We start from the raw sequence: 56,702 nt of genomic DNA, 5'->3' as shown, positions 1-56,702 counted from the left end.
GGGACGCTGGCGCTCGACCATCCGCTTGGCGGACTTGATGTTTTGCGCGTAGTCGTTCTCCACCAGACGCTTCATGACGAAGGGCTTGAACAGCTCCAGCGCCATCAGCTTCGGCAGACCACACTCGTGCAGCCGCAGCTGCGGACCGACGATGATCACCGAACGGCCGGAGTAGTCAACACGCTTACCCAGCAGGTTCTGACGGAATCGACCCTGCTTGCCCTTGAGGAGGTCAGACAGCGACTTCAACGGGCGGTTACCCGGTCCGGTGACCGGACGGCCACGACGACCATTGTCGAACAGGGCGTCCACGGACTCCTGCAGCATGCGCTTCTCGTTGTTCACGATGATCTCGGGGGCACCGAGGTCGATCATGCGCTTGAGGCGGTTGTTGCGGTTAATCACGCGACGGTAGAGGTCGTTCAGGTCGGAGGTGGCGAAACGGCCACCGTCGAGCTGAACCATCGGACGCAGCTCCGGCGGGATCACCGGGATGCAGTCCAGGACCATACCGGCCGGGTCATTGCCCGAGCGCTGGAAGGCCGCGACGACCTTCAGGCGCTTGAGGGCACGCATCTTCTTCTGGCCCTTGCCGTTGGCGATGACATCACGCAGTATCTCAGCCTCGACGTCGAGGTCGAAGTTGCGAATCAGGGTCTGGATAGCCCCAGCGCCCATGCCACCGGTGAAGTAGTCCTCGTAGCGGTCGATCAGCTCGGAGTACAGGTTCTCATCGATGATCATCTGCTTCGAAGCCAGCTTGATGAAGGTCTGCCAGATCTCCTCGAGACGCTCAATCTCGCGCTCAGAGCGCTCGCGGATGTGCTGCATCTCCTTGTCCGCGGCGTTCTGCACCTTGCGACGGGCATCTGCCTTGGCGCCGGCGGCCTCGAGCTCTGCGAGATCTTCCTCGAGCTTCTGGGCGCGCTCAGCGATATCGGACTCTGCCTCAGCCTCAACGTCCTTCTTCTCCAGCAGCATTTCAGCTTCCAGAGTGGTCTGGTCGTTATGGCGTGCTTCGTCGTCAACACCGGTGATGATGTTGGCGGCGAAGTAGATGATGCGCTCCAGGTCCTTCGGAGCAAGATCCAGCAGGTAGCCCAGACGGGACGGGACACCCTTGAAGTACCAGATGTGGGTGACCGGAGCGGCGAGCTCAATGTGGCCCATGCGCTCACGACGCACCTTGGACTTGGTCACCTCAACGCCACAGCGCTCACAGATGATGCCCTTGTAACGGACGCGCTTGTACTTACCGCAGGCGCACTCCCAGTCACGGGTGGGGCCGAAGATGCGCTCGCAGAAGAGGCCGTCCTTCTCAGGCTTGAGGGTACGGTAGTTGATGGTCTCCGGCTTCTTGACCTCGCCCTTTGACCAACGACGAATGTCGTCGGCGGTAGCGAGTCCGATGCGGAGCTCGTCGAAGAAGTTGACGTCGAGCACGTAACTCCCTTTCCTCCCGGGACCCCGGGAGATTGATGGCGTTTAAGAAATAACGGTGGTTATGCGCTCGCGGTGTGGGGAAGCTGACCGAAGTGAATCCGGACTACTCCCCCAGGCCGCGAACCGGGGTGCCCTTGTGGCGGTTATGCGATGTCCGCGTCGGAACGCTCATCGCGAGACAAGTTGATGCCCAAGGAGGCGCCAGCCTGATCGAGTTCATCATCATCGGTGCCGGACAGTTCCATCGGAGTGCCGTCAGCGGAGAGAACCTCCACGTTCAGGCACAGGGACTGCAGCTCCTTGAGGAGAACCTTGAAGGACTCCGGAATACCCGGATCCGGGATGTTCTCTCCCTTGACGATGGCCTCGTAGACCTTCACGCGGCCCACCACGTCATCCGACTTGATGGTCAGCAGCTCCTGCAGGGTGTAGGCGGCGCCGTATGCCTGCATCGCCCACACCTCCATCTCACCGAAGCGCTGTCCACCGAATTGTGCCTTACCGCCCAGCGGCTGCTGGGTGATCATGGAGTACGGGCCGGTGGAACGAGCGTGAATCTTCTCGTCAACCAGGTGGTGCAGCTTCAGCATGTACATGTAACCCACTGAAACCGGGTACGGGAAGGGCTCACCGGAGCGACCGTCGATCAGCGTGGTCTTTCCGTCCTCATCAACCATGACGTCACCGTCGCGGTTCGGGAGGGAGTTGGCCAGCAAGCCAGCCAGCTCCTTGTTGGAAGCACCATCGAATACCGGGGTGGAGGTCAAGGACTCCGGCGGAACCTCATAGAGATTCTCAGGGAGAGTCTCAATGAGTTCGGCGTTCTTGGGATCTGCCGGGTCAACCTTCCAACCCGAAGCGGCGAGCCAGCCGAGGTGGATCTCCAGGACCTGACCGATGTTCATACGACGCGGCACGCCGTGGGTGTTCAGTATCATGTCGACCGGGGTGCCGTCAGGCATGAAGGGCATGTCCTCAGGAGCCAGGATCTTACCGACGACGCCCTTATTGCCGTGGCGGCCAGCAAGCTTGTCACCATCCTGGATCTTGCGCTTCTGTGCGACATAAACCCGGATCATCTCATTGACGCCAGGCGCCAGATCATCATCGTCCTCGCGAGAGAAACGTCGCACGCCGATGACCTTGCCGGTCTCGCCGTGCGGCACACGCATGGAGGTATCGCGCACTTCGCGGGCCTTCTCACCGAAGATGGCACGCAGCAGTCGCTCTTCCGGAGTCAGCTCGGTCTCACCCTTCGGGGTGACCTTACCGACCAGGATGTCGCCATCGCGGACGTCAGCGCCGATGCGGATGATGCCGCGGTCGTCGAGATCGCGCAGCACGTCCTCAGAGACATTCGGGATCTCACGAGTGATTTCCTCGGCACCGAGCTTGGTGTCGCGGGCATCGATCTCGTGCTCCTCGATGTGGATCGAGGTGAGGATATCATCCTCCACGATCTTCTGGTTGAGGATGATCGCATCCTCGTAGTTGTGACCTTCCCAAGGCATGAACGCAACCAGAAGGTTGCGGCCCAGGGACATCTCACCGTTGAGGGTGCCGGGACCATCGGCCAGAACCTGGCCGGCCTCGACACGATCGCCGAGGCTGACCAGAGGCTTCTGGTTGTAGCTGGTGCCCTGGTTGGTGCGCTGGAACTTCCGCAGCATATAAGTGTCGCGGATGCCGTTATCATCCATGATGGTGACGAAGTCAGCGGAGACGTTCTCCACCACACCGGTCCTGGTGGAGATCACCAGGTCGCCAGCATCGTAGGCGGCGCGCAGCTCCATGCCGGTGCCCACATAAGGGGCCTCGCCACGGATCAGCGGCACAGCCTGCTTCTGCATGTTCGCACCCATGAGGGCACGGTTGGCGTCATCGTGCTCCAGGAAGGGAATCATCGCGGTACCGATGGAGACCATCTGACGCGGCGAAACATCCATGTAGTCGATCTCATTGCCGGGAACGACCTGGATATCACCGTTCTTCACGCGGACGGTGACCATATCCTCGGCGATGTTGCCCTCGGCGTTGATCGCAGTCTTAGCCTCGGCCACCACATAGCGGTCCTCTTCATCAGCGGTCAGGTAATCAACCTGATCGGTGACCGCACCATCGACGACGCGACGGTAGGGGGTTTCAATGAAGCCGAAGGCGTTCACCCGGGCGTAGGAGGAGAGGTTTCCGATCAGGCCAATGTTCGGGCCTTCCGGAGTCTCGATCGGGCACATACGTCCGTAGTGGGACGGGTGCACGTCTCGGACCTCAATGCCGGCGCGCTCACGGGAGAGACCACCCGGTCCCAGTGCAGACAGACGACGCTTGTGGGTCAGACCCGACAGCGAGTTGTTCTGGTCCATGAACTGGGACAGCTGCGAGGTACCGAAGAACTCGCGGATAGCTGCAGAAACCGGACGGACGTTGATCAGCGAGGTCGGGGTGATCGACTCCGCATCCTGGGTGGTCATGCGCTCGCGCACGACACGCTCCATACGGGTCAGACCCAGGCGAACCTGGTTCTGGATCAGCTCACCGACAGTGCGCAGACGACGGTTACCGAAGTGGTCGATGTCATCGACACCCACCGGAATCGTCTCGCCGGTCGGCGAGACCATGGAGCGCTCGCCGGCGTGCAGGCGAACCAGGTACTCCAGGGTGGTGGCGATATCCTCTTCGGTCAGGGTCAGCAGACCCTCGTTGTCGCCGCCCAGGCCCAGCTTGCGGTTGACCTTGTAGCGGCCCACCTTCGCCAGGTCATAGCGCTTGGGGCGGAAGAAGGAGTTGTCGAGCAGGGACTGCGCGAGATCGCGGGTCGGCTGCTCGCCCGGACGCTGCTTGCGGTAGATCTCCAGCAGCGCCTCGTCGGTGTTGGCCACACCATCGGACTCCAGAGTCGACATCATCAGCTCAGAGAAGCCGAAGCGCTCAGTGATCTGCTCGGTGGTCCAGCCCAGGGCCTTCAGGAGAACAGTCACCGGCTGACGACGCTTACGGTCGATGCGGACACCAACGGTGTCGCGCTTATCGACGTCGAACTCCAGCCATGCACCGCGGGAAGGGATGACCTTCACGGCGTGCATCGGACGCTCGGTGGACTTATCGATCGACTGATCGAAGTAGACACCCGGGGAACGGACCAGCTGCGAGACAACGACGCGCTCGGTTCCGTTGACGATGAAGGTACCCATCTCCGTCATCATCGGGAAGTCACCGATGAAGACAGTCTGGGACTTGATCTCCTGGGTTTCGTTGTTGATGAACTCAGCCGTCACATAGAGCGGGGCCGAGTAGTTGATGTCCTTGTCCTTGCACTCGTCAATGGTGTACTTGACGGGTTCGAAACGGGGCTCGGACAGCGAAAGAGACATGTTGCCGGAGTAGTCCTGGATCGGGGACAACTCCTCGAGAATATCCTCAAGCCCGCTGGCGACGCGGGCATCCGGGCCGAGCTCCTCCTGCTTGCGGATACGCCACTCGGGCGTACCGACGAGCCAAGCGTAGGAGTCACGTTGCAGGTCAAGGAGACCCGGAACGGCGATGGGCTCCGAAGTTTTCGCGAAAGAGAATCGCTTAGGAGCCCCGGGGATTTCGGCCACTGACTTGGTCTGGCGGGAGACTGCCAAGATGGGTCCTTCCAGCACCTCACGCGGACGGTGGTCTCCTGGACTGAAACCACCGAAACCGCTGGTAATTTAGCATTCGGTCTGCTGTGGAGCCGCCGCCCCCAGATAGCACAAAATCACCTTGTCAAATCGGTTTTTGCAAACCGTTGTGATCAAGGTTTCCTCTGCTACCGGGGACGAGGTCCAGCGCAACAAACCAGCCTATACCACATCAGACTGAAAGTAAAGAGACAACGCGAACTCAAACATTACTCACCCGGGGTGAGCCAAGTGAACCTGTTTCCGTTCGGGACTGTACCACCTGGCTAGTCCCGCCGAGAATCTCGACTTCCGAAAATCCCGAATGATCCCACCAGGCCGAGGAGTATCAGCAGGCCACCGACTCCGACGACGATCCACCGGATGAGCTGTGCGGTCGCCTTCTCCGGCACGTCTTCTGCCTGCGCCAACCGCTGGGTGACCTGCTCCGCCGCCATCTTTCCGTCGAATTCGAGCACTGTCTCCCGGGGCTCCCCCGCCGCGTTGCCGTAGTAGTCATTGACAGTTTCATGGATGTCCATTATCAGCCCGGAATTCTGGTCCACGAAGAAATCCCGCTGCGCCTCGTGGAAGAGATAGCCCGGCTCAGTGCTGCCGTCCTCATTCTCGAAATCGGTGGTGTTGAAGACACCGTTCCAGCGCTGCGCCACATTCTGCGGCTCGATCTCCTGACGGTAGCGGTAGACCTTCTGCCCCTCCATCTCCAGCTCTTCCTGGAACACCGCCGGATAGGTATCACGCAGCGTCTGGTCGAAAACCTCATAGGTGGTCTGTTGGGCATCGGAGGGGAACTTAATCCACACGCCGTCGATCTCGACCTCCTTCGTCGGGGAGGCCAGCTGATCGGTCACGGTGGCCGCAGTCTGTGCCTCGCCGGTGAGCCGGTCAATTCGGTAGTTCCACACCTCAGCGGTAATCAGCCGGTCCAGATCAGACTGCTGGCTGTCCCGGGCCAGGGAGGCACCCACCCTCACCGTGGCGGAGTCGGCATCCACGGGATTCTGGATCTCCATGTGCAGCTGACGGGTCACCGGAGACTCCAGGACACGTCCCCCGGGGTCGGACATCAGTCGAGTGCTGGCCTGTTCATCGGTGATGCTGAAGGTGGTTTCCTTCAGGTCCATCGGAAGTCTGCCGTCAACGTGGAAGAAACGTGGCGCCAGAAGTCCCGCAACGACCAACGCGCCCCCGAGGCCGAGGATGAGTACGGAAAGGATTCGGGACTTCGGAAGCATGGGACAGATGTTACCGCAGGCTGCTGAATACGTACGGAAGGCCACGGGTGAGGCGCAGCCGGACATCAGGCTGGCCACCACCCACCGTCAGGCGCCGCCGGCCGGCGATCACCCTGCGGAGGTTCCCAGCTCCACCAGCTACCGCCCTGACTGCCTTAATCTAGACAGCCGGCACATCTGCGAAGGTCTCGGTGTCAATGACGAAGCGGAATTGCACATCACCGGCGACAACCCGGTCATAGGCTCGATCAACTTCAGTGACACCGATCTTCTCGATGCGGGCAGCCAGGCCATGCTCTGCACAGAAGTCCAGCATCTCCTGGGTTTCGCGGATACCACCGATATTGGAGCCGGTGAGCACCTTGCCACCACCGATCAGGGCACCGAAGCCGACCGGCTGCTGTGCCGGCGGAAGGCCCACCACGGCCATCACACCCCGCGGCTTGAGCAGACCCAGGTAGGCGTCCACGTCGATATCGGCGCTGATGGTGTTGAGGATGAAGTTGAACTCGCCGCGGTGGGCCTCAAAGAATCCCTCCGCCGAGGTTGCCAGGGTTCGGGCAGCGCCCAGTTCCGCAGCCACCTCAGCCTTGCGCAGACTACGGGAGAGCACGGTCACCTCGGCGCCGCGGGCCGCTGCGATCTGTACCCCCATGTGGCCCAGGCCGCCGAGCCCCATCACCGCCACCTTGTCCCCGGGTTTAATGTCCCAGCGTGCCAGCGGTGAGTAGGTGGTGATACCGGCACAGAGCAGGGGCGCGGCGACGTCGAAATCGAGTTCCTCCGGGATCCGGCAGAGGAACTTTTCATTGACCACGATCTTCTCGGCATAACCGCCCTGGGTGATGGTGCCGTCGACGTCGAGGGAGTTGTAGGTTCCCACGTTGCCTGCGAGACAGGCCTGCTCCTCACCTGCGAGGCATTCCTCGCATTCCCCACAAGAGTTGACCATGCAGCCCACGCCGACGCGGTCGCCCACCTTGAAGGCGGTGACCTCGGCGCCGACCTCGGCAATCACACCGGCGACCTCGTGCCCCACGGTCAGCGGAAAGTGCGCTTCCCCCCACTCATTGCGGATGGTGTGAATATCACTGTGGCAGATGCCGGCGGCTTTGATGTCGATGACGATGTCATCGGCACGCGGTGTCCGACGCTCGATGAGCTTGACCTGGAAGGGGGAATCGGGGCTGATTTTCTGAAGGGCTTTAACGGGGAAATTCATCTGCCCCACCCTAGACCCCCAGGCAAATTGCGGCAATCAGATCCTGCGCGGTGGCCTGGTCCGCGAGCGAATCGCTCGTTGCCTCGATAAGCGGGGCTGAGTACCGAGGGTCCGGGATTCCCCACTCCTCCAGTCGGCACCCGCCCGATATGCTGAGCCACCGACGGTGATCTACCGGCACAGAGCTAGCGCTGAATGACGGGTAGGTCTCGAGGATCAGCCCAATGACCCTCTGAATATATGCAATTCGCCCGATCCTCGAGACCTACCCGTCAAAGCCCAGGTGAACCCCTGAGCCCCTGCCCACGTCAAACCCCCTGCCCCCTGCAATAGCAAAATCCCGCCCCCACCTCAGGTGGAAACGGGATTTCGGAAGTTACTGAGTGATCTATCAGATCACCGCAGAATTACTTCAGGGTAACCTTGGCGCCAGCTTCTTCGAGCTTGGTCTTGGCAGCCTCAGCGTCTTCCTTGGAAGCGCCTTCGATGATTGCCTTCGGAGCGGACTCAACGAGCTCCTTGGCTTCCTTCAGGCCCAGGCCGGAGACGAGCTCGCGGACAGCCTTGATGACGCCGATCTTCTTGGCGCCAGCGTCCTCGAGGACGACGTCGAACTCGGTCTGCTCTTCAACAGCAGCGGCAGCTTCGCCACCGGCAGCAGCGACAGCGACCGGAGCAGCAGCGGTGACCTCGAAGACCTCTTCGAACTCCTTGACGAACTCAGAAAGCTCGATGAGGGTCATTTCCTTGAATGCCTCAATGAGCTCGTCCTTGGTGAGCTTAGCCATAATGGCGTCCTTTCCTTGTCGGCCTCAATAATTGAGAACCGGGTATGTGGTGAAAGCTTGGGTGCGTATCGCCGGATGGCGGTACGACTTAAGCGTCCTTCTTCTCCTGGAGCGCAACGGCGAGGCGTGCGACCTGGGAAGCGGGAGCATTGAACAGGCCAGCGGCCTTTGCCAGGTTGCCCTTCATCGCGCCAGCCAGCTTTGCCAGCGTGGTTTCGCGGTTGTCAAGGTCAGCAAGAGCCTTAACCTGGTCGGCGCTGAGTGCAGTGCCATCCAGGTAGCCGCCCTTGACAACGAGCTTGTCGTTGTCTTCGGCGAACTTCTTGAGTGCCTTTGCAGCGTCGACAGCCTCGCCCTTGATGAAGGCGACGGCGGTCGGGCCGGTCAGGAGCTCGTCAAGGCCCTCGACGCCGGCATCTTTAGCTGCCAGCTTGACAAGGGTGTTCTTGGCGACGGAGTACTGGACGTCCGCACCGAGAGCGCGACGCAGCTCAGTGGTCTGAGCCACGGTCAGGCCACGGTACTCGGTCAGCACGACGCTATCGGACTCTGCGAACTGAATCTTCAGTTCTGCCAGGCCGGCTTCGTTCTTCGGGTTTGCCATTACTTCGCCTCCTTCCTCTACGTATATTCGACTGATCCGCCGGAGCTCACTTCAGAAAACAAGAAAGCCCCGTGCAGAAGCACAGGGCGCATCGACCTCAACGTGAGTAGAGGAAGTGCTCGAAAAGTGTCTCCTGCGTGGGCCGTTCCAGAGGTCTGGAATCCTTCGATCCTTAACGGATGACCGACGGTCTTCGGTGAAACTTGAGCTGAACTCCCCGAAAGGAGTGGTTCAAACTTCGGTTTGTGACTCTATAGCACCATCTCCGAAACAACCAAATCCTTGCCCTCGCTTATCGACGCCGCGACCGCCGGCCACCCCGGCTGACCTAGGGTGAGGCCACCCGCACGGCAGTGGCCAACTGCGCCCCGAGCGGGAAATAACCCAGGTAGGACACCCCGGAGAGGTTGTAGGTGAATTTGATGCCCATGATCAACCGGATACCCACATGCATGCCCCAGGCCGCGAGCGCGAACCCCTGTCCGAGACGACGGTTGGTCAAGGAGAGTGGCGCCCCGAGTTCAACTACCAGGGCGGTCACTGCCAGTAGACCGAAGCTGGCATTCGAGCGATAGAGCGCCCCGGCGGCTGCCGGGGCTTCCCCGCCAAACGCCTCTTTACGAACAGCGTCCGCGGCGATCTGCTCACGCAGGGTATGTCCACCCGCCCAGTTCCAGCCGAGCGGGCTGCGAACCTTCGCGATTCCGGAGATCAGGTACACCGCGGAGGCGGCGATATTCAGGGCGGTGGGGATTCCACCGTAGGCGCGGTCATGGCGCTCCGGGAGCAGAGTCCCCTCGTGCCGGAGGGCATCGAGGGACAAGGCATCAGCCGAAGGTGTCAGTCCCAGGACCAGTTGCTGCAGCAGGAGCATATTGTCATTGTGGTAGACCATCGACCAGGAATTTCGGTAGCTCATGGTCCAGAGTTGCAGTCCCGCGTTCAGTGGCCCGCTCACCCGGTGGGCGATGCCGAGGGTGGTGGCGGCGTTGCTGAGCTGCGCAGCCTCAAACAACAGATCAGCGAGCCGGGGTGGCAACGGCCGGCGCAGAATCCGCACCGGACCGACAGGGTGGAAACGGCTGGGGTCCTGTCGGTGGAGATCCCGGAAAATATCGCGACGGCGGTGGTTGTTGACCGCCGAGAAAGCCCCGACACCGATCCTGATCACCCCGGGGCGGAGCGGGCTGGCGGCGGGACGCAGGGCATCGGTGGCACGGTCGAGCAAAGAGGTCAGCATAGTCATGTGGGGTCAGTTCTCCTGATGTTTTAGCAGGGGTGCACCGAGATCGGCCACCGCGGTTCCGCCGACCCGGCAGCGGGCGTGGACGGACTCGGCGGCGGGTGCTTTGGCACCGGCGAAATAGTCCTTAAAGAGGAAGCGGGAGCGCACCACCGAGACCTCGGTGATCAAGGTCTCCCCGGGGCGTCGAGAAGCATTGGCCGCCAGGGAATCCGCGTAGCTCTGGGCGACCTCGGTGGCCCTGCCTTCTCGGATGGCCTTCGAAATCTGCCGACGGACCTGGTTGAGTCCGCCCGCCCCAAAATGGGAATAGTGCGGGATGATCCGCTCCCCGGCCGCGGTGAACCCCACCACATGTGGCACGGTCACCCGGCCCTGCCGGTCCGCGGAGAACATCGGATAGGTTGACAGTGGGAAAGAATCCCGCTCATTCTTGGCCTTGTTGACCTGCTTCATCGGGCCCACATAGTGGCGCACCGGACTGAGCAGCAGGGCGGCAAAGGCGGCATAACCGGCCAGGGCCACGAGGTCGCGGCTGGTGGGTGCAGGGGCCTGTTTCGGGGACATCTGCTACGCCCCCACCAGATCACTCATCGCGGCGCGGGCAGCCCAGGCGCCGGGCATGCCATGCACCCCGGCACCAGGTGGGGTCGCCCCGGAGGCCAGATACAGGCCGCTCTCACCCAGCCGATAGGGATCAAAGGTGACGCCCGGGCGCAGCAGCGACTGCAGCCCGCTCATGGCGCCACCGGCGACATCACCGCCGATGAGATTGGGGTTCCAGGACTCCAGGTCAGCCGGGCTATGCTGCACCCGGCGGAGCACCCGGTCCCGGAAACCAGGGGCGAAACGCTCGATCTGGGATTCGATACGCTCGGCGAGGAAGCCCGACCGAGGTTCCCGATATCCATTGGGTACGTGCGCATAGGCCCACAGCACCTGCTTGCCCGCGGCGGGGCCGGTGGCCCGGGAGGGATCGGCGCTCTGTTGCTGACAGACCATGACGAAGGGGCGCTCCGGCAGCCGACCCCGGGCGGCCTCCAGCTCGGCGTGCTGAATCTCTGCCACGGTCCCGACGACATGCACGGTGCCGGCTTCCTGCACCCGAGCGTCAGCCCAGGGCACCGGGCCATCAAGCAGGTAGTCCACCTTGAATGCTCCCGGGCCATAGGTCCAGCCGGCCAGCCGACGACGCACCCGGGGAGTCAGGTTCGTGTGGCGGAGCCGCAGCACTTGGGCCGGGGTGAGATTGAGGATGGTGGCCTCAGCCGGGGGCAGGGAACGCAGGTCAGTGACCTCAACTCCGGTGTGGAGGCGACCCCCGTGGTGGGTCAGCACGGCGAGCAGTGCATCAACGACCCCCTGGGATCCGCCGCGGGCCACCGGCCAGCCGCTGGACATCCCCAGGGATCCAAAGAGCATCGCGAAGGCCGCGGTGAAAGGGCGAGCTGGCGGGGTGATCGCGTGCACCCCAGAGCCCGCGAAAAGTGCCCGGGTGGCTTCCTCAGCGAAAAACGCCCTACCTGCGATCTGGGCGGGCCACGCCGCCAGCGCACCGAATCGAGCCAGCCGCAGCGGATGCTCCGGCCATCGCAGCATCGGCCCCAGGAGATTTTCCAGGTGCTCATCGATGTGCTCGACGAGATCGCCGTGCACTCTTCGCCAGGCGGCACCGTCCCGGCCGAGGCCTTCGACGGTGGCATCGAGGCTACGGTGCAGCAACGCCGCGGGCTGTCCCTCCAGGGGGTGTGCCATCGGGTAGGTCGGGTGCAGCCATTCCAGGCCGTGCTGTTCCAGTTGCAGTTCCCGGAATGCCGGGCTGGCGGCGCCGAAGGGGTGCCCGGCTGCCCCGAGGTCGACGATGGTTCCCTCCCCCAGGAGATCAGCGGAAGCTGCCGCACCGCCGGGCCGGTCGTTGCGTTCAAAGACATCAACTTCCCAGCCCTCCTTCGCCAGATAGGCGGCAGCAGTCAGTCCATTGGGACCGGCGCCGACGATGACGGCGCGGGGTCTGGAACTTCTGGGCGGGATGCCGGTGGGTGAGGTCGCTGACATGGGCGGGATGCTCCTTGGGAACTGCTGTGGATTCGCTGACCATTTCAGCATCGTTGACCGTGATGAATCCCCCATGAATCTCAGATGAGACTCCCTTCATGTGGCGCTGAAAGCGATGCTCCGCTCCCCAGGATCCCGGGGTTCAGGTCCCTAAGCTCGCAGCACCGCTTGCGCCGCCCACCACCCGGGCATCCCGTGCACCCCACCGCCGGGCGAGGTCGAGGCAGAAGCCAGATACAGCTTCGGCCCCAACCGATGAGGCAGACGCAGCACCCCCTGCAGCCCGGTGGTGGCCCCACCCGCGACATCGCCACCGACCAGGTTCGGATTCCAGGACTCCAGATCGCCCGGAGTGTGCTCGACAATGCGGCGGATGCGCCCCCGGAATCCCGGGGCGAAGCGCTCAATCTGGGCGAGGATCCGCTCCCGCACCCGCTTATCGACGACCCCCTGGGGCACATGTGCATAGGCCCAGACCACCGTCCGGTCCTCCCCGGCCCGGCTCGGATCCGCCACCTGCTGTTGACAGACCAGCACGAAGGGGCGCTCCGGGAGCTGGCCAGCGGCAGCTTGTGCCTCCGCCTGCTGAATCTCGGCGGCACTGCCACAGACATGCACAGTGGTGGCCTCCCCCACCTCCGGGTTCGCCCAGGGAATGGGAGCATCGAGCAGGATATCCAGCTTGTGCGAGGCGGTACCGTAGCGCCAGGTGCGCATCCGGTGCTTGAGCACCGCGCCCAAGTCCACGCCCTCCAGCTGCAGCACCTGACGTGGGGTGAGATTGAGGATCACGGCATCCGCCGCCGCGAACTCCCGAAGATCCGTGACCCGGTGCCCGGTGTGGATCACCCCGCCGTGATCACTGAGCACCTTGACCAGGGCATCGACGATCGCCTGGCTCCCACCGAGCGCCACCGGCCAGCCGCGGCTCATCCCCAACGCCCCGAAGAGCAGCCCGAAGGCGGCGGTCATCGGCTGCGAGGGGGCGGCAATCGCATGGACCGCAGATCCCGCGAACAACACCCTGGCTTCCTCGGTTCGGAAGGCCGCCCGGGCCAGCAGCTGTGCGGGCAGCAGGGCCGGCGGCCCGAACTTCAGTAGCTCCAGCGGGTGCGGCGGGATGCGGGTGAGGGGTCCCAGCAGGTTGGCCAGGTGGGCGTCGATACGCTCAGTAATCCCGGAGTGCAGCCGCCGCCAGTTCTTCCCGTCCACCCCGAGTCCCGCTGCGGTGTCAGGCACACTGCGGTGCAGCAACGCTGCCCTGCCCTCATCCAGGGGATGTGCCATGGGATAGCGGGAATGCGCCCACCTCAGCCCGTGGCTCGCCAGATCCAGCGCATGGAAGGCCGGGCTGGCTACACCGAAAGGATGGCCCGCCGCCCCGAGATCACTGATCGTCCCCTCCCCCAGCACCGGTGCTGAGGCGGCCGCCCCACCAGCGGCGTGATGCCCCTCATAGACCTCAACCTGCCAGCCCGCCCGAGCCAACAGCGCCCCGGCAGTGAGCCCGTTGGGACCTGATCCGATAATGACCGCGCGTGACATGCCCCTACCTTAGCCATGCAAAAAGCGACGCCCCTCGCCCCGGTGAGGGAGGAGGTGACGTCGCCTGGTGCGGTGAAGCGCTGCGATTAAGCAGTAACCACTATTAAGCGGTTTCTTCGCCGGTGTAGTTCTTCTGCACGTGGGTATCGACCGGGATGCCCGGACCAGAGGTGGAGGAGAGGGTGATCTTCTTCAGGTAGAAACCCTTGGCGGAAGACGGCTTGATGCGGTTGAGCTCATCGATCAGGGCACCGTAGTTCTCAGCCAGTGCCTTGGCATCGAAGGATGCCTTGCCGATGGAGGCGTGCAGGTTGGAGGCCTTGTCAACGCGGAAGGAGATCTTGCCGCCCTTGACCTCGCTGATGGCCTTGGCGACGTCGTTGGTGACGGTGCCGGTCTTCGGGTTCGGCATCAGGCCACGGGGGCCCAGGACGCGAGCGATGCGACCGATCTTGGCCATCTGATCCGGGGTGGCGATGGCGACGTCGAAGTCGGTCCAGCCATCCTGGATCTTGGCGACGAGCTCGTCGGTGCCGACGAAGTCAGCGCCTGCAGCCTCAGCCTCGGTAGCCTTCTCGCCAGCGGCGAAGACGGCGACGCGGACGACCTTACCGGTGCCGTTAGGCATGGAGACGGTGCCGCGGACCAGCTGGTCAGCCTTGCGGGGGTCAACGCCGAGGCGGATGGCAACATCCACGGAAGCATCGTAGTTCTTGGAGGAGGTCTCCTTGATCAGGGCAGCAGCCTCGATCGGGGTGTACATCTTGGACTGGTCAACCAGCTCAGCAGCAGCCTTGAAAGCCTTGGAGTTCTTGCTCATTTGCGGATATCCTTTTCTGGAATCTTGTGGTGCGGGCCGGAGCCGGCCCTGCCACGGTTGTGCGGATTATCGAGGGGGAATTAACCCTCGACGGTGATGCCCATGGAGCGAGCGGTGCCGGCGATGATCTTGGCCGCAGCGTCGATATCGTTGGCGTTGAGATCTTCCTTCTTGGTGGTTGCGATCTCCTTGAGCTGCGCCATGGTGACAGAACCGACCTTGTTGGTGTGCGGGACACCGGAACCCTTCTGCAGGCCAGCGGCCTTCAGCAGCAGCTTGGCTGCCGGCGGGGTCTTCAGCTTGAAGGTGAAGGAACGGTCCTCGTAGACGGTGATCTCAACCGGGATCACGCTGCCACGCTGGGATTCGGTTGCGGCGTTATAAGCCTTACAGAATTCCATGATGTTGACGCCGTGGGCACCCAGTGCCGGGCCAACCGGCGGTGCCGGGTTAGCTGCGCCAGCCTGGATCTGCAGCTTGATGAAGCCTGAAACCTTCTTGTTCTTCTTCTTCGGAGCCATCGAATTACCTACTTCCCTTGATACCGAGGCAGCGCCACGATGATGTCGCTCCCCCGTCCGGATTCCGGGACCCGCTACCAGCCTCATTCGACTGAGATCTTCGCGTGTACCGGCCACCGGGGATGAATGTTTTTGAGCATGTCGAAATCGGCACGCGTTTTACCAGAGTACACAGCAGCCCGCCACCCACCAAAAAACATGGGGCGACGGGCTGCAGCTTGTCCTCGGATGAGGTATCAGGCGAGCTTTTCCACCTGATCGGCGGTGAGCTCCACCGGGGTCTCACGGCCGAAGATCGAGACCAGGGCCTGGATCTTGCCGGAGTCCGGATCAATTGCGGAGATGGTGGCGGAAACGGAAGCCAGGGCACCGGTGAGGATGGTGACCGCCTCGCCGACCTCAAAGTCGATCTGGTTCTTCGGCTTGGACTGCTCATCCGGCATCGCCACGAGCTTCTCACCCTCAGCGTTCACAGCGGCAGCCTCACCGGCCGCACCACTCTCAGCCGGCATCAGGAACTTCGCGACGTCCCGGTGCTTGACCGGGGTGGCGTTGCCCTCGTTGCCCACGAAGCTGGTGACACCCGGGGTGTCACGGACGACGGACCAGGAACGGTCGTTGATGTCCATCCGGACCAGGACGTAGCCCGGCAGCAGCTTGCGCTTGACGAGCTTCTTCTTGCCGTCCTTGATCTCAACGACCTGTTCGATCGGCACCACCACGTCATAGATGGAGTCCTCCACCTCGAGGGTCTGGGCACGCATGTCGAGGTTGGTCTTCACCTTGTTCTCATAACCCGAATAGCACTGAATGATGTACCACTGGCCCGGCAGCTTCTTCAGCTCGCGGGTGTACTCACGCAGACGCTTCTTGTGGGCGGCCTCAGCATCCAGGTCCTCGGTGTCACCGAGAGCCGCAGCAGCTGCCGCGGTGGCCGGATCAACTTCATCGGCGGTGCTGGTGCTTGCCTCAGCCGCAGCTGCGGCATCCTCCTCGAAGGAGGCGGTGTCAGCCTCAGGAACATCGGCCGGGTTGGCCTCCGCCTCCGCGAGGGCAGTCTCAGCGGCCTGCGCGAAATCCAGGTCGGTGGCCTGCCCGGTGGCCTGCTCAGTGGTCTCCAAGGAAAGCTCCTCGGAGGTGTTGTTCTCGTCGCTCATGGTTTCTCCCAAACTAATTCATGGTCGTCCGTCAACTCCCGCAGCGGGGCGACCGAGATGTCTGGGTCACCATCTTACCTGCGGGACGGCAAAGAATTATCCCGCCGACCCTCAAAGGAGTCGGCGGGATGAAAACTTATATTTCTAGGAGTCTACCTAGGGGGTCAGTACTGCTTCAACTCCGAGTCCGGCAAGGAAGTCCACACCGGAGACCAGAGCGGTCAGCACGATCAGAAAAGCAAAGACCACCAGAGTGTAGGTGATCATTTGCTTTGTGGTGGGCCACACAACCTTACGAACTTCCGAGATCACCTCAGGAAGGAAAGTCTTGACGGAGCCACCCGGCGAATCATCACCCTTGGGCACCGGAGCGAGACGCTTAGCCTCATAGGAGGAGGTCGAAGTAGAGGACACTCCAGCCAGCTGCCGCTTACCGGTCGGGCGAATCACGCCGTCCTTGTCCAGCTGATCTTCGCTCACAGCACTCCTCAGATTGAAAAACTTTGCAGGGGCGACAGGACTCGAACCTGCAACCTACGGTTTTGGAGACCGTTGCTCTACCAATTGAACTACGCCCCTATTGGTCTTCATTTACGAAGACCTAGACTACCCTACCAGAGAAGAAATATCCTGAGGAAAATAACCCCCTGGCGAAGGTTGGGAAATAAAAAAGGCACCGTCTTCCGGTTCCAGACCGTAGATGATGCCAGCCTTTGTCCCAGTAGCGATGGAGGGGATCGAACCCTCGACCTCACGATTATGAGTCGTGCGCTCTCACCAGCTGAGCTACATCGCCAAGTGTTCCGCCTCCGCAATCGCGTGAGACAAACAACAGAGCCCCCTAACAGAATCGAACTGTTGACCTTCTCCTTACCATGGAGACACTCTACCGACTGAGCTAAGGGGGCATAGTCGCTCTGTGGCTGGGGCTCTATTTCTGTGAGCCCCGCTCGTTGCGACCTCCAAAAGATTAACCCGAGACCCATTTCAAACACAAATCGCCAGGTAGTTAATGGTTTTTCAAAGATTTCATGCGCCCTACTCCGGACCGGACTTCACTTCATGCCGAAGAGCACCTGTGGACCCGTAGTTCCTGGGCCAAGATTCCCCATCCGTGATTCCCGGTTCCGATTCCCGGATCCAGCTTCGATTAACGGTCCCGGCCCCGCGAGGGACTTGTCCGCGGGCCGCACTGGCGCGCTGTGGACACTGGGCCACTGGGACACTGGGCCACTGGGGCGCTGGGGCGCTGGGGCGCTGGGGCGCTGGGGCGCTGGGGCGCTGGGGACCGCGAACGGCGTCCGATACCGCGTGAGCTCACGGGCCCCACTCCCGAATGAGGCAAGGGGGCCGCTGCCCGCCAGGAGTGCCGGGGCAGGCCGGGCGGGGGTTACCGCCCCCACAGGCCTCCGCTGATTCACCCCTCCCCCAGAAACGGCCCCAGAACGCCCCCTGGCATCGATATCGAAGGCTGACTGGCCCCATTGGCCGATCCCCGCATCAAGTCCGCCCCAACGCCCCTCCTGGGCCCCTGGGGTTTCCTGGAGTCCTCCACCCAGGCGGGCATGAGACAAGCCCGCACCACCGGCCCCGGATCGCCACAACACAGCAGGAGCCGAGACTCACGACTTGGAAATACCAAAAGAGCCCATCCGATTTCTCGGATGGGCTCTGATCTGGTGCCAGATGAAGGATTCGAACCTTCGAAGGCTGAGCCGGCGGATTTACAGTCCGCTCCCTTTGGCCGCTCGGGCAATCTGGCATTGCGTCATTGTCTGGCGCGATTCACTACTTTAGAGGTATTTGCTTGGATACCGCAAATCAGCAGGCCAACCGCCTAATCGCTCAGCGCATTGAGCTCAGACCGCAGCAGTACTAACCGATGCGGCGGGCACTGAACTCGGCCAGCGTGCGCAAGGCTACGGTGACGTTGTTCTGCGGCAACCGGTCAAGCTGCTCCTCTGCTTCTGCGAGATAGAGCTGGATATCCGCCAGGGCGCGGGCGCGGCCGGTGGAACCAGAAAGCAGGGTGAGGACGCGGTCGACGGTGGCGTCATCGGTGACGGGGCCGGTGAGCAGCTCACGCAGTTCGGCACCCACCTGGTTGTCTTCCTCCATGGCGTAGAGCACCGGGAGGGTAAACACTCCCTCACGGAGATCGGTGCCCGGAGTCTTTCCGGAATCCTCGGGGTCGGAGAAGATGTCGATGATGTCGTCGACGATCTGGAAGACCATGCCAATAGCCGAACCGTAGCGCTTGAGCGCATCGATCTGGTCCTCCGTGGCACCGCCGTGGAGGGCACCGAGGTATCCGGCGGAAGCGATGAGCACACCGGTCTTCTCGCGGATGACCTTGGTGTAGTGCTCAATGGGGTCTTCATCGCGGGCGCCGATGGTCTCACGCATCTGCCCCGTGACCAGTTCCCCGAAGGTCTCGGCGAAGTGGGCGACGGTGGCGGCGCCCAGTTCGGACATGATTTTGGAGGCATGCGCCAGCAGGATGTCACCGGCGAGGATGGCCACAGAGTTGGACCAACGCTGGTTCGCTGATTCCACGCCCCGGCGGCGATCAGCCTCGTCCATCACGTCATCGTGATAGAGGGTCGCCAGGTGGACGATCTCCACCACAGCACCGGCCTTGATCACATCATCGCTGTCCGGATGTTCACCATATTGTGCGGCCAGGAGCGCGAACATCGGCCGGAAGCGCTTGCCGCCGGCGCGGGCCAGGTGCAGCACCTTGTCCACCAGAAAGTCCTCACCCCGGGCGAGTTCGCCGCGCATGAGGGATTCGACCTGGGTCATCCCCTCACTGATCTTGAGGGTGAGCGCGGGATCGCCGAGATCGACCCCACCTGAGCCTGCGTCGGTCAGTTCTGGCTCCACCCGGTGTCCGAAGGGACGCGGAGGAGTGGTGTGACCGTTGCTCATGTGTGGGTGTCCTTGCAGCTCAGCTAAGATTCCGGTGTGACCTGATGATGATCGACGAAGGAATTATCCAGTAGGAGTTCGCGTTTAACCGTAGTCCAAACCGCAGTGACGGGACACCCTGGGGTCATGCGTGTCCCGCCAGTGGTGCGACAATGGGCAGGTGAGTGTTCAGAACCAGCACGTAGATGTCCTCGTGATCGGGGCTGGGCCGACCGGCTCCACTGCCGCCTTATACGCCGCAGATGCCGGGTTCGAGACCCTGCTCATTGATGCCGCCACTTTCCCCCGTGACAAAACCTGTGGTGATGGCCTGACCCCCCGCGCGGTGCATCAGCTGCAGCAACTCGGCCTTGCTCATGAAGTGACGGCATATCACCGGAACCGGGGTCTCAAGCTGCACGGATATGGCGGTTCGGTGACCGCCCCCTGGCCCGAAGGCCATTATGGAACGGTCGGCTCGGCGATGCCGCGCACGCTTTTCGACGCCCTGCTTGTCGACGCCGCGGTCGACCGCGGGGTGCAGCTGTGGCAGGGTGCCACCGCCACGGGAGCGGAATTCACCGGGGCGCGGCTGGAGCGCGTCCGTATTTCCACCGCTTCCGGGGAGGTGGAGGTCACCGCTAAGTATGTCCTGGTTGCTGATGGTGTCCGCTCCACCTTCGGCAAATTACTGGGTAGGCAGTGGCACCGCGGCGAGGTCTACGGCATCGCCGCGCGCTCTTACTGCTCATCAACGCGTTCGGATGATCCGTGGATGCATTCCCACGTGGAGCTCCGCGACGCCGAGGGCATTGTTCAACCTGGTTATGGCTGGATTTTCCCGCTGGGCGACGGAGACGTGAACCTGGGCCTCGGGGCACTGTCCACCGATGACCGTCCGGCAAAGATCAACACCAAGAAGCTACTGCACTTCTACGCCGATCAACAGCGCGGCGACTGGGGGCTCGGGGAGCCTCGCGAGGTCGCTTCTGCGCTCCTGCCGATGGGCGGCGCGGTCTCGAATGTCGCCGGTCGAAACTGGATGTTGCTTGGCGATGCCGCGGCCTGCGTCAATGCTCTCAATGGTGAGGGCATCGACTACGGCATGGAGACCGCTGCACTGGCGGTGAACCTGCTTGATGGGGCAGGCGGCAAGGATTTCACCCTGCTGTGGCCGGAGGTGCTCCGGGCCCACTACGGTGAGGCCTTCCTGCTGGCCCGTACCGCTGCTCGACTACTGACCTATCCGGCATTTTTGCCGCTGGTAGGCCCACTGGGCCTGCGCGGCCCGGTAAGCGCGACCCTGATGCCCGCTGCAGCCCGGCTGATGGGCAATCTGGTCACCGATGAAGACCGAGACCTGATGGCCCGGCTCTGGCGGACAGCGGGCCGGGTGGTGTCTGCGGTACGCAAGGACACCCCCCTGTGGAGCGCTACTGATTCCTAGTCCGCGGGCTTGATCGCCGAGTGAATGGCCACGATGCCGAAGGTCAGATTCTGCCAGCCACACTGGGACCAGCCACTGCGGTTGATCTCGTGGGCCAGCCCCTCCTGACCGGGCCATTCCCGGATGGAATCCGCGAGGTATTCATAGGCCTCAGGGTTGGATGAGACCACCCGAGCCACCCTCGGCAGCAGCCGCATCAGGTACTCCTTGTAGACCGTGCCGAAGACCGGCACGGTCGGGGTGGAGAACTCATTGACCAGCAGTCGGCCTCCTGGTTTGGTCACCCGGGCCATCTCACGCAGGCCGGCGCGGTAATCGTGAATATTGCGCAGACCATAGGAAATGGTCACCGCATCGAAGCTGTTATCCGCGAAGGGCAGCTGCATACCATCGCCAACCACCTTGGGGACGTCACGCTCCCGGCCAGCGGCGAGCATGCCCTGGGAGAAGTCACAGGCCACCACCCAGGCACCGGACTTGCTCAGCTCCACGGTGGAGACCGCGGTACCGGCCGCCAGGTCGAGCACCTTTTCATCGGGCTTCAGATTCAGCCGTTCACGGGCCTTCTTGCGCCACGCGCGGTCCTGCCCGAAGGAGAGGATGCTGTTGGTGAGATCGTATTTTTCCCCGACGGCATCGAACATTGACGCGACGTCGAAGGGTTTCTTATCAAGGGATGCCTTAGCCACAGTCTCTCAGTCTAGGTGAGGCTAGCTGGAACGGCCGCCGAGGGCACGGGTCGCCCACATCGGCAGTTCCGGAAGTGGTCCGAAGAACGTCAGCGGAACCCGGCGGGCTTCCTCCAAAACCGCACTATAATAGCCCAGCAGCTGTTCCCCCAGTGCCTCCCAGGTCTTGTCCGCCACACCCTCACGCGCATTGCTGCGTAGCTGTGCATGGCGGGAATCATCGAGCAGGTACTCGGCGGCGGCCGGCAGGTCCTGGCTGAAGGTGTCTACCGTGAGCAGGCGGCCGTTGTAGTCATCGGTGATGAGATCAACCGGGCCACCGGCACGGGGACCGATGGTGGGCACTCCAGAAGCCTGCGCCTCCTGAATGGCCTGGCAGAAAGTCTCGAATTCACCGGCGTGGACGAAGAGATCCAGGGTGGCATAAGCCTCGGCGAGCCGCTCGCCGTCGAGGGCTCCGGTGAAGACCGCATCCGGCATCAATTCCTCGAGGATAATGCGCTCCGGGCCATCGCCGACAATGACCAGCTGGATATCCTCGCGCCCGGAAAGCGCCGCCAGACGGTGGACGCCCTTCTCGGCGGCCAAACGTCCGACGAAGCCGACGATCTTCTTGCGGCCGTCCGGGTTCCAGCGGCGACGGAGGCCGGGGTTGCGCTTGGCAGGGTCAAACCGGACGGTGTCCACTCCCCGACCCCAGTGCTGGATATTGTTGATGCCATGTGCCTCGAGATCCGCGATGGTGAGCGAGGAGGGGGCGAGAGTCAACTGGCACATGTTGTGGATGGTGCGGGTCCACTCCCAGATGGCGGAGACCAAGCCCGCCAGATGATATCGAGTGGAGAAGCCGGCGATATCGGTCTGGAAGAGCGCCACCGCCGGGATCCGCAGCTGGCGGGCAGCGAAAGCACCTGCCCCGCCGAGCACGAAGGGAGAGGCCAGGTGGATGATATCGGGCTGGAAACTACGAAGTGCCAGCGCAACTGAGGCAGTGGGTACGCCCACCGGCAGGGAGTTGACCAGCGGCACCTTGATCGTGGGGACCCGGACAATCTCGAAACCGAGATAGGAGGGTATCTCCTCCTCGAAGTCCCGGGCACCGGGGGCAATCACCATGGCTTGGTGCCCTTCCCGGTGAAGGTGCTCGAGCACCCGCAACACCGAGTTGGTGACGCCATTGACATTGGGCAGGAATGATTCCGCAACGATCGCAACTCGCATACGCAATATCCTCTCCGATTCAGACTAAAACGAACCTAGTTCCAAGTTGACTTCTCGAGAAGCTTTGGTGAACTGCGGTGTCTTATCCGGCGGTATCAGTCTCCTCAGATTTCATCTTAGGCCTTGTGGAAAAATTCACAGCCCACCAGAGGATTCCAGTGACCACCAGCACCCAGAATCCCACGCTCAACGCCGGGATGATCGACAAGGTCCACTCTCGGTGTTCCACCTTGACCAGATCAGGATCTGATTTGGCATAGTTCACCCATACCCGCTGTCCCTCCCCCAGGCCGGTCGGATAGAGCAGTCCGGTCGAGGGGGCATGGTAAATGCCCTCCTCATCCTGGAAGTCCACGGTGGTGCGCAGGGCCCCGACTCCGGTGACCACCGCTAGTGCCCGCCCTGGATCGGATTCGATGCTCCGGTCATTGAGGAAAGCCCCACCGACCATGCCGAAGGTCCCCAGCATTGCCAGTGCGGCAAGCGCCAGTACCAGCTGGCGCAGTCGACGCCTCACCCGCTGCCGGGAGTAGCTGGGGCCCGCCGCCACGCTGCTCACAGCCCGATCTTGTCTTCGAGAGCCTGGTGGAGGGCACGGCGGGTGCCCCGGATGGTCTTCGCCTCAATTACCTGGAAACCGGCAGGCGCCTCGGTGGTATCGAGGAGGGCGTCGATAAGTTCCCGCAGCGTGCCCACCTCGCGGTGATCGACCCCGTAGCCGTCGCAGAGTGCGGCGAGGTCCGCTTCGTGGGGGGTGCCGAAGACCCGGTCAAAGTCACGCCGCAGGCCCGGCGCGCCGATCTCGAGACTCTCGAAGATGCCACCGCCATCATCATTGGCGACCACGATGGTGAGATTCTCCGGACGGCGCTCCGCCGGGCCGATCTGCAGACCATTGATGTCGTGGAGGAAAGTCACATCACCGATCAGGGCGACGGTGCGAGGGGCGCGGAGTTCGGTCGGGTGCAACGCCTGGGTGGCCAGCGCCACGCCGACGGCCTGGGACACGGTGCCGTCGATACCGGCGACACCGCGGGGAGCATAGGTGTCCACCCCGTCAAAGGGCATGCCCAGCAAGCTGGCGTCACGCACCGGATTGGAGGATCCCAGCAGCAGGGTATCCCCGATGCCGAGAGTGTCAGTCACTGCGGCGGCCACATGCAGGCCGGTGAAGCCGTAGTCCGTGACCTCGAGGATCTCGCGCACGGCCCCTGCCCCCAGTTCAGCCGCACCCTGGCAGATCTTGATCCACTGCTTGCTCGGCGCGCCGGTCACCTTCACGGAGCTGCCGCGGCGGGTGGCGTTGCCGGCCGGGTCAGTGAACTGCGCGGTGCGGGAGAGCAGGGTCAACTCGATCTCCGGGTCAGCCATCAGCGCCAGGACCTCGCGGTGCAGGGTCGGGTGGCCGACCACCACCAGCTGCTTGGGCTTGGTGTTGACGACATAATCATTGGCCGAGATCTGTTCATGGGCGAAGACCCCGGCAGTCAGCGCATGCACTGGATGATAGGGCGCCGGTGCAGTGGGTTCCGCAATCGTGGGGACATCCTCCAGTCCCGGTACCTGCCAAGCCTCGTCACCGGCGATGACCAGAGTGTCCAGACTGAGATCCAGTTCGAGTTCACCGTGATCGATGAAATGACCGGCTGCCGCCACCCGGGTGACCTCTTGCCCGGTAACCGGCAACTCCGAACCCACCAGGGGGTTATCGAAGGCGACATTGAGGTGGACCTGCGCATTCGCCCGGAAAGCCTCATCCACCAGGCCGAGGTCGCTGATGTCATTGAGTTGGGTGCTCTCCGCGAAGGAGCCGAAGATCCCCTGCTGCTGAATGGTCTGGGAGGCACCGGTACCGATCAGTCGTTCTGGGCGGTCAGCGCTGATGATGGCCAACGGAGTATGGGAGTGGGCAGCCTCCACCATCGCCGGCAGACAGTTGGCCACGGCGGTACCCGAGGTCATGACCACACCGACGGCACGGTGTTGCACCCGAGCCATACCCAGTGCCAGGAATGCGGCGCTGCGTTCATCAATGCGGACATGTACCCGGATATCGGTACGTGCCAGCAAGGCGAGGGAAAGCGGGGAGTTACGGGAACCGGGGCACAGAACCACGTCGCTGAGGTTTTCAGCGAGCTTCGCGGCGAGAGCGGTGGCCAGGGAGATCGATTCGGGTTGCGACATGGCTCCGAGTCTACTTCGGGGTGTGACTGTGATCCGCCACGGAGTGCTCCCTGCGGACTACCACCCCGCCGCGGCCCCGATTGGGGAACGGATTCGGTCAAAGGTCCGGTCGTGGTGGTGTGGTCTGCCGGGTCTGCCGGGTCTGCCGGGCGGAATGTAGGACGCCTCCGCCCTTCTTGTCGCCACGGCGGCCCAAACCGTCCTGCATTGCTCACCACGAGCCACCACCAAGGCGGCCCTGCGGAGATCGACCTCGCCCCCGCTCCCTGCCGGGTCTGCCGGGCGGAATGTAGGACGCCTCCGCCCTTCCTGTCGCCACGGTGGCCCAAACCGTCCTGCATTCCTCACCACGAAGCACCGATAAGGCGGCCCTGCGGAGATCGACCTCGCCCCCGCTCCCTACCGGGTCTGCCGGACGGCAGTGTAGGACGTCTCCGCCCATCTTGTCGCCACGGCGGCCCAAACCGTCCTGCATTCCTCACCACGAAGCACCGATAAGGCGGCCCTGCGGAGATCGACCTCGCCCCCGCTCCCTACCGGGTCTGCCGGACGGCAGTGTAGGACGTCTCCGCCCATCTTGTCGCCACGGCGGCCCAAACCGTCCTGCATTCCTCACCACGAAGCACCACGAGCCACCACCAAGGAGCTCCTGCGGCACCCCTTCGGGAATCTCGCGGGGAACCCTCTCCCGCCAAACCGAGTCCAATCCAACGCAATCATCACAACGCACAACGAAGGAAAGGCCACCGCTGGCCATGCATTGGACCACTAAGGAATTGAGAGAATCAGGTTTGTCCCATCGGCAGATCAAGAATCGGGTGGATGCCGGCACCCTATTTCAGTTGGGCCGAGGGATTTACACCGAGCCCAGGCCTGATCCGAAGTCCGCCCTCCGTGCGATCCAGCACCGTTATCCCCAGTTGATTTTCACCGGGGCCACGGCTGCCGGTGTGTATGGACTCAATCAGATCTCGCTACCGGCACAGGGCATTCTTCCACGGAGCGCCCGCCCGATTTACACCGAGATCCTCAATGCGGTTCCCTCGCGGCGGCGTCGGTATCAGCGGGTGGAGAATATCTTCGTCGATACGCCGGCCGGAGTTGCCGGGTCGATCCAGGGTCATCACAACCATTTGGAGCTGGTCCGTTTCCTGGAAAGCCATTATGACGGGTTTTCCGGAAGGCATCGTTTTGAGGCTGACCTGCGCCAGCTGAATCCATCGCAACGTATCGGGGTGTCCCCGCTCCTACAAGATTCTGTGATTGGTGCGTCAAGCCGGATGGAGCGCATCTTCATCTATCAGCTGCGCAAGCGGGGTTTGGATCCGATTCCGAACTTCCAGCTCGGCCCCTACCATTGGGATGTTGGTTTAGTCTCTGGCACCACGGTCGTGGATCTGGACAGCAGGTATTTTCATGAGTCCTCCCCAGATAGCCCGGTTGACGGTGGCTTCATTCTCGACCGGTGGAAGACCAACCATGCGATTCAGCAGGGCTGGGCGGCGCTGCGTTATACCGATGACTGTCTGAACCAGATACTCAATGAGGTGATCACCCAGGTCAGGCAGACCGTGGAGCACCGTCAGACTCAGGCTGGGCAACGTCGCCATCCGAAGCCGGTGTCTGGGATGCGGGAGCAGGGGGTATGGGAATTTCATCCGGAGTTCTTCTTCTGAGCCTCCGCTACCCATCTCATTCCGGGCTCTAAATATAAGCCAGTGCCTGACGGACCCGTTCAAACCAGAAGTCCCGACGCTCCGGAGTCGCCGCCAGTGATTCGATCCGGGCGAGTTCGGGGATGATCGGGGCGGTGGCCATGAAACCCTCATTAATTTCACGTGCCGGGGCCACATCCTCGAGGAAGAGGGAACCGGTGGCGAGCCCCGCCGCGGCGGGCGGGACGTCGATAAGGTCATCATCATTGAGGCGCGGCAGCGCGGCCACCGCAGCGAACCCGGCGTTCAACCCCACCGCAGTGTCCAAGGCACTGGCCACAGTGACATCCATATGGGAGGCGCGTAGTTTGGCGGAGATATCAAGTAGGCGGCGTACGCCACCCAACGGGGCGACCTTGACCACCGCGACATCCGCGGCGCGCAGCTGCGCAACCCGGAAGGGATCATCGGCCCGGCGGATGGACTCATCGGCGGCGACCCGGATGAACATCCCGGCGCGTTGCAGGGCCATGCGAACCTCGGCGAGTTCTTCGACGGTGGCGCACGGCTGCTCCAGGTAATCCAAGGGGCCGAGCGAACGGGCGGCCTCGAGAGCCTGCGCCACACTCCAGCCACAGTTGGCATCCACCCGGATCACCGCGCCGGGCCGGGCCTGGCGCACGGCGTCGACCCGCGCGATGTCGTCGGCAAGCGTCTGGCCCTTCTCGGCGACCTTAACCTTGATGGTGCGGCATCCCGGGTAGCCGTCGAGGATCTCTGGGACGCGGGCGGCTTCGACGGCGGGGATGGTGGCGTTGACCTCGACGCTTTCGCGCACTCGTTCGGGGAAGCCTTCCCAGGCGGCCTCGATCCCGGCGCGCAGCCAGGCGGCGGACTCTTCAGGTCCGTATTCCAGGAAGGGCGCGAACTCGCCCCAGCCGGTGGGGCCTTCGATAAGCAGGGCTTCGCGCTTATCGACGCCGCGGAAACGCACCCGCATGGGCAGGGAGACAACGTGGGCGCGCTCGAGAATTTGATCGGCTGAGGGGGAGTTCATGTGCCCCAGCCTAGATAAGGCGGGTACCGGTGTCGTCGATGAGCAGGGCTTCACCGTCCCGGAGCAGCACCAGGGGGTATTCCCGGCCGTACTGGCGGACGGTCTCGGCGAAGGTCTCGATCGGAAACTCCGGGAGGTTGCCGCCGGCATGCGGGATGATCACGCGGTCGGTGAAGCCGAGGCCGGAGTGATCATGCAGGTCGGGAGCGATGGCGGGGTCGTCGAGCAGTGCGACCGGCTCAATGCTGGCTCCGGCGATCACCGAGCCGGCGCTGCAGCCGACATAGGGCAACCCGGCACGGACATGGCGGCTGAGGATCTCATCGGTGCCGGTGGAACGCAGCACCCACATCAGGTCAAAGGTCTCCCCGCCCGCGACGTAGACCCCCGCTACCTCGCCGAGAATGCGGTCCACCTCTGCCGGTGGGGTGGTGGCCAGTGGCAGTTCGATCAAGGTGAGTCCGTGGCCGCGCAGCATTTCCCGCTCGATGTCGACATAGGGGGCATCCCCGAAACTGCGGGTGGCATCGGAGATGTAGGCGACGGTCCCGGTGAGGAAGGAGGCTACCGAGGCATGGCCGAAGGAGGTCAACAGCAGCTTCATGGCTGCCAGGGTACGGAAAACCGCAGGGGGTGTTCAAAGGGCGGATTTCCGGGAAGGATGGAGGCATGAGTGATCCCAAGCAGAAACTCTCCCCCGCCCAGATCATTGATGCCGCGCTGAGTGGCTGGCACCAGGTCGATGACACCATCCAGGCGACCTTCAAGACCGGTGACTTCGCCACCGGACTCCGATTGGTCAACCTCATCGGCGCCGCTGCGGAAGCCGCCAACCACCATCCCGACATCACCTTGACCTACCCCACCCTCGCAATCACCCTGTCCAGCCATGATGTCGGTGGTCTGACCAGCCGGGATGTGGACCTGGCCCGGCAGATCAACGAGTACGCTGAAGAGTTGGCGGTCAAGGTGATCAGCGACTGAACGGTCCCGCCTAAGCTGAGGTCCATGACAACGTACAGCACCGAGAACCCCTTCGATCCCACCCAGTGGCGGACCGTCGAGGGTTTCGAGGACCTCACCGACCTCACCTACCACCGCCACGTGGGCACCGAGCGTATCGACGGAATCGTGCGCATCGCCTTCGACCGCCCGGAGGTGCGCAATGCCTTCCGGCCGCACACCGTCGATGAGCTCTACCAGGCCCTGGACCACGCGCGCCGCACCCCTGATGTGGGCACCATCCTGCTCACCGGCAACGGCCCCAGTGAAAAGGACGGCGGCTGGGCCTTTTGCTCCGGCGGGGATCAGCGCATCCGGGGGCGTTCGGGCTACCAGTACGCCACCGCACACGACCATGATGATGCCCACGCCGATGCCGCCACCGTAGACACCGCCCGTGCCAAGGTGGAGGGCGGCCGTCTCCACATTCTTGAGGTGCAGCGCCTGATCCGCACCATGCCCAAGGTGGTCATCGCGGTGGTCAACGGTTGGGCGGCCGGTGGTGGACACTCCCTGCATGTGGTCTGCGACCTGACCATCGCCTCCCGCCAGGAGGCCCGTTTCAAGCAGACTGACGCTGATGTCGGGTCTTTCGACGCCGGTTATGGTTCCGCCTACCTGGCGAAGATGGTGGGTCAGAAAAACGCCCGGGAGATCTTCTTCCTCGGCCGGACCTATGATGCCGAGCGCATGCAGCAGATGGGTGCGGTGAATATTGTCGCTGATCACGCAGAATTGGAGGCCGAAGCCATCCAGGCTGCCCGGGAGATCAACGGTAAATCCCCCACCGCACAGCGCATGCTGAAGTTCGCCTTCAACCTCACCGATGATGGTCTGATGGGCCAGCAGGTCTTCGCCGGCGAAGCCACCCGCCTGGCTTATATGACCGATGAAGCGGTGGAGGGCAAGGAGGCCTTCCTGGAAAAGCGGGAGCCGAACTGGTCAGAGTTCCCCTACTACTACTAAACCGGCATGCCTGGGCTCATGCGCCTGGGTGACCAGCCCAGGGCAACTGGAAATCGTGCGCTGCCTCCGCCAGCCCTCAGCTCAGCACCTCGGTGCGCTGAGTGCCCGCGCCTGCCATCCCGCAACCCAGGGCTGGGCGGTGAACTTCCCTGCGGCTACGTCACGGTCTGCGATAGTGGGCCCGAGAGTAGATCCGGAACCGCCAAAAGAAGTCCGGACATGTGAGGAACGCGGCCCGCTCTCCGCGTCAACGGAACCATCGACCACAGAAAAGATCATCTGATCAATAATCTCCAGCAGATCCTCGGAACCGGAATCGCAGGCGTCACAGGCGCAGTCGGGTGCCTGAGCTAGCCTGATCGCAGGTTCTCCGGCCCAGACCTCCAGACAGGGAGCATGGCCGTTGTCAAAGATGAAGTATTCGCTCCTCAGGATCAGCGGCTGCACCCCTGGGGCGACGCGGAGCGGATGGATGGTCACCGACCGTCTACCTGGATCCGCTTTCTGGTTCTCGGTGATCCTCGCCCAACCACGCCGGATGAGCACTTCCGCCCAGGCACGACCCCGGGCTTCGACGATTGCGTAGCGGCCCGGCTGCAGGCAACGCTCGTACTCATCATCATCAGATGCGCGATATCCGTGGGGGTCTGAGGGGTCGCGGTGAGGGTCCGGCCAGCCCGGAGTCTGTGCACCAGTATCTGCGAAGGCGAGCTCCACTTCATCAAGCAGGGCCACCGCGGCATCGGAAAACAGCTCACCTCCCGAGTTGGCATTGCGTTTTTCCCACCAGGTCTGCATGGCCTGAGCCTATCGAAGCTGGCTCCGGCTCGCCCTGCCACTGGGCCGCTTTTCGACGCCCGCCCGAGGCCCGGAAGTTAGTCCTTGTCCTCCCGGTGCGCGCGCTCGATCTCCCCGGCGGGGAGATTAGAGGCGGCGACCTCGGCCGTCAGTTCCTGTTCATCCTTCAGCTGGAGTTCACCGTGGTCGCGCAGGCCAAGGAGGACCTTGAGTCGGGCGCGACGCCCGGATTCCTCGCTGATCTGGTGGTGGCCCTTGAACCAGGCCCAGGTCATCACGGCGATCAGCAACAGGCCGATGTAGCCGAGAACCGGGTAGACATAGGCCACCAGGGTCTGGAATCCGATGAAGCTGAGTACGAAGCCCACCAGGGTGACAATGATGTAGACAACGCGGAAGCGGTCCGGATTACTGGCGGTCAGACGTTTGCCCAGGGCGTAGAACATACCCAGGGCGGTGTTGAAGATCATGCCGTAGATGACCACCGCCATCGCCTGTCCGAGCCAGGGGTTGAGCTGGTTGATGATGGTGAGCATCGGCAGGGCGTCAGTTCCCACGGTCTCCACTGCGGCAAAGAGCGTCAGGGCACTAATCAGCAGCATGATCGAATAGATCAGGCCACCGGCCAGTCCACCGATGCCGGCCCAGCGGGGGCTGAACATGGTGCCGCCGATGACGATCGCCATGGAGACCGCGACCATGAGGTTGAAGCCGACGTAGTTGACGGCGGCCACCGCCCAGTGCGGCAGGGTGGTGTCCACGGTGTCGAGGGCCGCGGCGTCGAGACGCGAGACATCGATGTCAGCGGTGATCAGGGTGTACACCGAGGCGATCATGATGAAGGCCAGGATGAAGGGGGTGATCACACCGATGAGGGTGGTGACTTTTTCCACATCGAGCATGCCAGCGGCCAGGACGAGGAGCAGCATGATGATCGCACCCACCCAGATCGGCAGCCCCCACTGCTGCTGCATATTGGAACCTGCTCCGGCGAACATGACGAACCCGGTGGAGAAGAGGGTGACCACCACACCGATGTCGAGAATCCGGGAGAAGATCGGGTGGGTGACCCGCTTGAACACCTCACCATGCTCCCCGGCGCGGAAGTAGCTGCCGAGTTGGAGGATGATCATCGCCATCACGGTCATGACGAAGCCGGAGATGATCGCGCCCCAGATGCCTTCGATGCCGAAAGCGACGAAATACTGCATCACTTCCTGGCCGGAGGCGAATCCGGCACCGACGATGATGCCGACAAACGCCATCGCGATCTTCAGGATCTGCATGATTCTGCCCATCGGGGACCTCTTTCTCTGTCATTGCGCGGACCTTGATGTCTGCGGCAGAAGGTATGGAGATGAAATTACCCTGGCCAAAGTGGGGATACTAAGTTAGCCACACCCCCATGGAGTAGCTGGTGTGATTTTCCTAACTAATTCCACCTTTCACAGGACACTGGTTGACACGTCACCAACCAGCTGCTAAATTGCTTGACATGTCAACAGCTAAAGAGATTGCTCTGCTCATTTCCCGTGTCCTGCTCGGTGTCATCCTGATCGCCCACGGCTGGGACAAGTTCCAGATCACCGGCCTCGAGGGAATCACCGGCTACTTCGATTCCATCGGCATCCCGGCCGCCGGCTTTGCCGCCCCGCTCGTCGGCACCATTGAGATCCTCGGTGGCGCCCTGCTGATCCTCGGCCTGTTCACCCCGATCGTCGGCATCATCCTGACCCTGGTGATGGTCGGTGCCGCCCTCTTCGCCCACCTGCCCTACGGCATCTTCGTCGCCAACGGTGGCTGGGAGCTCGTCGGCGCCATCGCCGCCGGCACCATCACCCTGGCAGCCCTGGGTGCCGGTCGCTTCAGCCTGGACGCCCTCATCAGCGCCAAGCGCGGCACCAAGAGCAACCAGCCGGCCTTCGCCTAAGACTCATGGTTCAGCGCCACCAGCCCGGCGCTGAACACTCCCCCGGGACATCCCCACAGGTAATCTCACCGGGATTTCTCCACCCGGATTTTAAAGCCCAGCGGGCGCCGACCACACCTGGTCGACGCCCGCTTCGTCATTCGCCGGGGAGAAGGCTGACCCCCGGATTAGACTCAGGAACCATGGCAGCCCACATTCTTGAACCGCTCCCGGTCGACCCCGCCAACCCCACCGCCATCCTCGGCGCCCTGGAGGATGCGATCTCCGGGCAGCGTTCGCTGCTGCCGGTCCCCGCGCATGACCGCTCACGCACCCAACTGCTGCGCGATACCCAGCGGGTGGGCCAACCCATCGATGATTCCATCGCCCTGGTGATGGCCACCTCTGGGTCAACCGGCACCCCGAAGGGCGCACAGCTGACGGCGGGCAACCTGGTCAGCTCCGCCGATGCCACCCACCAGTACCTCGGCGGCGAGGGCCAATGGCTGCTGCCGATGCCCGCGCACCACATCGCCGGCATCCAGGTGCTCATCCGTTGCCTGATCGCTGGGGTCGAGCCGCTCGCCCTGGACCTGAGCAGTGGCTTCCAGATCCCTCGTTTCCTCACCGCGACCCGCGAACTCGCCGAAACCGGCGACCGCCTCTACACCTCCCTGGCACCGATGCAGCTGGCCAAAGCCATGGACTCCCTCGAAGGCATCGAGGCACTGCGGCTTTTCGACGCCCTGTTGATCGGCGGCGCCGCGCTGAACCCGCAGACCCGGCACGCCGCCGAGGAACTGGGCATCAAGGTGGTGGCCACCTATGGCTCCTCCGAAACATCCGGCGGCTGCGTCTACGACGGTCATCCGATCCCCGGCGCCCAGGTCCGGGTGGAGGACAGTCGAATCCACCTTGGCGGCCCGATGATCGCGGCCGGTTATCGCAATCTGCCTGCGCATGCGGCCTTCGCCGAGCCCGGCTGGTTCGCCACCACTGATTCCGGGGAGCTCAAGGATGGGGTGCTCACAGTTCAAGGCCGGCTCGACACCGTGATCGACTCCGGTGGACTCAAGCTCCACCCGGAGGTCCTCGAACAGGCGATCCTCGCGGTACCGGGTGTCACCGGGGTGTGCGTGGTGGGAGTCCCCCACCCGCGGCTAGGACAGGCGATCGTTGCCGCATATTCCGGCCCCGCCGCTCCGGACCAGGTGATTGAGGGATTGGATGATCTGCCACGCTGGCAGCTACCCAAGGAGCTGAGGCACCTGAACCAGCTGCCGCTGACCGGGCCAGGCAAGGTGGACCGACGGGCCGTCGAAAAGCTCTTTTAGTCTTCCCGGTCGTGGGCGTCCAGCAGGACCGCCAGATCTTCCGCGCGGTAGACCCGCTTGATCTGTTCGTCATTGCCACCCATCAAAGTGTTGCCCACCACCAGGGCGCCGACCTGGGTGGTCGGCACCACCGCAAAGTGACGGGGCTGGGCGTAGACCTGCCGGATGGGGTGTCCGGAGCGCAGCGCGCAGGCGTGCAGCCAGACGTCATCGGCCCGCGGGGACAAGGTGGTGAACACATCCCCCTGAGCCACTACATAGTCGATGAAAGTGCTCGGATACATCACCCCGGAGACCCCGGTCGCGAAATGCAGCAGGGAGGCGGAGCAGGTATCTGCAGCGGTCCACTTGGTGTAGGGCAGCATGTGGCCGTCACGAAGCTCGATGCGGTGGGCGCGGTAGGCGATCACGGCGTCGAGCCGCAGGTCCCCGATGAACAGCAGTCGTTGGAGGAACCACTCGGGGTAGATCATGTCATCATCGACGGTCACCACCCTGGTCCCGGTGCCGACGGATTCCCGGAACTGATTCCAATATTTGGTGTGCGGGCCATAGGTGCCATCAGAACAGCGGACCTGCAGGCCGCGGGAGACCAGGCGACGCAGGGTGGGTGGCCATTCAGAGTTGTAGTCAGCCTCGTCGAGCCAGAGAATCACCGGGGCCTTCTCATGTCCACGGAAGATGGACTCCAACGTGTAATGCACCCGGCTGATCCGGTTACCGTGGGAGGTCAGGGAAATGATGACCTCACCCTGCTGCGGAACGCGGGTGCGGCTGAGACGGTTGGCCAGGGTCAGCGGGACCATCCTGAGCAGCGTCAGGAAGAAGCTCGCGAACTGCCCCACGGCATAACCGATCCACACGTTAACTTTTCCTGCCTTAATCTTTCGTCCACTACATCTGTGCGGCACTCGGCCGGACCCCTAGACTTTAACGCCCACCGCCCGGCATGGTGGGTCCGGAGCAGATTCCGGCCGCGATTCCCCAGTACACCACCATGTTTCATAGGATCTTTTAGGTGTTTCTTCAGCTCCGGTACCTTCGCAGCCACCTGATTCCAGGTCTTATTCTCCCCGGTCATGTGCCACAGCAAGCCTGGATCCCACCCTTGACTGCCCCGTTCCGGCCCCGGTGGGGAAGAATGAAGGCTATGTCTGAGCCCCTCGTGTCTGCCCCACAACCCCGCGCCACCGCCAAAGACTGGCTCACGGGAGCCCGCCCACAGACCTGGGCCAACGCCTTCTCCCCGGTCCTCATCGGTTCCGGTGTCGCCGCCTTCCACGGTGGCTTCAGCTGGTGGCGGGCGATACTGGCATTGGTGGTCGCCTGGGCGCTGATCGTCGGGGTGAACTACGCCAATGACTATTCCGACGGGATCCGCGGCACCGATGAGGACCGCACCGGACCACTGCGGCTGACCGGCTCCGGACTGGCCCGGCCCGGGCAGGTCAAGATGGCCGCATTCCTGTCATTCGCGGTCGCCGGCATCGCGGGTATCGCACTGAGTCTCGCCAGCGCCTGGTGGTTCATCATCATCGGTGCGATCTGCATCCTCGGTGCCTGGTTCTACACCGGTGGCAAGAACCCTTATGGCTACCGCGGCCTCGGCGAGGTGGCGGTGTTCATCTTCTTCGGTCTGGTCGCGGTCATGGGCACCGAGTTCACCCAGCATGGTGCCGTGAGCTGGCAGGGCCTGGTGGCCGCCATCGCCATCGGTTCAATCTCGGCCTCGGTGAACCTGGCCAATAATATCCGCGACATCCCCTCCGATGCCGACACCGGCAAGATCACGCTGGCGGTGCGACTGGGGGACAAGAACTCCCGGATCCTCTACCGGGTATTGCTCTGTGTCCCGTTCCTGGCTTCCCTGATCCTGGCCGTTGCCACCCTCCCGGCCCTGGTCGGCCTGATCCTCTTCCCGCTGGCGATCAAGGGGGCCGGTCCGATCGTGCGCGGCAAAACCGGCCAGGAGCTGATCCCGGTAATCGGAGCCACCGGTAAGACCATGTTGGCCTGGTCGATTCTGACCACCATCGCCCTGGTCATCGGATTCTAGGGAGGCCGGAACTGTGCTCGGCATTATCACCGGATTCGCCATCATCCTATCGATCATCTTCATCGGCTATCTGCTTTCCCTCAAGGGGGTCATCGAGGGCGAAAAGCAGCGGCTGGTTCTCAACCGCGTGGCCTTCTACGCCGCCACTCCGGCACTGCTCTTCAATGTGGTAGCCACCTCAGAGCCGGCGCATCTCTTCTCCCCGGTGATCGCGGTGATCTTCCTGGCCACCCTGCTCACTGCGGCACTGTTCTGTGTCATATCGGTGGTCTTCTTCAAACGCGATATCCCCACCACCGCGATGGGTGCCTCCGCGGCCGCCTATGTGAACTCAAATAACATCGGCCTGCCGGTGAGCATCTACGTGCTGGGCACCGCCGCCTATGTCGCCCCGGTACTGGTGTTGCAGCTGGTGGTCTTCACCCCGTTGATGCTCGCCGCACTCTCGGTCGGTGGTGGGGCCAGCGGTCCGGAGGGCACCGATGAAAGCCGACGGCACAGCTCCCGCAGGAAGATCATGAAGGTGATCCGAAACTCACTGTTCAGCCCGATCGTGTTGGCCTCGGTGGCAGGCCTGGTGGTCTGCCTGGCGCAGTGGGAGGTCCCTGCACCGGTGATGGCCCCCGTCGAGATCCTCGGCGGGGCCTCGATCCCGATGATCCTGCTCAGCTTCGGTGCCTCCCTGACGAACACGAGGGTGCTGAACTCCCTCGACGACCGCGCCTCCGTACTGACTGCCACCGGCATCAAACTGGCGGGTATGCCGCTGATTGCCTTCGGTCTGGGGCTGGCCTTCAACCTCGACACCGAAGGCCTCTACGCCGCGGTGATCCTCTCGGCCCTGCCGACCGCACAGAATGTCTACAACTACGCCGCCACCTACCGCAAGGGCGAGGTGGTGGCCCGCGATTCCGTCTTCCTGACCACCTTCGCCGCACTCCCGGCGATGCTCGTCATCGCACTGCTCTTCGGGCAATAGACCGTGTGGGTTTAGTGCATGGTGATCTGGGAGAACACCAGGGGACGATAGTGCTCCCAGTCGGGGGTCCTGGCCGCATTGACCTTGGCGCCATCATCCCAGCGCCGCAGGCGGCAGGCATCCTCCGCATAGGGCGAGGCCTCAAACTCGGCGGCCTCGGCCGGAGACATCGGCCCACCCTGCACCGCCAGGCTTTGCGCCGAGGATTCTGAGAGCCCGTTGGCGTAGTCCGGATCCTTGGCCACGAGATATCGTTTGGCGGCGACATGGAGGGTGATCGGCTCGACCACCTCGGGGGCAAACCACTTCGCGAGCAGTCGCAGCGCGATCCGCTCATGATGGGCATCGCGTTCCAGGAAGTTGTCCTGGCCCCCATGCTCGTCGACGATGAGGTGCCCGACATCATGCAACAGCCCGGCAACCACGAGCGCTACCGGGGCATTCTCCCTCTCCGCAAGTGCCGCCGTCTGCAACGCATGCGCATTCTGCGTGACTGCCTCATCATAATATGACTCCCCCCGGGCGGCGAAGAGGTCGAAGAGGAAGTTCAGCGCCTCCTCCGGCGAGGTGATCTCTGAACGGTCAAGTAGGTTGCTCATCGCGGTGCGACTCCCTGAAAGTGTCCGATCAGGCTGACCCGTTGGTGGCCTGATTCAGTTGACTGGAAAGACTCCAAGGCGCTGCGCTTATCCGCATAGTAGGCCGCACGCAGATCGCCGAGGGTGGCGGCATTATAGGTGAGGTAGAGCGCCCGTCGGGACGCATCAGATGAGTTGGCACCACTGCGGTGCGGTGTGTGACTGTGGAACCATACCAGCGATCCGGCCGGGACCGGCAGCGGTTTCCACACCAGAGATTCCGCCAGGTCCGGATCGACGCAGCCATCCCCGTCCGTCGGCAACAGCTGCCCGTGCTGACCTCCCACGAACTCGAGACACCCATTTCCGAGGGTGGCATCATCTACCGCGAGAAGGCAGCTGACGCTCACCGGAATATGGGGATAGGCCAGTGCGTCCTGATGGGCGGCGAACCCGCCGCCACCGGGATGCTTGTAGTTGATCTTCTCCTTGTAGAGCACTGCCCTCCCACCAAGGAGCTGGCCGGCCATCTGGCGCAACGGCCCCTGGGTCAGTAGCTGATCCAGGCCCGGGTGGTGGGGGGAGAAATTCTCGGTGCGGGTACGTACCGCACCGTTCGCCCCTTGCTCATCATGCTGAAGCCACTCGCCTTCTCCGGCTGGCCAGGATTCCACGTCGGTAACCCAGGAGCGGAGCTGGGTGATCGCGGCTTCGCCGAGGAAGCCCGGGATCGCGATATAGCCATCCCGTTGAAAGGCACTGACCTCACCGGGACTGAGGATGGCGCTGCCCGCCAAGGGCAGCGCTGAAGTATCTGTCATGGTCTCTCCTTTGGAACTCACCACCGCGCACCGGGATCATGCACCGGAAGCACTTTATGAACTAAGTTCCATAATATAACAAAATCATGGAACATTCTTCCTAAGTGTTCAATGTTCCGCCCCCACCCAGGTCAGCGATCAACTTGGATGCGATGATGAGGGCATGACTACCTCACCGGAACCCGGCCCGGGACCGATTCTCCCCCTGCTGCGGGCCACCCTGCCCTCCTTGACCACCAGCGGCCGGAGGATCGGCGAGATGATTCTCGCGGCACCCGAGGAAATGGTCCAACTCACGGTTTCTGATGTCGCCGCGAAGACCGAATCCTCGGTAGGGTCTGTCGTTCGCTTCTGCCAGGACCTCGGGCTGCGCGGCTTCGCCGACCTCAAGCTCCGATTAGCCAGGGAAACCACGTCCCCTGCAGCTACCGCCCATGGTGAAGTAGCGGCCGGAGATTCCCCTGAAATGATCCTGGACAAGGTTCTCGCCGAATCCCAGGCTGCCATCGCATCAGCCCGCGGCACCCTTGAGGTTGCCGCTTTCGGCCAGGCGGTGACGCTGCTGGCCGGGGCCCGGAAGGTGCTGTGTGTGGGAACCGGCACCTCCGCGCCACTCGCCCAGGACATCGCCTACCGGTTCCGCACCTCTGGAATTGAAGCCGAAGCGCCCAGCGATCCCCACCTGCAGCATGTCGCCGCGCGGCTCCTCGGCACGGATACGGTGTGCCTGGCAATCAGTCACACCGGCCAGACCCGTGAGACACTGCAGGCTGTCGCGGCCGCCCGCCAGGCAGGGGCCGGCACTGTCGCGATCACCAGTTTCTTTCATTCACCACTGACCGAGTTGGTTGAGGTCACTCTGGTGGCGGGATCACGGGAGACCGATTACCGGCTGGAGGCTGTGGCCAGTCGAATCGCCCACCTCGCGGTACTTGATGCGCTCAATGCCGCGATCACTCTGGCCAGCCCTGATCACACCACCGAGGTCGAGCGGCTGGTTGCCGAGGTTCTCGCCGAGCATAGATTGTGAGGAGGGCGGGGGACGCTGACATCGCCCAGGCGGACGCTCACGCAGTGCCGACCCAGGGGCGTCGATAAGCGGTCTCCGGCAGCGCGATCAGCGCTCGGCGAGCTCCTGTGCCACCCAGGCCTTGTAGGCCTTGCGCTGGGCGGTGAGCTCAGCGACGGTCTCGGTGGCCTCGGCGCGCATCCCCGAGAAGATCAGCATCGAGAGCGGGAACGCGACGATCAACGCCAGCAGCGCCGACATCACCAGCGGCACGGGGGCACCGATCAGCCCGGCTGCCCCGTGAATGATCACGGTCAGCAAGAGGAACAGTCCAAGGCGGGCCGCACCGTACTTCAACAGTGCCCGGTTGCGCTTCTTCTTCAGCGCCGGATCCGGCTGCGGGCCCTGGCTCGCAGAAGTGTTCACGGGAGTGCTCGTAGCCGGAGTGGCTGCCGGGTTCTGATCGGGGGACTCTGGGGTGCTCACTCCTTCGACCCTACTTCAGAACTTGCCATAACCCGTATTCTGGAGGGGATATAAGGAGGAGACATGGGACGAGTAATTCTACTGATCCTGATCATCGTGGCCGTGGTGCTGCTCTGGAAGGCTTTCGGGCCGAAGAGCTGGCAAAAGAACCACATTCGCCAGTCGGCGCCACCGCGACAGATCAAGGGACCCGATGATGATGAGGACTTCCTCTGGAACCTGGAGAAGGACCGGTTCAAGGAGCGCCGCGCCCGCGAGGCCGCGGCACAGGAGGAAGCCGAACGGATGAAAAAAGCAAAAGAGCGCTACCGGGAAACTCCACGGAGCGCATCTTCGGACCCCACCGAGGGGTCAGAGCATCCGGACACCCCGGAGAATGAGAAGAAATAGCCGGGCCGCAGAAATAACGGCGGAGAACCGGGAGCCGAAGACCTACGTCAGGTGAGCAGCTCCCGGTTTCGTGTTTCCGGGGCCGCTGCCACGCCGGCTAAAGGCTGCGTTCCCGCTGGAGGGTCTCCAACAGATAGGCACCATAACCTGAGGCCTTGAGCTCTTCCGCGCGGGCACAGAGCTCGGCATCGTCGATGTAGCCCATCCGCCAGGCGACCTCCTCCGGGGAACCGATCTTCAGCCCCTGTCGCTGTTCGATGGTGCGGACGAAATCACCGGCCGCCATCAGCAGATCCACGGTTCCGGTGTCCAACCAGGCGGTACCACGCGGCAGCACCTCGACCTGCAGTTTCCCGCGGCGCAGATATTCATTGTTGATGTCGGTGATCTCCAGCTCACCGCGGGCCGAAGGCTTCAGCCCCCGGGCGATCTCAATGACATCATTGTCATAGAAGTACAGTCCCGGCACCGCATAGTGGGATTTCGGCTTCTCCGGTTTCTCGGCCAGCGAAAGCGCGGTGCCATTTTCATCGAAGTCCACCACGCCATAGGCCTCCGGGTTGGAGACCCAATAAGCGAAGATCGCCCCGCCGTCAGGTTCGGTATAACGGCGCAGCTGGGTACCCAGGCCGGCACCATAGAAGATATTGTCCCCGAGTACCAGTGCCACGGAGTCATCCCCGATGTGTTCCGCACCGAGGAGGAAAGCCTCCGCCAGGCCACGCGGGGCGTCCTGCTCCACATAACTCAGGGTGATGCCGAATTGAGAGCCATCCCCCAGCAGCCGCTGGAACTGGCTGCGATCCTCCGGCGTGGTGATGATCAGGATGTCGGTGATTCCCGCCAGCATCAGGGTCGACAGCGGGTAGTAGATCATCGGCTTGTCATAGACCGGGACCAGCTGCTTGGAGATGCCGTAGGTGATCGGCCGCAGTCTCGATCCGGTGCCGCCGGCGAGGAGGATCCCCTTCACTCCCCTCCCCCCTCATTGGCGAGGACCCAGCCATCGCGCAGCAGGTTCTCAAAGGCGCGGCAGTCTTCATACTCCGGCAGCTCGATCTCCTGCAGCGCAGGCGCACTGCGGTCCTTCGCAGAGAGGAGATAATCCATCTCCGGCCAGGCGATGGCGAGTTCCGCATCGAAGGGGTTGATGCCATGTTCCACGCCGGGCTGGTATTCCGCAGTGGTCAGATAAGTGACAGTGGAATCCTCCAGCGCTAGGAAACCATGGGCGAAGCCCACCGGGATATAGAGGCCCTCTCGGTTCGCCGCGCTCAATTCCACCGCGATATGGCGGCCGAAGGTCTCCGAGCCACGGCGCACATCCACCACCACATCCAGAATGCGGCCGTGGACGCAGGAGACGAACTTCGCCTGCCCGGGCGGTACCTCCGCGAAGTGCAGGCCGCGGAGCACCCCTGCCTTCGAGGTGGAGAGATTGGCCTGCTGCAGATCGAGGGGATGGCCGGTGGCCTCCTCGAAAGCTGAGGCCTTGAACCATTCATGGAAGGAACCGCGCTCATCAGGGTGAACCTGTGGGCGGGAATGCAGGACTCCGGGCAGTTGCTCTACTTCATGCAGCATGCCCCTGATCCTACTTGGGCAGCTGCTCTTCGCGGCGTCGATACGCGCTTTCGGCGGCAGCCCGGGCCTGCCCCCACCAGCCGGGGTTGGCGCGGTACCAGGCCACCGTCGCGTGCAGCCCAGCGTGGAACTCGCGGTGCCTCGGCTCCCATCCCAGAGCCAGGGTGGAGGTGGCGTCAATCGCGTATCGACGGTCATGACCCGGGCGGTCGGTGACATGGATGAAGGCCCCCGGTTCCCGGCCAAACACCCGGTTCAGCTCCGCGACCACCTCAAGGTTGCTGTGTTCCCCCTCAGCGCCGATGAGGTAGGTCTGGCCGAGTTCGCCCTTTTCGATGATGGCCCAGACCGCATCATTGTGATCATCCACATGGATCCAGTCCCGGATATTCTCCCCGGCACCATAGATCCGGGGCTCCTCCCCCGCCAGCAGATTGAGAATCTGCCGCGGAATGAACTTCTCCGGGTGTTGGCGGGGGCCGTAGTTGTTCGAGCAGTTGGAGATCGTGGCGCGCAGTCCATAACTCCGAACGAAAGCCCGGACGAAGTGATCACTGGCGGCCTTCGAGGCGCTGTACGGGCTCGAAGGCTGATAGGGGGTTTCGGGTGTGAACTTCGCGGGATCATCCAGCGCCAGATCACCGAAGACCTCGTCAGTGGAGATGTGGTGGAAACGCACATCGTGCTTGACCGCGGCACTGATCAGCACCACCGTCCCCTCGACATTGCTCCGGGTGAAAGCCAGCGGGTCCCGCAGGGAATTGTCATTATGGCTCTCCGCGGCGAAGTGGACCACCAGATCCGTGTTCGCCATGAGTTGATCGACCAGCTCCTCATCACAGATATCGCCCTCAACCAGTCGGCAACGCCCCGGGTCAAGCCCCTGGAGGTTTTCCGCATTGGCGGCATAGGTCATCGCATCCAACACCGTGATCTGGGAGTCCGGCCGGGTGTCCAGGGTGCGGTGGACAAAATTCGAACCGATGAAACCGGCACCACCGGTGACCAGAATGCGCACTTAGCCCTGCTCCCCGGGGATCTCCGATTCCGGAGCCGGCAGGACCGGGTGGTCCGCCTCCACCAGCTTGAGCTGCATGCCCAGAGCTGCGGCGACCGCCTCGATCTTCTCCCATCGGACTCCGGCACCACCATGCTCAATGGTGTGCAGGGTGGAACGCGAAACCCCGGCCTCATCGGCCAGCTCCTGCTGCAACCTCCCCAGGGTTCGGCGGCGTTCCGCCAACTGCCCACCGAGGGCAAGCAGCTCAGGTACATCACCGGCAGGTTTGCCGGTCTTGCGACGGGGACCAGACATCAAACACTCCATCACTCATCCAATTGGGCACCTGACAGGGTACGCGGTTCCCCCGGGGAAAGGCACAGACATGTCACGGCATGCCGGGAACAGGGCTTCACCTGCTTCCTGGGGAACTACCGCACCCGAAGGTTGAGGGCAGTAGATCGCGGATCAGTAATACCCGATGAGGACGATGTAGACGTAGTCTGCGCCGGAATCATCGGGGCTCCGGGCAGCGGCCAACCCCTGCAGCCCCAAGGGGTCATCGTTCATGAATTCCCCGATCCCACGCTCCGCCCAGTACTCGGCAGCTTCCGCGGTGTAGCGGAGAATCTCAATGCCCTCCCCGGTTTCCAGTTCGCCGGAGATGATGCCGATGCCACCGGTGAAGTATTCGTACTCCCAGTCTGATCTGCTGGCTTCGTTCACCCAGTCTGCCGCGAGACTGTCCAGCCGTTGAGTGCGCGTGAGACCGCTGTTCCTGATCCAGGTGTCATAGGAGGCTTCGAGCCGGTCTTCGAGGGTGCCCGGGACCGGAGTCTCCCCCGTCGAGCTACTTCCGAAAAGTCCTGAGCTGAGGGTGGAATTCTGGGCGGTGGCCACGGCCGTCCCCGAGAGGCTCAAGGAGAGGAGGGCGATGAGCGAAACGCTTGTCTTTTTAATGTGCTTCATCTCACAAATATAAGTTTCGGCCGAAACTTTCGGAGCGTTTCCGCACAGGTATGACCAGAACAGATAACCACCACCCCTATGACGGGGTCCCCGCAGACAGAATTCCAGAACCGGAAAATCTAGCCGAGGAGCAGCACTGCGATACCCCTACACAGCACTCCCCCACGGGGGCTCAGCGCCACGGAGGCCCAGCGCCACGTTAATAAACTGTCGGCAGCGAACCAAAGGCGAGGACGACATAGATATAGTTATCATCCTGCTTATCGGCGAGACCGAGTGGCACATCGGGGGCCGCCGGAATATCAGCCATTCCACGCGCACTCCAGGCCTCCGCCCCCTCAAGGGTGAATCGTGCCACCTGAACATACTCGCCCCTCTCGGCGATGAGATCGGTCATGCTGACACCCGCCGGATCATCCCGGTAGTCCCAATCCGCGGTGATGGCCCTGACCGCATAGTCCTCAGCTACCGCATCCAGTTCAGGCAGCCGCTCAATCTCATTGAGCTCAATCCATTCCTCATGTGTGGCCCTGAGGTCTTCCCTGGCCCCGCCTGGATCCACCCAAGCAAAGGCGACTACGTTCTGCTGGGCAGCTTCCGGCAGAGCTTCAACCGGCTGCGCGCTGGCGACCGTCGATCCGGAGAGCGTGAGCGCAAGGAGGGAAATCACGGAAATGGAGGCGTTCTTCATGTGTTTCATGTCACAAGCGTAGGGCAAGATAGGGCAATTTCCCAATCAAAGCGATAGGTGTTATCAGATCTTTTCCCGAACGTTAGCCACTCTCTCCACAAAAAACGCCGCGACCCCTCCAGATGAGAGGGCGCGGCGTTCATCCCGAATCTGCAGCCCGTGAGACGGCTGTCAGTTCAGGCCGAGGATCGGTGTGTCCAACGATATTCCGGGAGCTGGGGACATCAGGGGGAAATTGCGCGAGCAGCTTTGCAGCTGGTGGGCAGATAACCCCCTGTGCCCCTCTCTAACCGGAGCTAGTTCAGGCCGGCATAGGAATGCAGGCCGGAGATCACGATATTGATGAAGAAGAGGTTGAAGATCATCGCGGCGAGTGCCAGCACGTTGATCCAGGCGGCCTTGGAGTCCCGCCAGCCGGCCGTCGCGCGAGCATGCAGATAAGCGGCATAGAGGATCCAGGTGATGAAGGACATCGTCTCCTTCGGGTCCCAACCCCAGAAGCGGCCCCAGGCGGCTTCCGCCCAAATGGCCCCGAGCACCACACCCAGCCCGAAGACCGGCAGGGCGACAATGGCGGTCTTGTAGGCCGCTCCGTCGAGGGTCTTCGCGGCGGGCAGCGGACGGGCGACCGCGCCGAAGAAACCGCGCTCCTTGCCCTTGGGCTGCCACATGCGCAGCAGGTAGAGCAGCGAGGCGATGCCAGAGACCATGCCGATGGCACCACCGATGGAGACCGTGGAGACATGGATGGGGAACCAGTAGGACTGCAGCGCCGGGACAACCGGGGCAGCCTCGGAGTAGAGTTTTCCGCCGCCGTAGAAGAGCAGTGCCAGCATCGGCGTGAGAACCCAGGGCCACATGGCGCGCCACTCGCGGCGCTGGAAGACGATGGCGGAGGCGATCATCGCGAAAGCGGTGACGATGAGGATGTACTCGTAGAGGTTGCCGAAGGGGAAACGGGCCGTGGCCAGGCCACGCAGCACGATGGTGGCCACGTGGACGATGATGCCCAGCCAGACCAGAGCCTGGGCCATCCCGGCGAACCTGTCGGCCTTCGCTTCGCTGGCGTCCAGCTCATCCCCACCCGGCAGGTCCGCGAGGGTCGGGGCGTCCTTGCTGTCCACGGTGCCCGTGGTCCCGGAATCGGCGGCGCCAGCGCCGACGCTGACCAGTTCCCGCTCGGCAGCTCGCTCACGCTCGCGCCGGGAATCAATGATGCCGGAGTGCTTCACGTAGTGGAAGATCGAGATCACCAGGGCCAGGAGATAGATGAAGAAGGCCGTGATGAAAGCTGTGTCAGAAAATGACGCGAGGGTCTGGTTGACAGGCATGGCAGGTGGACACCCTATCCAATTTCAGTGTGGGGGAATTTGTGGCCCGTTTGGTTACCACCCAAGGACATTACCCGCGATCGGGTAGGAAACTCAATGCGACAGACTCAACTCATCATCCTTTTGGAGGATGACATTCTCATTCCAAAGCATGATCGCTGCCATGGCAGCGGCGCCGGTGGGAAATCCCCACCGGCGCCGCTGGTCCGGCTGACAACAACACTAGTCGGCAGACTTCTTGCCGTTCTTCACCGAAGACTCTTCTTCCTCGAGGTCCTCCGGATCAGGCAGCCCCAACAGTGCGCGGTGCACCACCTCATACTCCTCGCCCCAGCCGGCACGGTCGGTGCGGGCCAGACCGGCGGTCTCGATGTAGGTGCCACCGTCCTCAGTCGGGCGCAGCCGCACCCAGATGCGGCGACGCTTGATCACCAGGGAGCCCACCAGGCCAATCAGCATGAAGATGGTGGAGACCAGCACCCAGTTCTGGGTCGGGTCACGGCTGATCTGGTAGTTCGCGAACTCATAGGCCCCGTTGAAGGTGACCTTGGTGCCGTCATCCAAGGTCACGGAATCACCCTCCAGGAGATTCACCCGTTCAATTTTCTGCAGCTGACCGCTGTGGATCATCGCGGAATCCAGGCTGAAGATCGACTGGGCGCGGCCAGTATCCAGCCCATTGTCACCACGGTAGATATCGATGGCCACGGCCGGGTCACGCATCGCCGGGAAAGAGGACTGCAGCAGCTCATCGTTCTCGCCGGACCATTCCGCGGTCGGTGCAAACAGGCCCTGGATGGCCAGCTGGTTCTGACGGCGTTCATAGAGGTCGGGGTACATCCCGGCCGGTGGGTCAAAGCGGACCGCGCCGGAGGAGAGGAAGTAGGTCAGGTCATCCGGTCGGAACTGCACATTCTGGGTCCGGGACTCGCCATTGGGCCATTCCACGGTGAAGCTCGGGGCGTAGCCGTGTCCCTGCAGGTAGACGCGGTCACCGCCGATGCGCAGCGGATTGTTCACGCGCAACTCAAAGTCTTCCCAGGTCTCCGGGTCAGAGAGGATGTCCTCGCCCTCGGCATAGGAAATATTCGAGGTGAACATCTCAGCCTGGCCATTGGGCAGGTAGTCCGCGGTGAAATCATGGGCGACAAAGCAGAAGGGGGTCAGCCCGGTGCCGTCGAAAGTGGGGCCGGCGCGGAAGGAATCGAAGTTCGCGGTGGAGGTATTGCAGAACTCGGAGCGGTGCCCATCGTCCTCGGCACCGGTGACCACGATGACCATCCCCTCGTAGAAGAGAATGCGGCCCAGCGCCACGGTCACCAGCATCGCGACCAGCGCGATATGGAAGATCAGGTTGAAGAACTCGCGGGCATAGCCCTTCTCCGCGGCGAAGGACAGCGCGCCGGCGCGATCCTGTTCTACCGGGGTCTCGGAGAGATGCCACTTCTTCAACAGGCCGCGAACTTCAGCGGAGACCTCGGCCAGGGGCTTGTCGACGACCCCCTCACCGTGGTGCGGCAACCGGGACAAGACCTTCGGCGCCCTGACCGGTGGGGTCTTCATCGCCTTGTAATGATCCCAGGTACGCGGCAGGATACAGCCGACCAGAGAGATCATGAGAAGCGCGAAAATGGCGATGAACCAGGTGGAGCTGAAGACATCGAAGAGCTGGAGCTGATCGTAGATCTCGGCCAGCTTGCCGTTATTCTCGATGTACTCGATGACATTCGTCTCGTTCAGGCTGCGCTGCGGGAGCAGTGCTCCCGGGATTGCAGCGAGTGCCAGCAAAAAGAGCAACGCCAGGGCGGTGCGCATGCTGGTCAGCCAGTTCCAGGCTTTCCTGAGATATTTGATGACGGTCCGCATCGTTGTCGGCCCTACTCCTTGCACGTGGGTTAGCCGCTCACCGCACAGGTGAGGAGCCATTTCTGATCATTTATCCGGGAGATAACCTGCCGTGGTGCTAGATCAAGGTTGCACCGTACTCCACAGTCCACTGCCGGACCCAATTAATGAAGTAGGCCCAGGCACCGGAGGCCAGCATGATACCGACCGCGATCATCAACCAGCCACCGATCTGCTGGATCTTCCGGGAATGCTTCCGCAGGAAGTCCACTCCCTTCATGGCCTTGGTGGAACCGATGGCCAGCAAGATGAAGGGCAGGCCGAGACCGAGACAGTAGCCGATGATGAGGACCATGCCGCGCACTGCGGTCATCCCCTCGGTACCGGCGGAAACGGAGATGATGGCGGCCAGAGTGGGACCCAGGCAGGGGGTCCAGCCGAGAGCGAAGACGCCGCCGAGTAGCGGGGCTCCGAGCCAGGTGGTCCAGCGGCGTGGCTGCAACCGCGTGTCCTGCTGCAGTCCGGGTACCCAGCCCAGGAACACCAACCCCATGAGGATGGTGACCACACCACCGATGCGCATGAGCAATTCAGCATTAAGGGTGAGCAGGCTGATCGCGCCGAAAACGGTGACGGTGGCCAGCAGGAACACCACGGTGAAACCGAGGATGAAGAGGAGAGCCGCACCGGTGACCGCCCAGTTGCGTTTCTTGGCCACCTCCGGGCCGTACTTGCCCTCGTAGTTCATTTCGCCACCGACAATGCTGGTGAGATAACTCATGTATCCAGGTACCAGCGGGATGACGCAGGGACTGGCGAAGGACACCAGACCAGCGGCGGCAGCGGCGAGGATGCCCAGCAGTAGCGGACCGGACACCGCCGCCTCCGCGAACTGCTGGCCGATGCCGGCCTGTGCCATCACCTGGAGGGTATTCATGCCTCCTCCGTCAGTGGCAGAGCGACATCCAGGACATCCTGGTAGGTGACCTCCCGGAGGAAGACGGCTGCCGGACGGTGCTGCTTGTCCAGGACAATCGTGGTGGGAATCACGGAGGTCGGCACGCCGCCGAGTGCCACGGCACTCCGGAAGGGCGGATCATAGATCGAGGGGTAGCTCAGTCCGTTGTCGGTGACGAAGTCTTGGGCGATGCTCTGGTTATAGTCACGGACGTTGATGCCCAGGAGGGTTCCGCCGGTCTTCTGCAACTCCTCGTGGACGATCTGCAGATCATCGGATTCACTGCGGCAGGGAGCACACCACTGGCCCCAGGCGTTGAGGACCACCACTTCACCCGCGAAATCATCGAGGCTGATTTCCTCGCCCTCGCTCATGAGGGATTCGCCGGAGAAGCTGGGCAGCGGCTTGCGCTCGCCCTTCTCATAGGTGATCACGGTCTGGCCACCCGGGGAATGAAACTCGAAAGTACCTCCGGAGGCGACGGCATTCTGGGTGGCGGAGTCCTCGATGCTGCAGGCCCCCAGGGCCAGTGCGGACAGCGCTAGAGTTGCCACCGCGATGGCAACCTTTGAGCGGAACATATTCACTGGTGTGATCAGATCTCCTGTGAAGGTTCGGAGTAGACGATGTCTACCAGGTTCTCCCCTTGGAAAACCAGGGAGGTTACTGAGGCAAGATCGCACTGGCGAACCGCCGGGTTATGCGCCAGCGACTGGCCACGCACCGTGCGCTGCACGCAGATGATGGGCAGCTGGTGGCTGATCAGGATGGCTTCGTGGCCTTCGACCCTGGCCCGGACCTGTTCGATGGTGTCCATCATCCGGTCGGCAATATCGACGTAGTGCTCACCCCAACTGGGAAGGGTGGGGTTGTTCATCAGCGGCCAACGCACCGGGTTCCACAACTGACTACGCCAACCCTTGACGTGGAGCCCCTCATAGCGGTTGCCGGCCTCGAGTAGTCCGTGTTCGATGTTGATGTCGCAGCCGGTGACCTCACTGAAGGACTCGGCGGTTTCCTGGGCACGTTCCAGCGGGGACGAAGCCAGGTAGGTCACGTCATGCCCGGTGAAGGCTTTGGCGGTGCGGGCTGCCTGGCTGCGACCCCGAGCTGAGAGGTGGTAGCCGGGGATGCGGCCGTAGAGGATCTTCGACGGGTTGTGGACCTCACCGTGGCGGACCAGGTGCACGATCGTGGTACTCATTTTCGCGTCTTTTCCGTTCGCTACTGGTTCGTGGGGGCGGTTGCGGCAGCGGCGGCCTTGGCGGCCGGCACCAGTGCCCGCTCAATCTTCTCGAAATCATCCTCGTTCAGAACACTGGACACAAACCAGGTTTCGAAGACACTCGGCGGCGCAAAGACCCCGTGATCGAGCAGGGCATGGAAGAAGGCCGGGAAACGGAAGGTCTCTGCCGCCTTCATCTCGGCGAAGTTGTGGCCCTCGCCTTCAGCGAAACGCACCGAGAACATATTGGCTGCGCGCTGGATGTGGTGGGCCACACCCTCGCGGCTCAGCGCCCCCGAGATCAACGCGCTGATCCGGTCGGCGTTGGTGGCCAACACCGGGTAGGTGGCTTCATCGGCTAGCTTCAGGGAAGCCAGACCAGCGGCCACGGCCACTGGGTTACCGGAGAGGGTGCCAGCCTGATAGACCGGCCCTTCCGGAGCCAGGTGGGCCATGATGTCGGCGCGGCCACCAAAAGCGGCGGCGGGCAGCCCACCGGAGACGACCTTGCCGAAGGTGGTCAGGTCACCGGCGACACCGTCGATGCCGTACCAACCATTGAAGGAGGTGCGGAAACCGGTCATGACCTCATCGAGGATGAGGAGGGCACCATCGGCGTGCGCGATCTCCTTGAGTGCGGCGTTGAAACCCTCGATCGGGGCGACGGTGCCCATGTTGCCGGCGGCGGCCTCCGTGATGATCGCGGCGATCTCGCCGGGGTGCTCGAGGAAAGCGGCGCGCACGGCCGCGAGATCGTTATAGGGCACCACGACGGTGTCGGCGGCCGATGCCCCGGTCACACCCGGGGAGTCCGGCAGCGCGAAGGTGGCCACACCTGAGCCGGCGGAGGCCAGCAGGGAGTCAACATGGCCGTGGTAGCAGCCCTCGAACTTCAGGAGCTTGGGGCGGCCGGTGAAGCCACGCGCCAGCCGAACCGCAGACATGGTGGCCTCGGTACCGGAGTTGACCAGGCGGACCTGTTCAACGGAGGTGCGGTCGATGATGGCCTGTGCCAGTTCAACCTCACCGGTGGAGGGAGTACCGAAAGAGAGCCCGGAGGTTGCGGCACGCTGCACCGCCTCGACGATTTCGGGGCGGGCGTTGCCGCTGATCATCGGGCCCCAGGAGCAGACCAGGTCAACATATTCATTGCCGTCGACATCAACCAGGGTGGAACCGTGGGCCGAGGAGATGAATCGGGCCTGGCCACCGACGGATCCGAAGGCACGCACCGGGGAGTTCACTCCGCCGGGGGTCACTTCGCGGGCACGGGCAAACCACTCCGCCGAACGGGAGACATTGGCGGAAGTTAGATCAGCAGCAGTCATGCGGACCATTGTACGGGGTGATCCGGGGGTAATCCTCACCGAGTCTGGTGCGAACCACCTGGTTGTGGGCTAGCCCACTAAGGTTCGGGGATTAGCCCACCAGGCGGGTGGCGGCGGCGCGGGCATCGGCGATGACCGCCGGGACCCCCACTCCCCCCGCCCAGGCACCGCTGAGTTCGATTCCCGGGGCGTCGGCAAGCGCCGCTCGGACAGTGTCGACGGTGGCCAGGTGAGTCTCGTCATAGCGCGGCAGACCGCCGAACCAGCGTTGGGTGTAGATTTCACCGAGACCGGCGGCACGACCATCGAAACCGGTGATCTTCTGCAGATCATCGAGGGCGTAATCGACCAGATCGTCCTCCTCCGCGCGGACCAGGGTCTCATCACCGAAACGACCGAAACTGGCGCGGATCAACGCCCCGCCGCGGTGTGCCAGATGAGGCCACTTGCGGGAGGAGAAGGTGAAGGCCTTGACGCGGACATCGGGTTCATCCGCGGCAACCAGCACCCCGGAATTCTCCGGCAGGCCGGTGGCGGTGTCGAATCGCAGGCCCACCACCACGGAGCTGGCCAATTTGATCTGCTTCAGCGCCGTAGTGGCCACCGGAGCGAGATTCCGCAGCAGGACCGCGGTGGTCGGGGCCGGGGTGGCCAGCAGCAGCCGGTCGTAGGTTCCTTCGCCGCCACCTTTGAGGGTGAACTGGCCGGACTTTTCCCGGGTGATCCCGGAGATGAAGGCATCCAGGTAGATCGAGGCCCCGGATTGTTCGGCCAGCGTCTCATAGAGCTCGGCGTAGCCACCGCGGAAGGTGTTGAACACCGGTCCCTCCGCCTTGATCCGCCCGGCTTCCACCCGGCGTACCGCCGCCGAAAGGGTGACCTTCTCACCGGCTTCCACCAGGGCATCAAATGCCTGTGCCAGCTGCGGGATTGTGGCCCGGACACCCAGGGCATCAGCGGTGCAGGAGTACACCCCGCCCAGCAGCGCCGAAACCAGGCGGTCGACGACCTCCGAGCCATAGCGCTCACGCACCAGGGCACCGACGTTGTAATCCTCACCGACCTGCCAGTCGATGGCGGGGGCCGCCCCCTCGGCATCGATACGCGCCGCGGTCTCCGCGGACACCAGCTCCCGAATCAGGGAAGAGTCCGCGGGGATCCCCATCACACCACCGGCGGGCAGCTGATTGAGCTGGCCGCCGGAGTACACCAGGGAACCCAGCCCCGAAGGGGCCACCAGAGAATCCCCCAGTCCGAGGGAATGGATGAACTCCACTGCGTCGGCACGCCGGGCGAGGAAAGCTTCCGCGCCCATGTCGGTCGGACCGGAGGCGAAGGGCACGGTGAAGAGTTTTCCGCCGATGCGCTCGCCGGCCTCAAAGACCTCGATCTCTGACTCGGGGTCAAGGGTGGCGATCTCCCGGGCGGCGGTCAGACCGGCCAGGCCGGCGCCGATGATGGCGTAGCGCATGTGTGCTGGTTCCTCTTCTAGCTTTCGTGGATGATGGCGACGGTCTCGGTGATGGCCTCAGCCGGGGTGTTCGGCAGCACGCCATGACCCAGGTTGAAGATGTGGCCGGTGGCATGGCCGGCAGCGATGGCAGCGGCGGCCTCCGCCTTGATGCGGGTCACCTGCTCCTTGACCACGTCCCGACCGGCGAAGAGCAGTGCCGGGTCCAGGTTGCCCTGCAGCACCGTCGGTCCGGTGGCGGCGTGGATACGCTCAGCGGCGCGGTCCAGCGGCACCCGCCAATCCACGCCCATGATCTCGGAACCGGCCTCGCTCATGGCACCGAGGATCTCGCCGGTGGCCACCCCGAAGTGGATGCGCGGCAGCTGGTACTGGGCCACCTCATCAAGGATCCGGGTGGAGTAGGGCAGCACGAATTTACGGTAGTCCCGTTCGGTGAGGAAACCCGCCCAGGAATCGAAGAGTTGGAGGGCGTCGATGCCGGCGTCGATCTGGACCTTGAGGAAGTTGATCACCGTCGGGGTGAGCCGTTCCATCAGCAGGTGCCAGGTCTCCGGCTCCGAGTGCATCATGGCCTTGGTGGCCTCATGGTTGCGGCTCGGGCCTCCCTCGATGAGGTAGCTGGCCAGGGTGAAGGGGGCGCCGGCGAAACCGATCAGTGCCTGGGAATCAGTCAGTTCCTCGGCGATGATGCCGATGCCCTGTGCGATCTCCGGGACATCCTCGTCCAGGATCGGCAGGTTCTTCACATCGCTGATGGTGCGGATCGCCTTGTCCATCACCGGGCCCTTACCCGGGACGATCTCCACGCCAACCCCGGCTGCACGCAGCGGAACGACGATATCGGAGAAGAGGATGGCGGCGTCGACGTCGTGACGGCGTACCGGCTGCAGGGTGATCTCCGCGAGAAGTTCCGGCATGAAGCAGGAGTCCAGCATGGTGATGCCCTGCCTGACCTCGCGGTATTCCGGGAGGGAGCGGCCAGCTTGGCGCATGAACCACACCGGGGTGCGAGAGGGGGTGCGCCCGTTGGCGGCGTCCAGGATAGGGGCGTCGTTGAGCTTCCGGCGAGCGGCCGGGATCGAAGCGGTCATGAACTCCATAGTGCCTTAAAACCACGGCCCAGGGTAATATCCGCTTATCGACGATCCCGGCTGCCGGGCCGGGCAGGGCAGGTCCGGGGGCCGCATCGGCCGTCGATAAGCACCCTTAGAAGCGCCGCGCCTGGTTCGAGCGTGCCTCGATCAGCACCGAGGCACCCAACATGAGTACCGTCGCCGCCATCGGATGCAGCACCCCGGCGATCGCGGCGAGAATCACCGCCGCGTTATAGGCCCAGGAGAAGGTGATGTTGCGGTCGATGACCCGGATGATGCGCCGGGCCAGCCCGATCAGCTGCGGAACTGCCGCGACATCATGGCGCAGCAGCACCACATCCACCGCCGAGTCATCATCCCGCCGCAGCTGCTCCAGGGTGCCGTCGGTGGCGGCGAGGATGCCCACATCGGCCACCCGCAGACAATCGGTGACCGAGTTGTCACCGACCATCGCCACCCGGGCACCACGGGTGTGCACCGCCCGGACGGTCAGGGGTTTGCGGCTCGGCGCAATGCCGGCGAGCACCTCGGAGATCCCGATCCGGTCCGCGAAACGACGCGCCACCGGATAGGTGTCCCGGCTGAGCATCATGGTGGTCACCCCCATCGACTCCAGCTCATCCACCGCTGCGGCGGCATCGGGCTTGACCGTGTCATGCAGGGTGATCACCCCCCGGTCGCGGCCCTTCCAGCGCACCACCAGCGGGGTACCCCCGGCAACCGCTGCGGCCGCCAGTCGGCCCTGCAGCTCATCCATGGTGCGTGGACGCCACAGCACCGCCTCCACCTGACGCTGGGTGGACTCCCCCGCGGCATCCCGGATCGGCAGGCTGATCATGCCGGTGAACTGGCCGTCCTCGCTGATGCCGGCATGGGTGACCTCGATCCAGTGCGGGATCTCATCGCCGCCGATGCCGGCGTCACGGGCCTCCCGGGCGGCATGGACCAGTGCCTTGGATACCGGGTGGTCCGACTCCATCGCCAGTGCCCCGGCGACACGGAGCACCAGCTCCGGGTTCTCCCCGCGCTCGGCGATGACCGTCTCCACGCTCATCTTCCGCTCCGCCAGGGTGCCCACCCGGTTGAAGATGACGGTGTCGACCAGGCTGAGGCGGCGGATGGTGTTCTCATCGCGCAGCAGAATACCGTGCCGGGCCACCGCTTCAATACCGTGCCGGACCGCCAGGGCGGTGGAAAGCGCAAGCGCCACCGGGGCCACCCCGGCCAGCACCGCCAGGGCGGTGGCGAAGGCGGCGTTGACATTGCCGGTGATCAGCCACCACAGGCCGAAATCCACCAGGGCAATGATCAGGGCCAGGGGGATCAGCCCCGAGGCCGAGCGGGTGGACAGGTAGGCCGAATGGTGCTGGTGGCGGGTGGCCCGGGCGATCCAGCGACGGATCAACGCCAACCGGGTGCGGTGACCGGTACGTGCCACCCGGATCTTGAGCTCACCGCTCAGTACCGTGGTCCCGGCGGAGACCACCGAGGCCACCTTCACCTCCCGGGGTTCGCGGTCCCCCGCGATCAACCCCGGGGCGACCCGGCCGGAACCACCGATGACGCTGCCGTCCACCGGGATCATCCGGCCGGCGGGGACGATGATGTCATCGCCGACATTGACCTCCGGCAGCGGCAGGGTCACCGCATTGACCGCTCCCCGGCCGCGGTGCCGTTCGAAGACCTCATATTCAGTCTCCGGGGCTGGCTGATTGGCGCTGATCTCTTCGAGCAATCCCACTTTGGAGCGTCGGGACAAGGCCCGGCCGACCAGCAGTAGCACCGTGATTCCGCAGGCCACATCCAGGAAGAGCTCACCGGTGTCAATCGGGGCGTGCTTGAAGGCGAACCATTGTGGTCGGGAATGCCAACCCGGGGATCCTGCCTCCGTGAACAGCAGCATCACAATCGACCAGAGATAAGCCACCGTGATCGCCACCGAACTCGCACCGTCCAGGGCGGAGAGACCACGACGGATACCGCCGATCATGGCCCGGTGAAAGGGCCAGGCACCCCAGAAAACCACCGGGGTGGCCAGCAGCAGTGCCACCCACTGCCAATAGGGGAACTGCCAGTCCGGCACATAACTGAGCAGCAGCACCGGCAGCGAGAGCAACAGGCTACCCAGGAGCCGGGAACGGGTCAGCAGTGAACGCGCGGTGTAGAGCACCTCAGCGGACTGTTCCTCCTGGTCCTCGATGGGGGTGGCCACCCCCAGCCGACCGGCGCGCTTCGCCCGGTTCAGGATCCGCAGATCAGCTTTGGTCCGCTGCCTGCGGGTGGTCGTCCCCTGGGCCAGCTGTGCTCCCCCGGCCGCGGCGCGTCGACGCAGCGAGGAATCACTGAGATGGGCACTGATCCCCGCCCCGGTGAAGACCTCCTCCAGGACCCGGGGATCATAGCCCTCCGGGGCCGTCACCCAGGCGGTCGCCGGGGAATAGATGATCCGGACCTGGATCCCAGGCAACTGGTTCAGCGCCTTCTCCAGGCCGGTGATCTGCGGGGCATTTTCCAGGCCGGACAGCTCGAAGGAGAAGGAGACCTTCGGTCGGCCGCCGAATCCGGTGTCCCCCGTCTCCCCCTCGGAGCCGGACTCCACTCCGGCGGCCTTCGCCGCATCCCGCGCCTGGCGTAGGGCACGCTCCAGCGCTTCATCCCCGTTCACCGGGTGAGGAGTGTTTTCCGGCTGCTCCGGGTCCATGATCTTCCTGAGTTCCTAGTCGTTGATCCGGTTAATGTAGGCCGTGGCTGAAGGCTGGAAGATCACGACTCCGGAGATCATCAACAAAGCCGCGATCAGCGAGAGCGAGAAGGGCTCCCGGAGAATCACAAAGGAGAGCAGGTTAGCCAGTGCAGCGAAGACGATCACCCCGAGCAACCAACGACGGGATCCCCGACTGCCACTTTTGAGCTGTGGTGCCAGCGCCGCAATGAGAATTCCCGCGATCAGATTCAACGCCCCGACAAAGGTCAGATTCCGCTTGATCATCTGCACCGTCTCCGCTGAAAGCTCCGCTTCATTGGAGGGTTGCGTCGTCATCAGGAACAGACTGGTGACCACCATCAGGATCGCGATGACCACCAGCAGATAATAACCCCAGGAAAGGGACCGGGGTAGCCCTCCCAGATCGCGCTGAGTCGGCCGGTAGCCACGGTTGAGATCATTCGGGTCATTTTTAAATCCGGGAAACATGCTCGGCATGACTACTTCTCCTGAACTTTCCGGTGCGGCTCTTCTTCGAGACGATCCTGCTGATTCTTGCCTCGAGCGGTATCCGTCCGAGAGCTCCGCTCAGCGGTGCGGGCACCGGGTCCCGCCGAGTCATCGGGGATCTCGCGGGTCCATTTCAGGGTTTCCGCCCGGAAACTGAGAATCAACGCGATCACCGCCGCCACCCCGGCCAGTATCTGCAG

General features: G+C 63.2%; 54 protein-coding genes and 4 tRNA genes (2 of these 58 cut by a window edge). 10 read left to right on the top strand and 48 right to left on the bottom strand.

The genetic code is table 11. The features are described 5' to 3' along the window. The 19 genes from ACTU46_RS11965 to ACTU46_RS11875 form a co-directional block, all read right to left on the bottom strand. Positions 1-1,443, bottom strand: partial view of a DNA-directed RNA polymerase subunit beta' gene (locus ACTU46_RS11965; RefSeq protein WP_443381970.1) — the 5' portion only. Its footprint begins 2,562 nt before the window's first position; only the first 1,443 of its 4,005 coding nucleotides appear in the window; it begins with the start codon at positions 1,441-1,443; the stop codon falls past the left edge of the window. 143 nt (positions 1,444-1,586) lie between these two features. Continuing rightward, complete coding sequence (gene rpoB, locus ACTU46_RS11960; protein ID WP_443381968.1) at positions 1,587-5,087, bottom strand: DNA-directed RNA polymerase subunit beta; 3,501 nt, start codon at positions 5,085-5,087, stop codon at positions 1,587-1,589. A gap of 287 nt (positions 5,088-5,374) precedes the next feature. After that, complete coding sequence (locus ACTU46_RS11955) at positions 5,375-6,343, bottom strand: DUF3068 domain-containing protein (RefSeq protein ID WP_443381966.1); 969 nt, start codon at positions 6,341-6,343, stop codon at positions 5,375-5,377. Between the two features lie 160 nt (positions 6,344-6,503). Then, positions 6,504-7,565: an NAD(P)-dependent alcohol dehydrogenase gene (locus ACTU46_RS11950; RefSeq protein WP_443381964.1), complete on the bottom strand. Its 1,062-nt coding sequence runs from the start codon at positions 7,563-7,565 to the stop codon at positions 6,504-6,506. 407 nt (positions 7,566-7,972) lie between these two features. Further along, positions 7,973-8,353, bottom strand: coding sequence for a 50S ribosomal protein L7/L12 (gene rplL, locus ACTU46_RS11945; RefSeq protein ID WP_443381962.1), 381 nt, complete (start codon positions 8,351-8,353; stop codon positions 7,973-7,975). An 88-nt stretch (positions 8,354-8,441) separates the two neighbouring features. After that, positions 8,442-8,957 carry a 50S ribosomal protein L10 gene (rplJ, locus tag ACTU46_RS11940; protein WP_443381960.1) on the bottom strand — a complete coding sequence of 172 codons (516 nt, stop codon included), beginning with the start codon at positions 8,955-8,957 and terminating at the stop codon, positions 8,442-8,444. 328 nt (positions 8,958-9,285) lie between these two features. Beyond that, positions 9,286-10,203 (bottom strand): hypothetical protein, encoded by a 918-nt coding sequence (locus ACTU46_RS11935; protein ID WP_443381958.1) that lies wholly within the window; start codon positions 10,201-10,203, stop codon positions 9,286-9,288. A gap of 6 nt (positions 10,204-10,209) precedes the next feature. After that, a complete protein-coding gene (locus ACTU46_RS11930) occupies positions 10,210-10,767 on the bottom strand; it encodes a hypothetical protein (protein ID WP_443381956.1) in 558 nt (185 codons plus the stop codon). 3 nt (positions 10,768-10,770) lie between these two features. After that, a complete protein-coding gene (locus ACTU46_RS11925; protein WP_443381954.1) occupies positions 10,771-12,255 on the bottom strand; it encodes a phytoene desaturase family protein in 1,485 nt (494 codons plus the stop codon). A gap of 150 nt (positions 12,256-12,405) precedes the next feature. Then, positions 12,406-13,800 (bottom strand): phytoene desaturase family protein, encoded by a 1,395-nt coding sequence (locus ACTU46_RS11920; protein ID WP_443381952.1) that lies wholly within the window; start codon positions 13,798-13,800, stop codon positions 12,406-12,408. Between the two features lie 103 nt (positions 13,801-13,903). Further along, positions 13,904-14,620, bottom strand: coding sequence for a 50S ribosomal protein L1 (rplA, locus tag ACTU46_RS11915; RefSeq protein ID WP_443381950.1), 717 nt, complete (start codon positions 14,618-14,620; stop codon positions 13,904-13,906). Positions 14,621-14,700: 80 nt separating this feature from the next. Further along, positions 14,701-15,141, bottom strand: coding sequence for a 50S ribosomal protein L11 (gene rplK / locus ACTU46_RS11910; RefSeq protein WP_443381948.1), 441 nt, complete (start codon positions 15,139-15,141; stop codon positions 14,701-14,703). A gap of 236 nt (positions 15,142-15,377) precedes the next feature. After that, complete coding sequence (nusG, locus tag ACTU46_RS11905; protein WP_443381946.1) at positions 15,378-16,298, bottom strand: transcription termination/antitermination protein NusG; 921 nt, start codon at positions 16,296-16,298, stop codon at positions 15,378-15,380. A gap of 156 nt (positions 16,299-16,454) precedes the next feature. Next, entirely contained in the window at positions 16,455-16,778 is a 324-nt protein-coding gene (gene secE, locus ACTU46_RS11900) for a preprotein translocase subunit SecE (protein ID WP_443381944.1), read from the bottom strand. 26 nt (positions 16,779-16,804) lie between these two features. Then, positions 16,805-16,877: transfer RNA gene (locus ACTU46_RS11895), tRNA-Trp, on the bottom strand. A 143-nt stretch (positions 16,878-17,020) separates the two neighbouring features. Next, a tRNA-Met gene (locus ACTU46_RS11890) sits at positions 17,021-17,094 on the bottom strand. A gap of 39 nt (positions 17,095-17,133) precedes the next feature. Continuing rightward, a tRNA-Thr gene (locus ACTU46_RS11885) sits at positions 17,134-17,206 on the bottom strand. A gap of 769 nt (positions 17,207-17,975) precedes the next feature. Then, positions 17,976-18,060, bottom strand: a tRNA-Tyr gene (locus tag ACTU46_RS11880). A 113-nt stretch (positions 18,061-18,173) separates the two neighbouring features. Further along, positions 18,174-19,229, bottom strand: coding sequence for a polyprenyl synthetase family protein (locus tag ACTU46_RS11875; protein WP_443381942.1), 1,056 nt, complete (start codon positions 19,227-19,229; stop codon positions 18,174-18,176). Positions 19,230-19,389: 160 nt separating this feature from the next. Between ACTU46_RS11875 and ACTU46_RS11870 the strand changes: the two genes are divergently transcribed. Beyond that, complete coding sequence (locus tag ACTU46_RS11870) at positions 19,390-20,655, top strand: geranylgeranyl reductase family protein (RefSeq protein WP_443381940.1); 1,266 nt, start codon at positions 19,390-19,392, stop codon at positions 20,653-20,655. Here ACTU46_RS11870 and ACTU46_RS11865 read toward each other — a convergent pair. The 4 genes from ACTU46_RS11865 to menD all read right to left on the bottom strand — a co-directional run bounded on the left by ACTU46_RS11865 (position 20,652) and on the right by menD (position 24,749). Continuing rightward, positions 20,652-21,344, bottom strand: a complete 693-nt coding sequence (locus ACTU46_RS11865; RefSeq protein ID WP_443381938.1) for a demethylmenaquinone methyltransferase — start codon at positions 21,342-21,344, stop codon at positions 20,652-20,654. The genes ACTU46_RS11870 and ACTU46_RS11865 overlap by 4 nt on opposite strands. Positions 21,345-21,365: 21 nt before the next feature. Further along, the gene (locus ACTU46_RS11860) at positions 21,366-22,565 is read right to left on the bottom strand and encodes a glycosyltransferase family 4 protein (protein WP_443381936.1); all 1,200 of its coding nucleotides are present in this window, start codon (positions 22,563-22,565) and stop codon (positions 21,366-21,368) included. 82 nt (positions 22,566-22,647) lie between these two features. Next, entirely contained in the window at positions 22,648-23,034 is a 387-nt protein-coding gene (locus ACTU46_RS11855; RefSeq protein WP_443381985.1) for a DUF3592 domain-containing protein, read from the bottom strand. Between the two features lie 86 nt (positions 23,035-23,120). Next, positions 23,121-24,749, bottom strand: a complete 1,629-nt coding sequence (gene menD / locus ACTU46_RS11850; RefSeq protein ID WP_443381934.1) for a 2-succinyl-5-enolpyruvyl-6-hydroxy-3-cyclohexene-1-carboxylic-acid synthase — start codon at positions 24,747-24,749, stop codon at positions 23,121-23,123. A 755-nt stretch (positions 24,750-25,504) separates the two neighbouring features. Between menD and ACTU46_RS11845 the strand changes: the two genes are divergently transcribed. Then, complete coding sequence (locus tag ACTU46_RS11845; protein ID WP_443381932.1) at positions 25,505-26,425, top strand: type IV toxin-antitoxin system AbiEi family antitoxin domain-containing protein; 921 nt, start codon at positions 25,505-25,507, stop codon at positions 26,423-26,425. A gap of 28 nt (positions 26,426-26,453) precedes the next feature. Here ACTU46_RS11845 and ACTU46_RS11840 read toward each other — a convergent pair whose 3' ends face one another. Further along, positions 26,454-27,461, bottom strand: a complete 1,008-nt coding sequence (locus ACTU46_RS11840) for an o-succinylbenzoate synthase (RefSeq protein ID WP_443381930.1) — start codon at positions 27,459-27,461, stop codon at positions 26,454-26,456. A gap of 10 nt (positions 27,462-27,471) precedes the next feature. Then, positions 27,472-28,065 (bottom strand): Type 1 glutamine amidotransferase-like domain-containing protein, encoded by a 594-nt coding sequence (locus ACTU46_RS11835; RefSeq protein ID WP_443381928.1) that lies wholly within the window; start codon positions 28,063-28,065, stop codon positions 27,472-27,474. A 65-nt stretch (positions 28,066-28,130) separates the two neighbouring features. On the opposite strand from ACTU46_RS11835, the gene ACTU46_RS11830 reads away from it, so the two are divergent. Both ACTU46_RS11830 and ACTU46_RS11825 read left to right on the top strand, forming a co-directional pair. Continuing rightward, positions 28,131-28,445, top strand: a complete 315-nt coding sequence (locus ACTU46_RS11830) for a 4a-hydroxytetrahydrobiopterin dehydratase (protein WP_443381926.1) — start codon at positions 28,131-28,133, stop codon at positions 28,443-28,445. A 24-nt stretch (positions 28,446-28,469) separates the two neighbouring features. Then, a complete protein-coding gene (locus ACTU46_RS11825; protein ID WP_443381924.1) occupies positions 28,470-29,429 on the top strand; it encodes a 1,4-dihydroxy-2-naphthoyl-CoA synthase in 960 nt (319 codons plus the stop codon). 81 nt (positions 29,430-29,510) lie between these two features. On the opposite strand, the gene ACTU46_RS11820 is transcribed toward ACTU46_RS11825, so the two are convergent. Then, positions 29,511-30,227 (bottom strand): DUF6226 family protein, encoded by a 717-nt coding sequence (locus ACTU46_RS11820; RefSeq protein WP_443381923.1) that lies wholly within the window; start codon positions 30,225-30,227, stop codon positions 29,511-29,513. Between the two features lie 77 nt (positions 30,228-30,304). After that, on the bottom strand, positions 30,305-31,525 hold the full coding sequence (locus ACTU46_RS11815) for a YkvI family membrane protein (protein WP_443381921.1): 1,221 nt from the start codon (positions 31,523-31,525) through the stop codon (positions 30,305-30,307). A 197-nt stretch (positions 31,526-31,722) separates the two neighbouring features. Between ACTU46_RS11815 and ACTU46_RS11810 the strand changes: the two genes are divergently transcribed. Both ACTU46_RS11810 and menE read left to right on the top strand, forming a co-directional pair. Continuing rightward, positions 31,723-32,157: a DoxX family protein gene (locus ACTU46_RS11810; RefSeq protein ID WP_443381919.1), complete on the top strand. Its 435-nt coding sequence runs from the start codon at positions 31,723-31,725 to the stop codon at positions 32,155-32,157. A gap of 182 nt (positions 32,158-32,339) precedes the next feature. Next, positions 32,340-33,470, top strand: a complete 1,131-nt coding sequence (gene menE / locus ACTU46_RS11805) for an o-succinylbenzoate--CoA ligase (protein WP_443381917.1) — start codon at positions 32,340-32,342, stop codon at positions 33,468-33,470. On the opposite strand, the gene ACTU46_RS11800 is transcribed toward menE, so the two are convergent. After that, a complete protein-coding gene (locus ACTU46_RS11800; protein ID WP_443381915.1) occupies positions 33,467-34,333 on the bottom strand; it encodes a glycosyltransferase in 867 nt (288 codons plus the stop codon). The genes menE and ACTU46_RS11800 overlap by 4 nt on opposite strands. Positions 34,334-34,620: 287 nt before the next feature. Between ACTU46_RS11800 and ACTU46_RS11795 the strand changes: the two genes are divergently transcribed. Both ACTU46_RS11795 and ACTU46_RS11790 read left to right on the top strand, forming a co-directional pair. Next, entirely contained in the window at positions 34,621-35,526 is a 906-nt protein-coding gene (locus ACTU46_RS11795) for a 1,4-dihydroxy-2-naphthoate polyprenyltransferase (protein WP_443381913.1), read from the top strand. Between the two features lie 13 nt (positions 35,527-35,539). Then, positions 35,540-36,505, top strand: coding sequence for an AEC family transporter (locus tag ACTU46_RS11790; RefSeq protein ID WP_443381911.1), 966 nt, complete (start codon positions 35,540-35,542; stop codon positions 36,503-36,505). An 11-nt stretch (positions 36,506-36,516) separates the two neighbouring features. Here ACTU46_RS11790 and ACTU46_RS11785 read toward each other — a convergent pair whose 3' ends face one another. Beyond that, positions 36,517-37,104, bottom strand: coding sequence for a phosphonate degradation HD-domain oxygenase (locus tag ACTU46_RS11785; protein ID WP_443381909.1), 588 nt, complete (start codon positions 37,102-37,104; stop codon positions 36,517-36,519). After that, positions 37,101-37,904, bottom strand: a complete 804-nt coding sequence (locus ACTU46_RS11780) for a phytanoyl-CoA dioxygenase family protein (RefSeq protein ID WP_443381907.1) — start codon at positions 37,902-37,904, stop codon at positions 37,101-37,103. Before ACTU46_RS11780 ends, ACTU46_RS11785 begins: the two co-directional genes overlap by 4 nt. A gap of 163 nt (positions 37,905-38,067) precedes the next feature. Between ACTU46_RS11780 and ACTU46_RS11775 the strand changes: the two genes are divergently transcribed. Then, complete coding sequence (locus ACTU46_RS11775) at positions 38,068-38,934, top strand: MurR/RpiR family transcriptional regulator (RefSeq protein WP_443381905.1); 867 nt, start codon at positions 38,068-38,070, stop codon at positions 38,932-38,934. 87 nt (positions 38,935-39,021) lie between these two features. Here ACTU46_RS11775 and ACTU46_RS11770 read toward each other — a convergent pair whose 3' ends face one another. After that, positions 39,022-39,399 carry a DUF4229 domain-containing protein gene (locus tag ACTU46_RS11770; protein WP_443381903.1) on the bottom strand — a complete coding sequence of 126 codons (378 nt, stop codon included), beginning with the start codon at positions 39,397-39,399 and terminating at the stop codon, positions 39,022-39,024. Positions 39,400-39,462: 63 nt separating this feature from the next. Between ACTU46_RS11770 and ACTU46_RS11765 the strand changes: the two genes are divergently transcribed. After that, positions 39,463-39,789: a hypothetical protein gene (locus tag ACTU46_RS11765; RefSeq protein ID WP_443381901.1), complete on the top strand. Its 327-nt coding sequence runs from the start codon at positions 39,463-39,465 to the stop codon at positions 39,787-39,789. A 97-nt stretch (positions 39,790-39,886) separates the two neighbouring features. On the opposite strand, the gene rfbA is transcribed toward ACTU46_RS11765, so the two are convergent. From rfbA to ACTU46_RS11680, 17 genes are all read right to left on the bottom strand, one after another. Next, entirely contained in the window at positions 39,887-40,762 is an 876-nt protein-coding gene (gene rfbA, locus ACTU46_RS11760) for a glucose-1-phosphate thymidylyltransferase RfbA (RefSeq protein ID WP_443381899.1), read from the bottom strand. Then, on the bottom strand, positions 40,759-41,373 hold the full coding sequence (rfbC, locus tag ACTU46_RS11755; RefSeq protein WP_443381897.1) for a dTDP-4-dehydrorhamnose 3,5-epimerase: 615 nt from the start codon (positions 41,371-41,373) through the stop codon (positions 40,759-40,761). The genes rfbA and rfbC overlap by 4 nt, the downstream gene beginning before the upstream one ends. 10 nt (positions 41,374-41,383) lie before the next feature. Further along, positions 41,384-42,391, bottom strand: coding sequence for a dTDP-glucose 4,6-dehydratase (gene rfbB, locus ACTU46_RS11750; RefSeq protein WP_443381895.1), 1,008 nt, complete (start codon positions 42,389-42,391; stop codon positions 41,384-41,386). After that, complete coding sequence (locus ACTU46_RS11745; RefSeq protein ID WP_443381893.1) at positions 42,392-42,688, bottom strand: helix-turn-helix domain-containing protein; 297 nt, start codon at positions 42,686-42,688, stop codon at positions 42,392-42,394. Between the two features lie 153 nt (positions 42,689-42,841). Further along, the gene (locus ACTU46_RS11740; protein ID WP_443381891.1) at positions 42,842-43,342 is read right to left on the bottom strand and encodes a hypothetical protein; all 501 of its coding nucleotides are present in this window, start codon (positions 43,340-43,342) and stop codon (positions 42,842-42,844) included. A gap of 199 nt (positions 43,343-43,541) precedes the next feature. Next, complete coding sequence (locus ACTU46_RS11735; protein ID WP_443381889.1) at positions 43,542-44,042, bottom strand: hypothetical protein; 501 nt, start codon at positions 44,040-44,042, stop codon at positions 43,542-43,544. Positions 44,043-44,329: 287 nt separating this feature from the next. Next, positions 44,330-45,364, bottom strand: a complete 1,035-nt coding sequence (gene ccsB / locus ACTU46_RS11730) for a c-type cytochrome biogenesis protein CcsB (RefSeq protein ID WP_443381887.1) — start codon at positions 45,362-45,364, stop codon at positions 44,330-44,332. Positions 45,365-45,586: 222 nt separating this feature from the next. Beyond that, positions 45,587-47,230, bottom strand: a complete 1,644-nt coding sequence (locus ACTU46_RS11725; protein ID WP_443381885.1) for a cytochrome c biogenesis protein ResB — start codon at positions 47,228-47,230, stop codon at positions 45,587-45,589. 97 nt (positions 47,231-47,327) lie between these two features. Next, positions 47,328-48,146 carry a cytochrome c biogenesis CcdA family protein gene (locus tag ACTU46_RS11720; RefSeq protein WP_443381880.1) on the bottom strand — a complete coding sequence of 273 codons (819 nt, stop codon included), beginning with the start codon at positions 48,144-48,146 and terminating at the stop codon, positions 47,328-47,330. Further along, positions 48,143-48,748, bottom strand: coding sequence for a TlpA family protein disulfide reductase (locus tag ACTU46_RS11715; RefSeq protein ID WP_443381878.1), 606 nt, complete (start codon positions 48,746-48,748; stop codon positions 48,143-48,145). The genes ACTU46_RS11720 and ACTU46_RS11715 overlap by 4 nt, the downstream gene beginning before the upstream one ends. Positions 48,749-48,762: 14 nt before the next feature. Further along, complete coding sequence (locus ACTU46_RS11710) at positions 48,763-49,371, bottom strand: histidine phosphatase family protein (protein ID WP_443381876.1); 609 nt, start codon at positions 49,369-49,371, stop codon at positions 48,763-48,765. A gap of 20 nt (positions 49,372-49,391) precedes the next feature. Beyond that, positions 49,392-50,729: a glutamate-1-semialdehyde 2,1-aminomutase gene (gene hemL / locus ACTU46_RS11705; protein ID WP_443381874.1), complete on the bottom strand. Its 1,338-nt coding sequence runs from the start codon at positions 50,727-50,729 to the stop codon at positions 49,392-49,394. 82 nt (positions 50,730-50,811) lie between these two features. Then, entirely contained in the window at positions 50,812-52,191 is a 1,380-nt protein-coding gene (locus ACTU46_RS11700) for a protoporphyrinogen oxidase (protein WP_443381872.1), read from the bottom strand. A gap of 17 nt (positions 52,192-52,208) precedes the next feature. After that, positions 52,209-53,285: a uroporphyrinogen decarboxylase gene (gene hemE, locus ACTU46_RS11695; RefSeq protein ID WP_443381870.1), complete on the bottom strand. Its 1,077-nt coding sequence runs from the start codon at positions 53,283-53,285 to the stop codon at positions 52,209-52,211. A 115-nt stretch (positions 53,286-53,400) separates the two neighbouring features. Next, positions 53,401-55,989, bottom strand: a complete 2,589-nt coding sequence (locus tag ACTU46_RS11690) for a heavy metal translocating P-type ATPase (RefSeq protein ID WP_443381868.1) — start codon at positions 55,987-55,989, stop codon at positions 53,401-53,403. A gap of 15 nt (positions 55,990-56,004) precedes the next feature. Beyond that, a complete protein-coding gene (locus ACTU46_RS11685; protein ID WP_443381866.1) occupies positions 56,005-56,490 on the bottom strand; it encodes a hypothetical protein in 486 nt (161 codons plus the stop codon). 2 nt (positions 56,491-56,492) lie between these two features. After that, on the bottom strand, positions 56,493-56,702 hold the 3' portion of the coding sequence (locus ACTU46_RS11680) for a hypothetical protein (RefSeq protein ID WP_443381864.1). It continues 534 nt past the right edge of the window; only the last 210 of its 744 coding nucleotides appear in the window; the start codon falls outside the window, past its right edge; it ends in the stop codon at positions 56,493-56,495.

This window comes from Corynebacterium sp. A21 (assembly GCF_052266655.1).
Classification (GTDB): Bacteria; Actinomycetota; Actinomycetes; order Mycobacteriales; family Mycobacteriaceae; genus Corynebacterium.
The sequence above is the reverse complement of the archived record's forward strand: the minus strand, read 5'-3'. Positions and strand labels throughout refer to the sequence as shown.

What these genes read in the sequence shown, in the direction of transcription:
- ACTU46_RS11845 (WP_443381932.1), top strand. Translation starts at nt 25,505, where the DNA reads ATGCATTGGACCACTAAGGAATTGAGAGAATCAGGTTTGTCCCATCGG.
- ACTU46_RS11830 (WP_443381926.1), top strand. Translation starts at nt 28,131, where the DNA reads ATGAGTGATCCCAAGCAGAAACTCTCCCCCGCCCAGATCATTGATGCC.
- nusG (WP_443381946.1), bottom strand. Translation starts at nt 16,298, where the DNA reads ATGAGCGACGAGAACAACACCTCCGAGGAGCTTTCCTTGGAGACCACT.
- ACTU46_RS11950 (WP_443381964.1), bottom strand. Translation starts at nt 7,565, where the DNA reads ATGAATTTCCCCGTTAAAGCCCTTCAGAAAATCAGCCCCGATTCCCCC.
- ACTU46_RS11820 (WP_443381923.1), bottom strand. Translation starts at nt 30,227, where the DNA reads ATGCAGACCTGGTGGGAAAAACGCAATGCCAACTCGGGAGGTGAGCTG.
- ACTU46_RS11785 (WP_443381909.1), bottom strand. Translation starts at nt 37,104, where the DNA reads ATGAGCAACCTACTTGACCGTTCAGAGATCACCTCGCCGGAGGAGGCG.
- ACTU46_RS11860 (WP_443381936.1), bottom strand. Translation starts at nt 22,565, where the DNA reads ATGCGAGTTGCGATCGTTGCGGAATCATTCCTGCCCAATGTCAATGGC.
- ccsB (WP_443381887.1), bottom strand. Translation starts at nt 45,364, where the DNA reads ATGCCTGTCAACCAGACCCTCGCGTCATTTTCTGACACAGCTTTCATC.
- ACTU46_RS11810 (WP_443381919.1), top strand. Translation starts at nt 31,723, where the DNA reads ATGTCAACAGCTAAAGAGATTGCTCTGCTCATTTCCCGTGTCCTGCTC.
- ACTU46_RS11925 (WP_443381954.1), bottom strand. Translation starts at nt 12,255, where the DNA reads ATGTCAGCGACCTCACCCACCGGCATCCCGCCCAGAAGTTCCAGACCC.
- rplL (WP_443381962.1), bottom strand. Translation starts at nt 8,353, where the DNA reads ATGGCTAAGCTCACCAAGGACGAGCTCATTGAGGCATTCAAGGAAATG.
- rplJ (WP_443381960.1), bottom strand. Translation starts at nt 8,957, where the DNA reads ATGGCAAACCCGAAGAACGAAGCCGGCCTGGCAGAACTGAAGATTCAG.
- rplA (WP_443381950.1), bottom strand. Translation starts at nt 14,620, where the DNA reads ATGAGCAAGAACTCCAAGGCTTTCAAGGCTGCTGCTGAGCTGGTTGAC.
- ACTU46_RS11920 (WP_443381952.1), bottom strand. Translation starts at nt 13,800, where the DNA reads ATGTCACGCGCGGTCATTATCGGATCAGGTCCCAACGGGCTCACTGCC.
- ACTU46_RS11710 (WP_443381876.1), bottom strand. Translation starts at nt 49,371, where the DNA reads ATGAGTACCACGATCGTGCACCTGGTCCGCCACGGTGAGGTCCACAAC.
- ACTU46_RS11875 (WP_443381942.1), bottom strand. Translation starts at nt 19,229, where the DNA reads ATGAGCAACGGTCACACCACTCCTCCGCGTCCCTTCGGACACCGGGTG.
- ACTU46_RS11700 (WP_443381872.1), bottom strand. Translation starts at nt 52,191, where the DNA reads ATGCGCTACGCCATCATCGGCGCCGGCCTGGCCGGTCTGACCGCCGCC.
- ACTU46_RS11720 (WP_443381880.1), bottom strand. Translation starts at nt 48,146, where the DNA reads ATGAATACCCTCCAGGTGATGGCACAGGCCGGCATCGGCCAGCAGTTC.
- hemE (WP_443381870.1), bottom strand. Translation starts at nt 53,285, where the DNA reads ATGACCGCTTCGATCCCGGCCGCTCGCCGGAAGCTCAACGACGCCCCT.
- ACTU46_RS11775 (WP_443381905.1), top strand. Translation starts at nt 38,068, where the DNA reads ATGACTACCTCACCGGAACCCGGCCCGGGACCGATTCTCCCCCTGCTG.
- menE (WP_443381917.1), top strand. Translation starts at nt 32,340, where the DNA reads ATGGCAGCCCACATTCTTGAACCGCTCCCGGTCGACCCCGCCAACCCC.
- ACTU46_RS11855 (WP_443381985.1), bottom strand. Translation starts at nt 23,034, where the DNA reads ATGCTGGGGACCTTCGGCATGGTCGGTGGGGCTTTCCTCAATGACCGG.
- ACTU46_RS11690 (WP_443381868.1), bottom strand. Translation starts at nt 55,989, where the DNA reads ATGGACCCGGAGCAGCCGGAAAACACTCCTCACCCGGTGAACGGGGAT.
- ACTU46_RS11825 (WP_443381924.1), top strand. Translation starts at nt 28,470, where the DNA reads ATGACAACGTACAGCACCGAGAACCCCTTCGATCCCACCCAGTGGCGG.
- ACTU46_RS11685 (WP_443381866.1), bottom strand. Translation starts at nt 56,490, where the DNA reads ATGCCGAGCATGTTTCCCGGATTTAAAAATGACCCGAATGATCTCAAC.
- ACTU46_RS11735 (WP_443381889.1), bottom strand. Translation starts at nt 44,042, where the DNA reads ATGAAACACATGAAGAACGCCTCCATTTCCGTGATTTCCCTCCTTGCG.
- ACTU46_RS11930 (WP_443381956.1), bottom strand. Translation starts at nt 10,767, where the DNA reads ATGTCCCCGAAACAGGCCCCTGCACCCACCAGCCGCGACCTCGTGGCC.
- ACTU46_RS11725 (WP_443381885.1), bottom strand. Translation starts at nt 47,230, where the DNA reads ATGCGGACCGTCATCAAATATCTCAGGAAAGCCTGGAACTGGCTGACC.
- ACTU46_RS11795 (WP_443381913.1), top strand. Translation starts at nt 34,621, where the DNA reads ATGTCTGAGCCCCTCGTGTCTGCCCCACAACCCCGCGCCACCGCCAAA.
- ACTU46_RS11835 (WP_443381928.1), bottom strand. Translation starts at nt 28,065, where the DNA reads ATGAAGCTGCTGTTGACCTCCTTCGGCCATGCCTCGGTAGCCTCCTTC.
- ACTU46_RS11840 (WP_443381930.1), bottom strand. Translation starts at nt 27,461, where the DNA reads ATGAACTCCCCCTCAGCCGATCAAATTCTCGAGCGCGCCCACGTTGTC.
- ACTU46_RS11955 (WP_443381966.1), bottom strand. Translation starts at nt 6,343, where the DNA reads ATGCTTCCGAAGTCCCGAATCCTTTCCGTACTCATCCTCGGCCTCGGG.
- ACTU46_RS11740 (WP_443381891.1), bottom strand. Translation starts at nt 43,342, where the DNA reads ATGAAGCACATTAAAAAGACAAGCGTTTCGCTCATCGCCCTCCTCTCC.
- ACTU46_RS11815 (WP_443381921.1), bottom strand. Translation starts at nt 31,525, where the DNA reads ATGGGCAGAATCATGCAGATCCTGAAGATCGCGATGGCGTTTGTCGGC.
- ACTU46_RS11745 (WP_443381893.1), bottom strand. Translation starts at nt 42,688, where the DNA reads ATGTCTGGTCCCCGTCGCAAGACCGGCAAACCTGCCGGTGATGTACCT.
- ACTU46_RS11715 (WP_443381878.1), bottom strand. Translation starts at nt 48,748, where the DNA reads ATGTTCCGCTCAAAGGTTGCCATCGCGGTGGCAACTCTAGCGCTGTCC.
- menD (WP_443381934.1), bottom strand. Translation starts at nt 24,749, where the DNA reads ATGTCGCAACCCGAATCGATCTCCCTGGCCACCGCTCTCGCCGCGAAG.
- hemL (WP_443381874.1), bottom strand. Translation starts at nt 50,729, where the DNA reads ATGGTCCGCATGACTGCTGCTGATCTAACTTCCGCCAATGTCTCCCGT.
- rplK (WP_443381948.1), bottom strand. Translation starts at nt 15,141, where the DNA reads ATGGCTCCGAAGAAGAAGAACAAGAAGGTTTCAGGCTTCATCAAGCTG.
- ACTU46_RS11765 (WP_443381901.1), top strand. Translation starts at nt 39,463, where the DNA reads ATGGGACGAGTAATTCTACTGATCCTGATCATCGTGGCCGTGGTGCTG.
- ACTU46_RS11780 (WP_443381907.1), bottom strand. Translation starts at nt 37,904, where the DNA reads ATGACAGATACTTCAGCGCTGCCCTTGGCGGGCAGCGCCATCCTCAGT.
- rfbC (WP_443381897.1), bottom strand. Translation starts at nt 41,373, where the DNA reads ATGCTGCATGAAGTAGAGCAACTGCCCGGAGTCCTGCATTCCCGCCCA.
- ACTU46_RS11935 (WP_443381958.1), bottom strand. Translation starts at nt 10,203, where the DNA reads ATGACTATGCTGACCTCTTTGCTCGACCGTGCCACCGATGCCCTGCGT.